This is a genomic window from Candidatus Pseudothioglobus sp. uisw_142 (genome assembly GCF_059512465.1).
This window is the reverse complement of record NZ_CM183452.1, coordinates 346,030-403,700: the sequence shown is the minus strand read 5'-3', so window position 1 is coordinate 403,700 and position 57,671 is coordinate 346,030. Positions and strand designations below refer to the sequence as shown.

At 33.5% G+C, this 57,671-nt stretch carries 59 protein-coding genes, 1 tRNA gene and 1 pseudogene (2 of these 61 only partly in view); 11 read left to right on the top strand and 50 right to left on the bottom strand.

Features of this window, described 5'->3' with window-relative positions:
- The 6 genes from oadA to AC5YGB_RS02055 all read right to left on the bottom strand — a co-directional run.
- On the bottom strand, window positions 1-1,026 hold the 5' portion of the coding sequence (oadA, locus tag AC5YGB_RS02080; RefSeq protein ID WP_496137629.1) for a sodium-extruding oxaloacetate decarboxylase subunit alpha. Its footprint begins 774 nt before the window's first position; 1,026 of the gene's 1,800 nt are visible here — the first part of the coding sequence; the start codon lies at window positions 1,024-1,026; its stop codon lies beyond the left edge, outside the window.
- 3 nt (window positions 1,027-1,029) lie between these two features.
- Window positions 1,030-1,263, bottom strand: a complete 234-nt coding sequence (locus tag AC5YGB_RS02075) for an OadG family transporter subunit (RefSeq protein WP_496137628.1) — start codon at window positions 1,261-1,263, stop codon at window positions 1,030-1,032.
- A 65-nt stretch (window positions 1,264-1,328) separates the two neighbouring features.
- Window positions 1,329-1,415: transfer RNA gene (locus tag AC5YGB_RS02070), tRNA-Leu, on the bottom strand.
- Between the two features lie 9 nt (window positions 1,416-1,424).
- Complete coding sequence (infA, locus tag AC5YGB_RS02065) at window positions 1,425-1,643, bottom strand: translation initiation factor IF-1 (protein WP_018402165.1); 219 nt, start codon at window positions 1,641-1,643, stop codon at window positions 1,425-1,427.
- A gap of 149 nt (window positions 1,644-1,792) precedes the next feature.
- Window positions 1,793-2,242: a hypothetical protein gene (locus AC5YGB_RS02060; RefSeq protein WP_496137627.1), complete on the bottom strand. Its 450-nt coding sequence runs from the start codon at window positions 2,240-2,242 to the stop codon at window positions 1,793-1,795.
- 59 nt (window positions 2,243-2,301) lie between these two features.
- Window positions 2,302-3,030 carry a uroporphyrinogen-III synthase gene (locus tag AC5YGB_RS02055; RefSeq protein WP_496137626.1) on the bottom strand — a complete coding sequence of 243 codons (729 nt, stop codon included), beginning with the start codon at window positions 3,028-3,030 and terminating at the stop codon, window positions 2,302-2,304.
- 142 nt (window positions 3,031-3,172) lie between these two features.
- Here AC5YGB_RS02055 and AC5YGB_RS02050 point away from each other — a divergent pair, with 142 nt between their 5' ends.
- From AC5YGB_RS02050 to AC5YGB_RS02040, 3 genes are read left to right on the top strand one after another with little or no spacing between them, the layout of a single operon-like run.
- Window positions 3,173-4,111, top strand: coding sequence for a calcium/sodium antiporter (locus AC5YGB_RS02050; protein ID WP_496137625.1), 939 nt, complete (start codon window positions 3,173-3,175; stop codon window positions 4,109-4,111).
- Window positions 4,102-4,560, top strand: a complete 459-nt coding sequence (gene tsaE, locus AC5YGB_RS02045) for a tRNA (adenosine(37)-N6)-threonylcarbamoyltransferase complex ATPase subunit type 1 TsaE (protein ID WP_496137624.1) — start codon at window positions 4,102-4,104, stop codon at window positions 4,558-4,560. Before AC5YGB_RS02050 ends, tsaE begins: the two co-directional genes overlap by 10 nt.
- Window positions 4,545-5,666, top strand: coding sequence for an N-acetylmuramoyl-L-alanine amidase (locus AC5YGB_RS02040; protein WP_496137622.1), 1,122 nt, complete (start codon window positions 4,545-4,547; stop codon window positions 5,664-5,666). The genes tsaE and AC5YGB_RS02040 overlap by 16 nt, the downstream gene beginning before the upstream one ends.
- Window positions 5,667-5,670: 4 nt before the next feature.
- Here AC5YGB_RS02040 and dsrK read toward each other — a convergent pair whose 3' ends face one another.
- The 4 genes from dsrK to AC5YGB_RS02020 are packed head-to-tail and all read right to left on the bottom strand — an operon-like array spanning window position 5,671 to window position 9,823.
- Entirely contained in the window at window positions 5,671-7,209 is a 1,539-nt protein-coding gene (dsrK, locus tag AC5YGB_RS02035) for a sulfate reduction electron transfer complex DsrMKJOP subunit DsrK (protein ID WP_496137621.1), read from the bottom strand.
- A gap of 5 nt (window positions 7,210-7,214) precedes the next feature.
- Window positions 7,215-7,985 carry a respiratory nitrate reductase subunit gamma gene (locus AC5YGB_RS02030; protein ID WP_496137620.1) on the bottom strand — a complete coding sequence of 257 codons (771 nt, stop codon included), beginning with the start codon at window positions 7,983-7,985 and terminating at the stop codon, window positions 7,215-7,217.
- Window positions 7,986-8,043: 58 nt separating this feature from the next.
- Window positions 8,044-8,367, bottom strand: coding sequence for a TusE/DsrC/DsvC family sulfur relay protein (locus AC5YGB_RS02025; RefSeq protein ID WP_496137619.1), 324 nt, complete (start codon window positions 8,365-8,367; stop codon window positions 8,044-8,046).
- 16 nt (window positions 8,368-8,383) lie between these two features.
- A complete protein-coding gene (locus AC5YGB_RS02020) occupies window positions 8,384-9,823 on the bottom strand; it encodes a glutamate synthase small subunit (RefSeq protein ID WP_496137618.1) in 1,440 nt (479 codons plus the stop codon).
- Window positions 9,824-9,986: 163 nt separating this feature from the next.
- On the opposite strand from AC5YGB_RS02020, the gene rplS reads away from it, so the two are divergent.
- Together rplS and xerD are read left to right on the top strand one after the other, a co-directional pair.
- A complete protein-coding gene (gene rplS / locus AC5YGB_RS02015; protein WP_020024242.1) occupies window positions 9,987-10,337 on the top strand; it encodes a 50S ribosomal protein L19 in 351 nt (116 codons plus the stop codon).
- A 79-nt stretch (window positions 10,338-10,416) separates the two neighbouring features.
- Entirely contained in the window at window positions 10,417-11,298 is an 882-nt protein-coding gene (xerD, locus tag AC5YGB_RS02010; RefSeq protein ID WP_496137617.1) for a site-specific tyrosine recombinase XerD, read from the top strand.
- An 8-nt stretch (window positions 11,299-11,306) separates the two neighbouring features.
- On the opposite strand, the gene AC5YGB_RS02005 is transcribed toward xerD, so the two are convergent.
- From AC5YGB_RS02005 to carA, 6 genes are all read right to left on the bottom strand, one after another.
- On the bottom strand, window positions 11,307-12,020 hold the full coding sequence (locus AC5YGB_RS02005) for a GNAT family N-acetyltransferase (protein ID WP_496137616.1): 714 nt from the start codon (window positions 12,018-12,020) through the stop codon (window positions 11,307-11,309).
- A gap of 119 nt (window positions 12,021-12,139) precedes the next feature.
- Entirely contained in the window at window positions 12,140-12,583 is a 444-nt protein-coding gene (locus tag AC5YGB_RS02000; RefSeq protein WP_496137615.1) for a GNAT family N-acetyltransferase, read from the bottom strand.
- 6 nt (window positions 12,584-12,589) lie between these two features.
- Window positions 12,590-13,714: an aminotransferase class V-fold PLP-dependent enzyme gene (locus tag AC5YGB_RS01995; RefSeq protein ID WP_065353712.1), complete on the bottom strand. Its 1,125-nt coding sequence runs from the start codon at window positions 13,712-13,714 to the stop codon at window positions 12,590-12,592.
- A gap of 95 nt (window positions 13,715-13,809) precedes the next feature.
- The gene (greA, locus tag AC5YGB_RS01990; RefSeq protein ID WP_496137614.1) at window positions 13,810-14,286 is read right to left on the bottom strand and encodes a transcription elongation factor GreA; all 477 of its coding nucleotides are present in this window, start codon (window positions 14,284-14,286) and stop codon (window positions 13,810-13,812) included.
- Between the two features lie 4 nt (window positions 14,287-14,290).
- Window positions 14,291-17,500: a carbamoyl-phosphate synthase large subunit gene (carB, locus tag AC5YGB_RS01985; protein ID WP_496137613.1), complete on the bottom strand. Its 3,210-nt coding sequence runs from the start codon at window positions 17,498-17,500 to the stop codon at window positions 14,291-14,293.
- 31 nt (window positions 17,501-17,531) lie between these two features.
- Window positions 17,532-18,653 carry a glutamine-hydrolyzing carbamoyl-phosphate synthase small subunit gene (gene carA / locus AC5YGB_RS01980; RefSeq protein WP_496137612.1) on the bottom strand — a complete coding sequence of 374 codons (1,122 nt, stop codon included), beginning with the start codon at window positions 18,651-18,653 and terminating at the stop codon, window positions 17,532-17,534.
- A 122-nt stretch (window positions 18,654-18,775) separates the two neighbouring features.
- Here carA and thiS point away from each other — a divergent pair, with 122 nt between their 5' ends.
- On the top strand, window positions 18,776-18,976 hold the full coding sequence (gene thiS / locus AC5YGB_RS01975; RefSeq protein ID WP_496137611.1) for a sulfur carrier protein ThiS: 201 nt from the start codon (window positions 18,776-18,778) through the stop codon (window positions 18,974-18,976).
- A gap of 16 nt (window positions 18,977-18,992) precedes the next feature.
- Here the strand turns inward: thiS and prmA are convergent, their stop codons facing one another.
- The 6 genes from prmA to AC5YGB_RS01945 are packed head-to-tail and all read right to left on the bottom strand — an operon-like array spanning window position 18,993 to window position 24,560.
- Window positions 18,993-19,877, bottom strand: a complete 885-nt coding sequence (prmA, locus tag AC5YGB_RS01970; RefSeq protein WP_496137610.1) for a 50S ribosomal protein L11 methyltransferase — start codon at window positions 19,875-19,877, stop codon at window positions 18,993-18,995.
- A 32-nt stretch (window positions 19,878-19,909) separates the two neighbouring features.
- Window positions 19,910-22,510, bottom strand: coding sequence for an alanine--tRNA ligase (alaS, locus tag AC5YGB_RS01965; RefSeq protein ID WP_496137609.1), 2,601 nt, complete (start codon window positions 22,508-22,510; stop codon window positions 19,910-19,912).
- Between the two features lie 49 nt (window positions 22,511-22,559).
- On the bottom strand, window positions 22,560-22,874 hold the full coding sequence (locus AC5YGB_RS01960) for a type II toxin-antitoxin system PemK/MazF family toxin (RefSeq protein WP_496137608.1): 315 nt from the start codon (window positions 22,872-22,874) through the stop codon (window positions 22,560-22,562).
- Complete coding sequence (locus AC5YGB_RS01955) at window positions 22,874-23,080, bottom strand: AbrB/MazE/SpoVT family DNA-binding domain-containing protein (RefSeq protein ID WP_496137607.1); 207 nt, start codon at window positions 23,078-23,080, stop codon at window positions 22,874-22,876. The genes AC5YGB_RS01960 and AC5YGB_RS01955 overlap by 1 nt, the downstream gene beginning before the upstream one ends.
- A gap of 41 nt (window positions 23,081-23,121) precedes the next feature.
- Window positions 23,122-23,736: an L-threonylcarbamoyladenylate synthase gene (locus tag AC5YGB_RS01950; RefSeq protein WP_496137606.1), complete on the bottom strand. Its 615-nt coding sequence runs from the start codon at window positions 23,734-23,736 to the stop codon at window positions 23,122-23,124.
- Window positions 23,736-24,560, bottom strand: coding sequence for a PHP domain-containing protein (locus AC5YGB_RS01945; RefSeq protein ID WP_496137605.1), 825 nt, complete (start codon window positions 24,558-24,560; stop codon window positions 23,736-23,738). Before AC5YGB_RS01945 ends, AC5YGB_RS01950 begins: the two co-directional genes overlap by 1 nt.
- 151 nt (window positions 24,561-24,711) lie before the next feature.
- On the opposite strand from AC5YGB_RS01945, the gene glmS reads away from it, so the two are divergent.
- Both glmS and AC5YGB_RS01935 read left to right on the top strand, forming a co-directional pair.
- The gene (gene glmS, locus AC5YGB_RS01940) at window positions 24,712-26,559 is read left to right on the top strand and encodes a glutamine--fructose-6-phosphate transaminase (isomerizing) (protein ID WP_496137604.1); all 1,848 of its coding nucleotides are present in this window, start codon (window positions 24,712-24,714) and stop codon (window positions 26,557-26,559) included.
- 6 nt (window positions 26,560-26,565) lie between these two features.
- Window positions 26,566-27,231 (top strand): methyltransferase domain-containing protein, encoded by a 666-nt coding sequence (locus AC5YGB_RS01935; protein WP_496137603.1) that lies wholly within the window; start codon window positions 26,566-26,568, stop codon window positions 27,229-27,231.
- Window positions 27,232-27,353: 122 nt separating this feature from the next.
- Here AC5YGB_RS01935 and AC5YGB_RS01930 read toward each other — a convergent pair whose 3' ends face one another.
- The 9 genes and pseudogenes from AC5YGB_RS01930 to AC5YGB_RS01890 form a co-directional block, all read right to left on the bottom strand.
- Window positions 27,354-29,153 (bottom strand): carbamoyltransferase C-terminal domain-containing protein, encoded by a 1,800-nt coding sequence (locus AC5YGB_RS01930; protein ID WP_496137602.1) that lies wholly within the window; start codon window positions 29,151-29,153, stop codon window positions 27,354-27,356.
- Window positions 29,154-29,156: 3 nt separating this feature from the next.
- The gene (locus AC5YGB_RS01925; RefSeq protein WP_496137601.1) at window positions 29,157-29,453 is read right to left on the bottom strand and encodes a hypothetical protein; all 297 of its coding nucleotides are present in this window, start codon (window positions 29,451-29,453) and stop codon (window positions 29,157-29,159) included.
- Between the two features lie 107 nt (window positions 29,454-29,560).
- The gene (locus AC5YGB_RS01920) at window positions 29,561-30,025 is read right to left on the bottom strand and encodes a polysaccharide deacetylase family protein (RefSeq protein WP_496137600.1); all 465 of its coding nucleotides are present in this window, start codon (window positions 30,023-30,025) and stop codon (window positions 29,561-29,563) included.
- A 102-nt stretch (window positions 30,026-30,127) separates the two neighbouring features.
- On the bottom strand, window positions 30,128-31,633 hold the full coding sequence (locus AC5YGB_RS01915; RefSeq protein WP_496137599.1) for a GMC oxidoreductase: 1,506 nt from the start codon (window positions 31,631-31,633) through the stop codon (window positions 30,128-30,130).
- A 40-nt stretch (window positions 31,634-31,673) separates the two neighbouring features.
- Entirely contained in the window at window positions 31,674-33,923 is a 2,250-nt protein-coding gene (locus tag AC5YGB_RS01910; protein WP_496138002.1) for an N-acetylneuraminate synthase family protein, read from the bottom strand.
- A 7-nt stretch (window positions 33,924-33,930) separates the two neighbouring features.
- Window positions 33,931-35,122 (bottom strand): annotated as a pseudogene (locus AC5YGB_RS01905) (DegT/DnrJ/EryC1/StrS aminotransferase family protein).
- Window positions 35,123-35,125: 3 nt separating this feature from the next.
- Complete coding sequence (locus AC5YGB_RS01900; RefSeq protein WP_496137598.1) at window positions 35,126-35,863, bottom strand: cytidylyltransferase domain-containing protein; 738 nt, start codon at window positions 35,861-35,863, stop codon at window positions 35,126-35,128.
- 36 nt (window positions 35,864-35,899) lie between these two features.
- Window positions 35,900-37,312: a mannose-1-phosphate guanylyltransferase/mannose-6-phosphate isomerase gene (locus tag AC5YGB_RS01895; RefSeq protein ID WP_496137597.1), complete on the bottom strand. Its 1,413-nt coding sequence runs from the start codon at window positions 37,310-37,312 to the stop codon at window positions 35,900-35,902.
- 9 nt (window positions 37,313-37,321) lie between these two features.
- Window positions 37,322-37,942: an SIS domain-containing protein gene (locus AC5YGB_RS01890; protein ID WP_496137596.1), complete on the bottom strand. Its 621-nt coding sequence runs from the start codon at window positions 37,940-37,942 to the stop codon at window positions 37,322-37,324.
- Window positions 37,943-38,384: 442 nt separating this feature from the next.
- Between AC5YGB_RS01890 and galU the strand changes: the two genes are divergently transcribed.
- From galU to AC5YGB_RS01875, 3 genes are read left to right on the top strand one after another with little or no spacing between them, the layout of a single operon-like run.
- Window positions 38,385-39,260, top strand: coding sequence for a UTP--glucose-1-phosphate uridylyltransferase GalU (gene galU / locus AC5YGB_RS01885; RefSeq protein WP_496137595.1), 876 nt, complete (start codon window positions 38,385-38,387; stop codon window positions 39,258-39,260).
- Window positions 39,261-39,301: 41 nt separating this feature from the next.
- A complete protein-coding gene (locus AC5YGB_RS01880; RefSeq protein WP_496137594.1) occupies window positions 39,302-39,715 on the top strand; it encodes a hypothetical protein in 414 nt (137 codons plus the stop codon).
- An 8-nt stretch (window positions 39,716-39,723) separates the two neighbouring features.
- Window positions 39,724-40,377, top strand: coding sequence for a hypothetical protein (locus tag AC5YGB_RS01875; protein WP_496137593.1), 654 nt, complete (start codon window positions 39,724-39,726; stop codon window positions 40,375-40,377).
- An 86-nt stretch (window positions 40,378-40,463) separates the two neighbouring features.
- On the opposite strand, the gene AC5YGB_RS01870 is transcribed toward AC5YGB_RS01875, so the two are convergent.
- The 19 genes from AC5YGB_RS01870 to AC5YGB_RS01780 form a co-directional block, all read right to left on the bottom strand.
- A complete protein-coding gene (locus AC5YGB_RS01870) occupies window positions 40,464-42,383 on the bottom strand; it encodes an acyltransferase family protein (protein WP_496137592.1) in 1,920 nt (639 codons plus the stop codon).
- Between the two features lie 20 nt (window positions 42,384-42,403).
- A complete protein-coding gene (locus tag AC5YGB_RS01865; RefSeq protein WP_496137591.1) occupies window positions 42,404-44,245 on the bottom strand; it encodes a polysaccharide biosynthesis protein in 1,842 nt (613 codons plus the stop codon).
- Window positions 44,246-44,424: 179 nt separating this feature from the next.
- Window positions 44,425-44,985 (bottom strand): sugar transferase, encoded by a 561-nt coding sequence (locus AC5YGB_RS01860; RefSeq protein WP_496137590.1) that lies wholly within the window; start codon window positions 44,983-44,985, stop codon window positions 44,425-44,427.
- Between the two features lie 54 nt (window positions 44,986-45,039).
- Window positions 45,040-46,137: a glycosyltransferase gene (locus tag AC5YGB_RS01855; protein ID WP_496137589.1), complete on the bottom strand. Its 1,098-nt coding sequence runs from the start codon at window positions 46,135-46,137 to the stop codon at window positions 45,040-45,042.
- A gap of 20 nt (window positions 46,138-46,157) precedes the next feature.
- Window positions 46,158-47,069 carry an NAD-dependent epimerase/dehydratase family protein gene (locus tag AC5YGB_RS01850; protein WP_496137588.1) on the bottom strand — a complete coding sequence of 304 codons (912 nt, stop codon included), beginning with the start codon at window positions 47,067-47,069 and terminating at the stop codon, window positions 46,158-46,160.
- The gene (locus AC5YGB_RS01845; RefSeq protein ID WP_496137587.1) at window positions 47,066-47,947 is read right to left on the bottom strand and encodes a glycosyltransferase; all 882 of its coding nucleotides are present in this window, start codon (window positions 47,945-47,947) and stop codon (window positions 47,066-47,068) included. The genes AC5YGB_RS01850 and AC5YGB_RS01845 overlap by 4 nt, the downstream gene beginning before the upstream one ends.
- Before the next feature lie 33 nt (window positions 47,948-47,980).
- Complete coding sequence (locus AC5YGB_RS01840; protein ID WP_496137586.1) at window positions 47,981-49,036, bottom strand: N-acetylneuraminate synthase family protein; 1,056 nt, start codon at window positions 49,034-49,036, stop codon at window positions 47,981-47,983.
- On the bottom strand, window positions 49,014-50,030 hold the full coding sequence (locus tag AC5YGB_RS01835) for a hypothetical protein (protein ID WP_496137585.1): 1,017 nt from the start codon (window positions 50,028-50,030) through the stop codon (window positions 49,014-49,016). Before AC5YGB_RS01835 ends, AC5YGB_RS01840 begins: the two co-directional genes overlap by 23 nt.
- Window positions 50,027-50,896 carry an NAD-dependent epimerase/dehydratase family protein gene (locus AC5YGB_RS01830; RefSeq protein ID WP_496137584.1) on the bottom strand — a complete coding sequence of 290 codons (870 nt, stop codon included), beginning with the start codon at window positions 50,894-50,896 and terminating at the stop codon, window positions 50,027-50,029. The genes AC5YGB_RS01835 and AC5YGB_RS01830 overlap by 4 nt, the downstream gene beginning before the upstream one ends.
- Entirely contained in the window at window positions 50,889-51,332 is a 444-nt protein-coding gene (locus tag AC5YGB_RS01825; protein ID WP_496137583.1) for a hypothetical protein, read from the bottom strand. The genes AC5YGB_RS01830 and AC5YGB_RS01825 overlap by 8 nt, the downstream gene beginning before the upstream one ends.
- Window positions 51,313-51,822, bottom strand: a complete 510-nt coding sequence (locus AC5YGB_RS01820; RefSeq protein WP_496137582.1) for a hypothetical protein — start codon at window positions 51,820-51,822, stop codon at window positions 51,313-51,315. The genes AC5YGB_RS01825 and AC5YGB_RS01820 overlap by 20 nt, the downstream gene beginning before the upstream one ends.
- Before the next feature lie 545 nt (window positions 51,823-52,367).
- Window positions 52,368-52,763, bottom strand: a complete 396-nt coding sequence (locus tag AC5YGB_RS01815; protein ID WP_496137581.1) for a methyltransferase domain-containing protein — start codon at window positions 52,761-52,763, stop codon at window positions 52,368-52,370.
- Between the two features lie 13 nt (window positions 52,764-52,776).
- On the bottom strand, window positions 52,777-53,058 hold the full coding sequence (locus AC5YGB_RS01810; protein ID WP_496137580.1) for a hypothetical protein: 282 nt from the start codon (window positions 53,056-53,058) through the stop codon (window positions 52,777-52,779).
- On the bottom strand, window positions 53,055-53,201 hold the full coding sequence (locus tag AC5YGB_RS01805) for a hypothetical protein (RefSeq protein WP_496138033.1): 147 nt from the start codon (window positions 53,199-53,201) through the stop codon (window positions 53,055-53,057). The genes AC5YGB_RS01810 and AC5YGB_RS01805 overlap by 4 nt, the downstream gene beginning before the upstream one ends.
- A 31-nt stretch (window positions 53,202-53,232) precedes the next feature.
- Window positions 53,233-53,643, bottom strand: a complete 411-nt coding sequence (locus AC5YGB_RS01800) for an ATP-binding cassette domain-containing protein (RefSeq protein WP_496137579.1) — start codon at window positions 53,641-53,643, stop codon at window positions 53,233-53,235.
- Window positions 53,621-54,712, bottom strand: coding sequence for an ABC transporter ATP-binding protein (locus tag AC5YGB_RS01795; protein ID WP_496137578.1), 1,092 nt, complete (start codon window positions 54,710-54,712; stop codon window positions 53,621-53,623). The genes AC5YGB_RS01800 and AC5YGB_RS01795 overlap by 23 nt, the downstream gene beginning before the upstream one ends.
- A 14-nt stretch (window positions 54,713-54,726) precedes the next feature.
- Window positions 54,727-55,716 carry a hypothetical protein gene (locus tag AC5YGB_RS01790; RefSeq protein WP_496137576.1) on the bottom strand — a complete coding sequence of 330 codons (990 nt, stop codon included), beginning with the start codon at window positions 55,714-55,716 and terminating at the stop codon, window positions 54,727-54,729.
- 16 nt (window positions 55,717-55,732) lie between these two features.
- Entirely contained in the window at window positions 55,733-56,428 is a 696-nt protein-coding gene (locus tag AC5YGB_RS01785) for a cytidylyltransferase domain-containing protein (RefSeq protein ID WP_496137575.1), read from the bottom strand.
- Window positions 56,429-56,430: 2 nt separating this feature from the next.
- On the bottom strand, window positions 56,431-57,671 hold the 3' portion of the coding sequence (locus tag AC5YGB_RS01780; protein ID WP_496137574.1) for a hypothetical protein. The gene runs 256 nt beyond the window's last position; the window shows 1,241 of its 1,497 coding nt (coding positions 257-1,497); its start codon lies off the right edge, out of view; its stop codon occupies window positions 56,431-56,433.

The following is a 57,671-nucleotide window of genomic DNA, read 5'->3' as shown; positions in this document are numbered from 1 at the left end:
AAGTGGAATATATCCAAGATCTTTTCTGACACGAGGAATTTCTAATAAAACCTCATCCATCTTATCTAGTGCGTTTTGTTCTTTTAATTGACCTTCCATATTGGTGAGCATTCCACCGGGCACCTGAGATGTCAAAATTCTTGAGTCAACACCCTTAAGAGAGCCTTCAAACTTTGCGTACTTGGTTCTTATTGGCTTAAAGTACTGATCAATTTCCTCAAGCTTATTTAAATCTAAGCCAGTTTTTCTTGGGCTAGCCTCAAGGATTGAGACTACAGAATTTGTCGCAGAGTGACTATAAGTCATGCTCATTGAGCCAATACACGTATCTACTCGGTCAATCCCAGCCTCAACAGCCTTAATAATACATGCAGTAGAAAGGCCTGTAGTTGCATGTGCATGAAGCTGAATAGGAATATCAATAGCTTTTTTTAACTTTTTAACAAGATCAAAAGCAACATAAGGCTGAAGTAAGCCAGCCATATCTTTGATACACAAAGAATGGGCGCCCATATCTTCGATTTCTTTTGCCATATCAATCCAAAGCTCGGTAGTATGAACAGGACTGACTGTATAGGATATTGTTCCCTGAGCATGTGCGCCTGTCTTGACCGTTTGATCAATGGCGGTCTTAAGATTGCGCGTATCATTCATTGCATCAAATATTCTTAATACGCCAACCCCATTCTCTGCACAACGATCAACAAACTTTCTAACCACGTCATCACTGTAGTGTCTGTAACCAAGCAAATTTTGAGCTCTTAAAAGCATCTGCTGAGGCGTATTAGGCATAACTTTCTTGATCTCACGAATTCTTTCCCATGGATCTTCTCCAAGAAAACGAATACAAGCATCAAAAGTTGCCCCACCCCAAGATTCCATTGACCAGTAGCCAATCTGATCTAATTTTTCTGCTATTGGGAGCATATCATCAATTCGCATTCTTGTTGCAAAGAGCGACTGGTGGCCATCTCGGAGCACTAACTCAGTAATTTGAACAGGTTTATTATTTTCTTTTGTTGACATGATTTATCTCTGTATATGCATTTTTATTGCTGCCTCTATGATAGCTCTTGTCTTTTCATCAATTTCCATTGAAGATTCAGAGTCTATAGATGCAGAAACATTAATTGAAGGCTGAATTTTTGTTACGAACTTTGACATTAGGTTTGTAACAACAACCATCAATGCTAAAAATACAAAAACAAATCCCATGCCAAACATGGTCAAAGTTATTGCATCACTTAGCAGGTTGTTATCCATTTTAAAATCCTAGTGAAAGAATGTTAATTTTTATTTTATATATGAATTACTCAATAATTCATAAATGGTACCAGTGGACGGGCTCGAACCGTCACTCCCGTGAAGGAACCGGATTTTGAATCCGGCGTGTCTACCAATTCCACCACACTGGCTTATCAGGTTTATTTATGTCTGAAAGTAATTCTACCTTTGGTCAAATCATAAGGAGTCATTTCGACAGTTACCTTATCGCCAGGTAATATGCGTATATAGTGTTTACGAATCTTCCCTGAGATATGAGCAAGAACGCTATGGCCATTTTCCAACTCAACTTTAAATGTTGTGTTGGGTAACTTTTCCTTTACGACACCTTCTAACTCAATGTAATCACTTTTTGACATATTTATATTAATTAAAAAACCAAGTAATATTATACCTAATTAGTTATTTGACGCCAATTGTAATATTGATATTAGGTGAGCACTCATAAAAAAATTCAAACTGAATTGAAGTATTTTATGGGTAGAAAGAAAAACTTAAGAATGAAAGATTAGTGGAAATGTCTTTTTGAGTGAACCCAGCCTTGTAGTTTTTGAAAATCTGTTTTCTTTTCTGGCTGTACGATATTTTCAAGCTCAATTAGCCTTTCATTAAGCTCATTAAAAGCATTTGTATAGTGCTTACTTTTGATAGATTCTTGATATAACTTAGATTTCAAAGTAGCTATTACAGAAACTAAATCTTGATCATTGCTATCATCTGGTAGCTCTGCATCTCTTTTCAACTTCAACTGAGTATCTTGAAACCGTTTTAAGTGCTTTGTCGCTTCAGAATCACTTTTCAAATGAGATTCGTCAAAAGCTAAGTTACTTGGATTGAAAGGGATGATTCGTTCAGAAATATTTAGATCTTGAAGAGAGCCGCGGGTTGTCGGTTGTTGGACAGTAAAGCCACTAACTCCTAGCAGACGTGCCACCCATGAAATTCCAAATCTAATCACCTGAACTCCTGATATAGTTTTGTATATGTTACCCAAACAATTTATATTTGTGCATTTTTTTAAAACTTTTTATTAAATAAAATTTCAACAAAATCTGCATCAGAGGGGTTTTGCGTAACTTCAATTTTTGTAAACCCTAATTTTTTTGCTGTGGATTTAATTCGCTCACTAAAAACAATCATTCTTCTTGACTTTAAAATATCTAAATATTTTGAAGAAGCACTTGAAACTAGCTGAATGATATTGACTAGACTCTCATTACTAGTTGCCATTGATACTCCATCAGGGTGATTTACAAATGATACTAAAGACTCCTTATGAATTTTGCTCAGTTTGCATGGAATTCTCTCATAAACTTCTAGATAATCTACTTGGTTAGATGAACTCAAATAATTTTTTAAAGTTTCTGACCCACCCTTTCCTCTAACAATTAATATTTTTCTATTCGATAGCTCTGAACATTCTTTGATTTTTAAAAGTTCTTGACTTGATGCATTCTCTTTTGGAAAACAATCAACTGCAATATTTTTCTTTAACAATTGATTTGCCGTTGCTGGCCCAACTGCAAAAACTTTAGAAGAATCACTGAATAATTCATCAAAGTGCTCTTCTGCATAACTAACTGCATTGACACTTATAAAAATAATAATATCATATTTTTCAACAGGAGCTGCAGTCTGAATTTTGATGATCTCAAAAGCAGGAAACAAAGCATAATCAATATTTCTTTTATTTAGAAGCAACTCTAAGTTTTTAGTTTGAGAAACGGGTCTTGTAATGAGGATCATTCATTTATTATAGATATTTGACTTTAGAAATCTAGTGTTTATCAATATCGATCTGCAGTATTTGAAGATTAATACAAACGTGTTTATTAAAATCAAACTTCGATGACTCTATAATAAACTTTAAATTATTTTTAACATTACTATGCTTATCTCAGTCCTATCTCTTTTAATTGGTTTCACCTTACTTGTTTGGAGTGCTGATGCATTTACAGATAATGGCGCTAAAATAGCCAGAATATTTAACATTTCACCACTAATTATTGGCTTATTGATCTTTGGTTTTGGTACCTCAGCACCAGAGATGTTAGTCTCTGGACTTGCTGCTTATGATGGTCACCCTGAATTAAGTATTGGAAATGCATTTGGCTCAAACATTTTTAATATTGGCTTAGTACTCGCAGTTGCTGCAATTATCCATCCAGTAATTGTAGAAAAAAATGTCTTAAAAAAAGAATGGCTATTTCTATTTTTATCCACCTTAGTGATTGGGTTTTTGCTAATGGACGGCTTTTTAAGTTTTATCGATGGCTCCATTCTACTAATACTACTTCTGCTATTTTTATATTATGTTTTCAATGAGTCAAAAAAAGACAATAACCTTGAAAATGAAGCCTCTGAAGACACAATTAAGGACCAATCCAAAGGTAAAACTTGGCTTCTTCTAATCATATCTTTAGTAATACTAGTATCAAGCGCCAGGCTTGTTGTTTGGGGCGGTACAAATCTTGCACTAGCTTTTGGAGTGAGCGACTTGATTATTGGATTAACAGTGGTTGCATTGGGCACAAGCTTGCCAGAACTAGCAGTTGCCATTAGTAGTGCATTAAAAAAACAGCATCAAATGATTATTGGCAATATTATTGGCTCTAATTTATTTAATTCATTAGGTGTTTTAGCCATTCCAGGCTTAATCCTTCCCTTTCAAATCCCTTCAGAAGTCATGAGTAGAGACTATATTTATATGCTTATCTTTACTTTGTTGATTCTTATCTTCTCTTTGAAGTTAAGAATAAACCGGTTTGGAGGTTTAATTTTACTGACGATTCTGGCCAGCTATCTATACCAATTAGTTTGGATTTAATATTAAAAAATCTTGATGATACAAAAGCGCTGGGTGAAAAACTCGCAGAGTGCTGCTCAAATCTTGAATATCCTTGTGTCATATATTTGATTGGTGATCTTGGTGTCGGAAAAACGACTTTAGCTCAAAACTTTATTAAGTACTTTGGCTTCATCAAAGTAAAAAGCCCAACTTACACCCTTGTTGAGAGTTATCAAAATGAAAATGTTGATATTCATCACTTTGATTGCTATCGATTGACAGACCCAGAGGAATTAGAATATATCGGAATACGTGAATATCTCAAGCCTAGATGCCTTCAGCTTATTGAATGGCCAGAGCTAGGAAAAGGCGTACTAGCAAAATCAGATATTTCAATTGAATTAAGTGGCAATGGAAATAAAAGAAATGCCAAAATAACATTTCAAACTGATTTAGGTCAATCTATAAAAGAATGCGCTATTGGATAAGTTTATTTTTTATTGTTTATTCTGCTTTCTCGCTTGCAGATGATAAAACGACACTATATGACTTTAGATACTGGTCTGCGCCAGACCATACTCGAATCGTTATTGATAAAGAAGAGGACACACTTTTTAATATCAAAAGTTTTGATGATTACCTCGTTATAAGTTTTGATGATGCTGAGGTTTTATCTGAAACTTTTTCAAATCTCTTCTTTAAAGACTCTCGTATAAAAAAAGTTAGAATCAAACGCGATAAAGAAACTATTAAATTAATTGTTCATATTAATAATAAATTTAGCACTAAGCACTTCACTTTAAAGCCAAATGCAAAATACAAGTACCATCGATTGGTAGTAGATGTTATCGATTCAGAGCTCAAAATAACAAAAAAAATTACAAAGCCTGATGTAGTTTCGCCTATTCAAAATCAAAAAATTATTCTTGTCGATGCTGGTCATGGCGGGGAAGATTCAGGCGCAATTGGAAAAAACAGATCTAAAGAGAAAGATGTCAACCTGGCTATTGCTAAAAAATTAGTGGCAATCATTAATAAAAATAATAATTTGAAGGCAGTTTTAACTAGAAGTGGTGATTATTATGTTCCACTAACAAAAAGAATTACAATCGCTCAAAAAGAAAAGGCAACAATGTTTATTTCTATTCATGCGGATGCTGTCGAAAGTCCTGTTGCTAAAGGCGCCTCTGTTTATACATTAAGCGAGAAAGGGAATAATAGTAAATTGGCAAAACAGTTGGAAACATCTCAAAACGTAGTTGATCAATTTGGAGGAGTCGAATCGGTTATTGATAGTGACCAGTTTCTCAAAAATATTTTGAAGGATTTTTCAAGAAAGGATCGTGACATGCAATCATTTAATCTTGCAAACGAGATAATAAAGCAACTTGAAAAAATTGGACCAATTCATAAAAAAGTTCCTCAGAAAGCTAACTTTGTTGTGCTGAAGTCTCCTCAAATTCCATCGGTATTAGTCGAAACTGCCTTTATATCGAATCCAACTCAGGAAAAGAGACTCACCAACAGTAAGCAGCAAACTAAAATTGCACAGTCAATCTATCAAGGCATTTTGAAATATTACAGTACCTTATAGAAATCTATGCTTCAGTATCTGAGCTTTTATTTAACACAATAGCCTCACTAACGAGCTGATGCACACTCACAATCATGTATGGGTCAAAATCGTAATTAGGGAGGACTTTAGAAAACTGTGATTTACAGATAGCACAGATCGCAGCCAGGGTGTTTACTCCACTTTCTTGCTCAGTCTGCTTTAGAGCGTGCATTCTTGGCTTGGCCCCCTTTATTCTCAAATCCATAAGGTCATCCGTTAAAAGTCCGCCGCCGCCGCCACAACAAAAAGCGGAGGATTTGATAGTATTCTTAGGCATCTCTACAAAATTATTGCAGGCCGCCTTAATGACTTCTCTGGGCAAGATAAATTGTCCATTTTTAATATCCCCCATATTGCTACCTCGAGCAACATTACAGGAGTCATGAAAGGTAACTATTCGATGGTCATTTCTAGATTTCTCAAAGGATAGTTTGTTTTTTTGAATTAAGTCATATGTAAATTCAACCATATGTTGAGGCTGCGGATAATTACTATCAAGTTGCTTTTGAAGTCTTGATGAATATTCATCAATTCCCCCTTCACCAATACCTGTAAGAGTATTCCAAAAACTATAAGCAACACGCCAGGCATGTCCACACTCTCCAACTATGACTCGCTTTACATTTAAATCAATCGCAGCTTTACGAATCCTCAAGGCGCCTTGCCTCATTACGTCATAGTTTCCTATAAACATTCCAAAGTTTGCCGCCTCAGAAGCGTAAGAGCTTAATGTCCAACTCACGCCACTCTCATGAAACACTTTGGCATAGCCAATAAGTCCATCAATGTGGGGTTCAGCGAAAAAATCCGCTGAAGGAGTTACCATTAAAACTTCAGAGTCTTTAATATCTAAGGGAAGTTTAACATTCACTCCAGTCTCATCTTTGATCTCATCTTCAAGGTCTTCAAGTGTATCTCTCAATGCAGGTTCAGGCATTCCTAAATTGTTTCCAATTTTATTAATCTTTCCTAAAATTTGATTAGGGTATTTTTGACCAACTCCAATGACATTCATTACTTCACGAGCAGCCATAGAAATTTCAGCTGTATCTATTCCTAAGGGACAGTAAACAGCGCATCTTCGGCACTGTGAACATTGATGAAAATAGTTGTACCAATCATCAAGCATATTTTCATCAAAATCTTTAGCGCCAACTAATTTTGGAAAATACTTGCCTGCAAAAGTAAAGTGTCTTCTGTAAACGCTTCGAAAAAGATCTTGCCTTGCAACAGGCATATTTTTTGGATCTGCAGTCCCTAGATAATAATGACATTTGTCTGTGCAAGCTCCACACTTTACACAGGCGTCTAGGAAAACTTGGACTGACCGATATTTAGACTTGGTTTCAGCGATTTTATCAATGGCTACTTGTTGCCAGTTATCCACTTTTTCTCCAGGAAAACCTAAACTCTGTTGAATATCCTTGCTCGCCTTAAATGGCCCATTACCTGCCATTGAGTCTTTCTTAATCGCTGGCACCTCAAGGTATGTGGGAAGCTTTATTGGGTTATCGTTAGTCAAAATTATTATGTCTTATCATTATTGTTTTCAATATCTATTTTTGAACCTTGTTCCTTTTTTAATGCCCAATTAGATATATGTCTTTTTTTACGTGCATTATCCACCTGATTGAATGTAGGTGAAAAAAATATTCCTGGACCATGAAGGAGTTTAGAAATAGGGAAAATTGCAATGAGGCAAAAGACAGGGAATATATGGGCCATAAAAATCATTTCTTTTGGGAGTTCAGACCAATTAAAAGTAATCAAACCACTTGCAAAATTAGTTACTAATAACATGTTTGGATGATTATTACCAAAAGTCATTAACATTCCAGTAGCAGTAATAAAGATCAAAACCAAAAGCATGAGATAGTCGGAAGGAGAGGAAATATATCTGACCCTATCAACAAATAATCTTCGACTTAATAATCCAACCAAGCCAAAAAATAGCAGGTAGGACGAATATTTAAAGACCTCAGTTTTATAAAGTACCAGAGGGACCTCTCCTGGCCAAAAGTAAGGTAAATGACGAAAAAAAAGAAGGACGAGTGCAAAATGAAAACTCCATCCAAAAAGCCAAGTCCACTTGTTTGATTTGTAAAGACTTGAAAATAAAAAAATCTCTTTCAAATACCTTAAGATAACTCCAGATTTATTTAATGAGGCTGGTGCGATAGGTATCTTAAGAGGAGCTGGAGTATTCCAATACTGCACTAATTTATAAGAAACACCGACTACAAAGATGAGTGCAGAGAAATAAAAAAAGAACGTAAAAAGAATACTTATCAACGACATATGACTTTACCTCTTATTAAATTGGAGGTCATTTATTCTTAAAGCCGCCAATCTTTCCTCAAACGCAGCCAGTTGGTTTTGGTAAGCCAGCGAATCGACAACCTTGCTTTGCAGGACCATATGGAAAAAGTGAATATAGATAACGTGAATTGCCTTTATCATTTCCAAGTTTTTTTGCAATAGCTTTTGTAAGAACTCTAACAGCAGGGGCAAATTCATACTCCTTATAATAATCTTGAAGGAAATTAATGACCTCCCAGTGCTCTGGTGAGAGCTCTATACCATCCTCTTCAGACATAGCATTTGCTATCTCACGCGTCCAGTCACTTACATTAAGCAAGTAACCCTCTTCATCAACTTCAACACCCAATATTTCAGCCATACCTACGATCGAACCTTTAAGAATTTAAAAGAAAACTATTGACACTATTTGCGACACCACGACCTTCATTAATTGCCCATACAACGAGTGATTGACCTCTTCGACAATCTCCAGCAGAAAAAACGCCTTTTCTTGAAGTACTGAACTCACCATGCTCAGACTGGTAGTTGCCTCTCTCGTCTAGCTCAATATTAGCATCGTCACTCAGATAGTGCTCTGGGGATAGGAATCCCATGGATAAAAGCACCAACTCAGCATCCCAGGTTTTCTCAGTACCATCGATTTCAGTTAATTTTCCATCTACAAAATCAACATTAATTGTTTTGATTCCCTTAACATCACCATTACTATCTTTTAAAAATGCTTTTGTTAGAAGCTGGTATCGCCTTGGATCATTCCCAAATACTTTATTAGACTCCTCATGACCATAATCCACACGGAAAATCACTGGCCATTCTGGCCATGGATTTGTATCTGAACGATGCTCTGGGGGCTGACTCATTAACTCAAAATTTATAATCGATTTAGCGCCTTGTCTGAGTGACGTGCCAATACAATCTGTTCCAGTATCACCGCCGCCAATGACAATAACATTCTTTCCTTTTGCTGAAAGTTGGCTTTCGTCAGCAATGCCATTGTCAAGAAGACTTTTAGTATTTGAAGTTAGATAATCCATTGCTGGATAAATCCCTTTGGCATTTCTGTTTTCAGCTGGAAGATCTCTTGCCTTTGTGGCTCCAGTTGTAAAAACGACCGCATCAAAATTATTTTGCAGCTCATCTGTTGAAATATCTTTACCAACGTCAGTATTAGTCATAAACTCAACACCCTCTTGCATTAATAAATCAACACGTCGATCAACAACATCCTTACCCAATTTCATATTTGGGATACCGTACATCAAAAGACCACCAATACGATCACTTCGTTCATAGACCATAACAGAATGCCCCATTTGATTAAGCTCATCAGCGGCTGCGAGACCAGCAGGTCCAGAACCAACCACGGCAACTTTTTTATCTGTTCTTGATTCAATAAGTTTAGGTTTAATCCAGCCCTCTTCAAAACCCTTGTCAACAATAGCTAACTCAATATTTTTAATTGTAACAGCTGGGTTATTAAGACCTAGTACACATGAACCCTCACATGGAGCTGGACAAACCCTCCCAGTAAACTCAGGGAAGTTATTAGTTTTTTCAAGACGCTCTAAAGCCTCTTGCCATTCATTGTTGTAAACGAGATCATTCCACTCAGGTATTAAATTATCTATTGGGCAGCCAGTTGAGGACTGACAAAAAGGGACGCCACAATCCATACACCTTGAGCCTTGCTCTTGGAGTTGATCTAAGTTGTGATTGCCAGAAAAAATCTCATCATAATCATTGATGCGGATATCCACTTCACGATATGACTCAACCTGCCTGTCTAACTCTAAAAAACCTGTTGCTTTTCCCATTGATTGCTTTTATTTTTATTCATTGAGATTATCTCATATTATGGTTAAAACATTTAAAAAATAAAATCAATAAGATCTATTTAAAAGCTCTTTGCTTCTTGTGTAAGAAAGAAAAAATATGTATAATTAGCGCTTTTTTCAGAAACCCCAAATAGGTGCAATCGTGAATTTAATTGATCAAATTGAAAGTGAGCAACTTAGATCTGATATCCCTGAGTTTTTTCCAGGTGATACAGTTGTTGTTCAGGTAAAGGTTCGTGAAGGGACTCGCGAAAGATTACAGGCCTTTGAGGGCGTCGTCATCGCAAAGAAAAATAGAGGGTTAAATTCTGCATTTACTGTACGAAAAATTTCACATGGTGAAGGCGTAGAGAGAGTTTTTCAAACACACTCATCAATGATTGACAGCGTTTCAGTCAAGCGAAGTGGTAAAGTTCGTCAAGCAAAACTCTATTATTTACGTGGACTTACAGGTAAGGCTGCTAGAATTAAAGAGAAACTCAAAAAGAAATAATTCATTGAATAGATAAATGCCAGTTTTTACTGGCATTTTTTTTATCCAATCTTTAAATTCTTAAGTAGAATGATTGTTAATGAACAATAATCTCATTGATCAATTTATCGATTATTACTGGCTAACTAGTGGTGCTAGTAAAAATACATTAAGTGCTTATCGCTCTGATCTTAAGATTTTTAATAAATGGCTTAATCAAAAACCATTCACCAGTGTTGATAAAAAATTAGTGCATGACTATTTCTCTTATAGGAAAAAGTCAAATCTTAGTGCTGCGTCTCGGTCTCGAATTCTTACCTGCCTTCACTCATTTTTTCAGTACTTGTTAAACAATCAAAAGATGTCTAATGATCCAACTGAACAAATGGATTATCCTAAGTTGGAAAAAAAACTACCTATTTTTTTAAACATACAAGAAGTTGAAAAATTAATAGAATCTCCTAATACAAATTCTATATATGGCCAAAGGGATCGTGCAATGCTTGAGCTTCTTTATTCCTGTGGATTAAGAGTTTCAGAGTTAATCAGCTTGAGTTATCATAATTTAAATCTCAAAGAGGAGTTTGTCCGTGTCCATGGAAAAGGAAACAAAGAAAGAATGCTGCCATTAGGAGAGGTGGCTATTGATTTTCTTGACCAATATGAAAGGAATTCAAGAGCTTTACTTTTGAAAAATGGTCAATGTGATAGCTATTTTTTATCTAATCGGGGTAGCGCGATGTCAAGACAAAATTTCTTTTATATCATCAAAGGCTACGCTGCAACGGCAGGCATCAATAAACCAATATCACCGCACTCTTTAAGGCATGCATTTGCAACTCACCTTGTTCAGAAGGGAGCTGATTTACGTTCAGTTCAATTAATGCTCGGTCATAGCGACATTTCAAGCACTCAACTCTACACTCACATTCAGAATGCGCAACTAAAAATGCAGCATCAAAAACACCACCCTAGAGGGTAGACCACCATTTAGGATAGATCTAAGTTGTCCAGCTTATAGAGTAATGGCTTTGTTAGAGACCTTAAAGATAAATTTGGTTTGTCATTCTCATCAAAATTGCTTTCAGATAAAAATTGAGTAAAACATTTTTCAATACTGTTCCACTCTTTATCAATCATTGCGAACCATGCCGTATCTCTATTCCTCCCTTTAACAATAGCCATCTGCCTGAAGACTCCTTCATATGAGAAACCCAATCTTTGAGCTGCGGCACGAGATCTTAAATTAAGCGAATTACACTTCCATTCATAACGCCTATAACCATTTTCAAATGCCCACTTCATCATTAAGTACATTGCTTCTGTAGCTTCTGTCGTTTTTTGTAATAGTGGAGAGTAATTAATATGTCCAACTTCAATTGACCCAGCGTCCTGATTAACTCTCAAATAGCTCGCAATACCTATGGCTTTTTTTAGTTTTTTGCTCACAATAGCAAAAAATACTGGGTCACTGCCTTCTTCAAAAGATTTTATCCAGCTTGCATATTCTAATTCACTTTTAAAGGGTCCATACGGCAGATAAGTCCAATTATCTCCTTCAATATCTATTGAGTTGGATAGAAAAAGCTCCTCTGCAAATTGATTGGCAACTAATGGTTTCAAGGTCACCATATTCCCTTCAATTGTTATACCTTTGGGATGAGATGGCTCTGAATAATGATCAATTATTTCACCAAGTTTCATAAATAATCTCTAGATTTTATAAAAATGATTGTAAATAAGATTAGTTATAGTCAAAGATTAAATATGGAGCCAAAGGAATACAATTGATGTGCCAACAGGTTAATCTAATAATTGAAAAGTTATTGGGTATGCATCTGATAAGTAACAAAATCAATTGTTTCGGAAATTTGATCATACACGGCTCTTGCTCTTTGATTATCACTGGCAGTTATCCATCTCACATAAGGCCATCCATTCTTTTGAGCTTGCAACTTTAAATCTTTAAATAACAATTGAACTGCCCCAGAGCCTCTAAAATCAGGACGAACAAACAGGTCGTCCAAGAACCCAACAAGTTTGCCTCTTAAGGGTGATGGCATTTCTCTAAAATGCATAAAGCCAATCAATTCTTCTTGTTCTGACTTAACACCTATCGCATAAAATTTAATATCAGGGTTAAAGATCCAATCCCAAACTGTATCAAGAATATCACTATTCATTGGCATTTTATAAAAGTTAGCATAGCCATGATATAGTTTGCTCCAATCCTCTTTATCAGTTCTGATTAAAGACTCAACTTTCATAAGTATTTATAAATTGTTAAAAGCATCTTCGAGCTTTTGAACTGCGGCATCGACATTTTTTAACTTATCAAGTCCAAACAGCCCTAAACGAAAAGTTTGATAATCTTCACCTTCATCGCACTGAAGCGGAACACCTGCAGCAATTTGAATTCCCATATCTTTGAATTTTGAACCATTATGAATTGCTTGGTCTTTGGTGTAACTAACTACGACCCCAGGGGCATGAAACCCCTCTGCCGCAACACTAATAAAGTGATGTTTATTGAGTAACTCCCTTACCCTATCACCTAGCTCTTGTTGCTTGTCTCGAGCCCTATCAAATCCAAACTCAGCTGTTTCATTTATAGTATCTCGGAAGTGTTTAATGGCATCTGTAGGCATAGTTGCATGATAAGCATGGCCCCCATTTTCATAGGTCTGCATAATTTGAAGCCACTTTAGAAGGTCACAAGAAAAACTTGTACTCTGGGTATTGTGTATCTTCTTAGAAGCATTCTTGGAAAGCATTACCATTCCAAATGCCGGGGATGCGCTCCACCCCTTTTGAGGTGCACTAACTAGAACATCAACCCCACATTTTTCCATATCAATCCAAATAGCACCGGAAGCAATGCAGTCAAGGACAAACATACCGCCAACTGAATGGACCGCGTCTGAAACTGATTTAATATAGTCATTAGGCAGAATAATACCAGCTGAAGTTTCAACATGTGGTGCAAAGACCATTGCTGGTTTTTCTGTTTTAATTTTTTCAATGACGAGGTCAACATCTAGTGGAGAAAATGGCTCTTGGGGCCCATCAATCTCTCGAGATGCTTTTAAAACAGTTAATTTAGAGGGTATATTTCCCATCTCAAGAATTTGAGACCAGCGATAACTGAACCATCCATTTCGAAGCACAAGGCAATTTTTGTCAGTAGCAAATTGACGCGCTACAGCCTCCATGCCATAGGTGCCACCGCCAGGAACTAGGACTACTGACTCAGCGTTGTATACTTTTTTTAGAGAGGATGAAACATCATTCATCGCCTTCTGAAAAGAAGCTGACATGTGATTAAGTGATCTATCAGTGTAGACCACTGAGTATTCTAAGAGTCCATCTGGATCTATGTTAGGAAGTAAGCCAGGCATTATAAAATTCCCTAAATTTAAAAATTACAATTCTACACAGAATTGAAAAATTAAAATAAAAAAAATTAAAAAGCTAGCGTCTAATCAAAGCAGGACTAGATGTACTGGACCTCAAGAATTTCATAAAGAATATCACCCTTGGGGGCTTTTACGGTTACTTCATCACCCTCCTCATTGCCCATCAAGGCTCTTGCAATTGGAGAATGACATGAAATTTTACCCTGCGCGATATCTGCTTCATCCTCACCCACAATTTGATAGCTAGTTTCTGTATCATCAGAGAGATTTAAAAGGCTGATTGTTGTTCCAAAAACGCAGCGACCGTCTTGGTTAAGTTGCCTAACATCAATAATTTGTAAGCGAGATAATTTTGATTCAATCTCCTGAATTCTGCCTTCAACAAAACCCTGCTCTTCTTTTGCAGCATGATATTCAGCATTTTCTTTAAGGTCGCCATGCTCTCTCGCTGTTGCAATATCACTTACTATTCTGGGGCGCTCCTCATCCTTAAGTCTAAGTAACTCACGCTCTAGAGACTTTGCTCCATTAATGGTTATTGGTATAGCTTCCATATTCTTATTGATGAATAGATTGTAAAGATCTCACAACCAATTTATCTTGAGTCATCAATCCATCAAGCATTGCAAAGGCTGCTGCAACTGTTGTCGTAAAAGGAATCTTATGAATTAATGCTTGACAACGAATCACAGTCGCATCTTCAAGACCTTGAGAATCATCAGTTGAATTAATAATCAAGCTAATCTCTTCATTTTTGATCGCATCTACAATATGCGGTGAACCTTCAGACACTTTGTTAACCATTGTACATTCAAGGCCAGCTTGTTTGAGTATTTCTTGGTTTGTTCGAGTTGCAACTATCTCAAAGCCTTGGTCGATCAGTCTGTTTCCTAGCTCAACGAGCCTACCTCTATCTAGAGTTCTTAAACTTACAAGCACCTTTCCACTCGTTGGAACTACGTCGCCCGCAGCAAGTAGTGCTTTATCAAAAGCTGCAGGGAAATCCTTGCCAACACCCATTACTTCTCCAGTAGATCGCATCTCAGGCCCTAAAAATGGATCAACTCCTAAGAACTTATTAAATGGGAGAACAGACTCTTTAACTGAATAATGCTTTGGAATGATTTCAGAGGTAAAGTTTTGTTCTTTAAGTGATGTTCCCGCCATAACTCTTGCGGCAATATTGGCTAAAGGAATGCCAGTTGCTTTGGAAACAAAAGGGACAGTTCTTGAAGCCCTTGGGTTTACCTCAATCACATAAATTTCTTCATCTTGATAGGCAAGCTGGGTATTCATTAACCCAATAACTTTTAATTCTTTGGCCATCAGTTTGACTTGTCGCCGCATTTCATCAAGAACAGAAGTAGGCAAAGAGTGAGGTGGAAGTGAGCATGCAGAATCACCTGAATGAATTCCAGCCTGCTCGATGTGCTCCATAATTCCACCAATAACTATATCCTTGCCATCACTAATGACATCTATATCAACCTCAATAGCATGATCTAAAAATGAATCTAATAGTACAGGAGCATCATTGGAGACCTTTACAGCAGTCTTCATGTACCCTTCAAGACTTTCATTATCATAGACAATTTCCATCGCACGGCCGCCTAAAACATATGAAGGCCTGACCACCAAAGGAAAGCCAATTGAATTTGCAATTTCTACCGCTTCATCTTGTGATCTTGCTGTGTCGTTAACTGGTTGCTTTAGTTTAAGTTTTTGTATCATTTTTTGGAAGCGCTCTCTATCCTCAGCAAGGTCTATAGAGTCTGGACTTGTTCCAATAATATTAGCACCACTTTTTTCAAGAGCTTCTGCAAGTTTAAGAGGTGTCTGCCCCCCGTAATGAACAATAATGCCCTCTGGCTTTTCAATTTCAATAACTGCTAGAACATCTTCGAGTGTGAGTGGCTCAAAATAAAGCCTATCTGAGACATCATAATCAGTAGAAACAGTTTCTGGATTACAGTTAACCATGATGGTCTCATATCCATCTTTTTGAAGCGCTAAAGATGCGTGAACGCAACAGTAATCAAACTCAATTCCTTGCCCGATTCTATTAGGCCCACCCCCCAAGATCATAATTTTATTATTGTCAGTTGGATTTGATTCACACTCAGATTGGTAGGTAGAATATAGATAAGCAGTCTGCGTATCAAATTCAGCAGCGCAGCTATCAACCCTTTTAAAAACTGGTTTAATATTGCATGATAGTCTTTTATTTCTAAATTCTGCTTCTGAGCATTTGAGGATTTCTGAGAGTCTTTTATCTGAAAAACCCTTCTGCTTAAGTTCACGAATTGTTTCAGACTTTATGCTTTTTAAATCTTGTCCTTTAATTGAATTTTCTGAAAGGACAAGGTCTTCAACTTGCGCTAAGAACCAAGGATCAATCTTAGAGAGATCGAATGCGTTTTGTAAACTCATGCCCATTCTAAATGCATCAGCTAAATAAAATATTCTTTCAGCACCAGCAGAAAGAAGCTCACTTCTTATTTTTGATTTTGAATCATCGATTGAAATATCTACAATTGGATCCAGACCAGATTTATCAGTTTCAAGACCTCTGAGTGCTTTTTGGAGTGACTCTTGGAATGTAGAGCCCATTGCCATTACTTCACCAACCGATTTCATTTGAGTGGTTAGTCGGTCATCAGCCTGTGGAAATTTCTCAAATGCGAACCTTGGAATTTTTGTTACAACATAGTCAATAGATGGCTCGAATGACGCAGGTGTCTTTCCACCTGTAATGTCGTTATCTAATTCATCAAGCGTATAGCCAACTGCCAACTTAGCAGCTACTTTCGCAATCGGAAAGCCAGTCGCTTTAGATGCTAAAGCAGATGATCGAGAAACTCTTGGGTTCATTTCAATGATGGTAAGTCTGCCATTATCAGGATTAACAGCAAACTGAACATTTGAACCACCTGTGTCGACACCAATTTCTCTAAGAACCATCAAAGAAGCATTTCGCATGACTTGGTACTCTTTGTCAGTAAGAGTTTGTGCAGGAGCTACCGTTATTGAGTCTCCCGTATGAATCCCCATTGGATCAAAATTTTCAATAGAACAAATAATGATGCAGTTATCTTTATTATCTCTAACGACCTCCATTTCAAATTCTTTCCAGCCCAAAATAGACTCTTCAATTAATAACTCATTGGTTGGAGATAAATCAAGACCTCGCAGACATATTTCTACAAATTGCTCCTTATTGTAAGCAATACCTCCGCCAGAGCCACCCATTGTAAATGAGGGGCGAATGATTGTTGGAAAGCCTACCTGCTCCTGGACTTTTAGAGCATCTTCAAGTGTGTGAGCTATCGCAGCTTTAGGCATATCGAGCCCAATTTTGAGCATGGCTTGGCGAAATAGTTCCCTATCCTCAGCCTTGTCAATTGCCTCCTTGTTTGCGCCAATCATCTCAACATTGTGTTTTTCTAAAACGCCATGACGATCAAGATCAAGAGCGCAGTTAAGAGCAGTTTGGCCACCCATGGTTGGAAGAAGAGCATCTGGTCTTTCTTTTTCAATAATTTTTTCTACAGTTTTCCACTCGATAGGCTCAATGTAGGTTGCATCTGCCATTTTTGGATCTGTCATGATAGTTGCAGGATTTGAATTAACCAATATCACCCTATATCCCTCTTCTCTAAGAGCTTTGCATGCTTGTGCACCAGAATAATCAAATTCGCATGCTTGGCCAATGACAATCGGTCCAGCACCAATAATTAAAATACTTTTAATGTCTTGTCTTTTAGGCATTTCTAATCAGAATAATATGTAGTATTTAATTTCATGTCGACATCATCCCTATAAATTCATCAAACAAGTAACTGACGTCGTGTGGTCCAGGTGACGCTTCAGGATGCCCCTGAAAACTATAGGCAGGCTTATCTTTGATTCTGATGCCTTGAATACTCTTATCAAAAAGAGACCTGTGACTAATTTCAACATTATCAGGCATATTCTGATCAGAGACTGCAAAGCCATGATTTTGAGATGTAATCATAACTCTTTGAGAATTAAGGTCTTGCACTGGATGATTTGCACCATGATGCCCAAACTTCATTTTTTCTGTTTTTGCACCACAGGCTAATGATAAAAGCTGATGTCCCAAACAGATACCAAATATTGGTATTCCTTTATCTAATAATGTTTTAATATTACTAATAGCATAACCACATGGCTCAGGATCTCCAGGGCCATTAGAGAGAAAAACACCATCAGGATTATTATAGAGCACCTCTTCTAGAGGCGTTTGAGCGTTGTAAACGGTTAGCTCACAGCCCCGATCAACAAGCATTCTTAGAATATTTTTCTTGACTCCATAATCATAGACTGCCACTTTAAATTTGGATACACTCTTGTTAAATGCGGCATTTTCGATATCAAATGAACCCTGATTAAAGCTATAAGTTTTAGATGTTGAAACAACTCTAGCTAAGTCCATATTTTTGAGACCAGGAAATTCTTTAGCCTTTTGAACTGCTGCGTTTGAATCAATAGAATCATCAGCCATAATACATCCTTTAAGCGCTCCATTAATTCGTAAATGTCTAGTAAGCGCCCGAGTATCTATATTAGCAATAGCAACAATATTATTAGTAGAAAGATAGTTATCAAGGCTCATTTCAGAGCGCCAATTACTATAAGCCAAAGGAAGATCTCTTATAATTAAACCGGAAGCATAAACATTTGAGGATTCTTGGTCGACAATATTAATTCCAGTATTACCAATATGAGGATAGGTCAGAGCTACGATTTGCTGAGAGTAGGAAGGATCCGTGAGTATTTCTTGGTAGCCTGTCATTGCTGTATTAAAAACAACTTCACCAACAGTTTGGCCAATAGAACCGATTGATTTTCCCCAAAAAACTGTACCATCTTCGAGTGCTAATATGGCAGTTTGAGGCAAAACTTTACTCCTGTTGAAGGATAAAAAACTTGAGAAATTTTACCATGTGTTTGTAGAGAATTTATCTTGAATTTAAGAATCCAATGTTATAATCTCTTTAGTATTATTAACTCAGCACTTCTGTGAAAATTATTGTCAATGGTGAGGAACTTTCTCTACCTCAGAATTCAAATATAGATGACCTTATCAATCAATTAGGTTTTCAAAATAAAAGAATTGCAGTTGAGATCAATGAGTCAATTATTCCTAAATCAAAGCATTCTTCATTTTTTATAGAGGCTAAAGACCGGATTGAGATTATTGATGCAGTTGGTGGTGGCTAAAAACATCATAAAACTCTTAAGAAGATTTTCTAGTTGCTGAAATTCTATACCAATCATCTTTATTAGCAAGCTTAATGTCAGTGAAATTTTTAGAATAGCAATTAACCACATCTTCAACCTGCTCTTTTATGATTCCAGAGAGAAGAATGGTTCCATTTAATTTTAAAAATCCTGAAAAAAGAGGCTCTAATTCAATAATTGGATTTGCAAGTATATTTGCTATCAGTAAATCACACCGAGATGAATTATCTTGGTCCATTGAATGAATGGTATTAATGACTTTATCGCAATAATTTTTATTGACATTCTCATTACTCGCAATGACAGCCTGAGGGTCATTATCAATAGCTAAAACGCTTTTAGCTTTTAGCTTTGCAGCTGCTATTGCCAGAATTCCAGTTCCACAACCAAAATCAATGACATCAAGGTTTAAAGGTGGGTTTTCATCTAAGTATTCTAAACATAGACTTGTGGTTTGATGCGTTCCAGTTCCAAAAGCTAGACCTGGATCCATCTCAATTACAATGGCTCCAGTTGATAGCTCGGGTTTTATATTCCATGAAGGGCATACCCATAGCTTTTTTCCAAACTGCATTGCTGGAAAGTTTTTTTGACACTCTTTCTCCCAAACCTTATCTTTAAGACTGGAGGCATCTGAAATATTAATATCACAGATTTCTAGGATAGTCTTCTCTACATAGTCCTTACTCACCTCAGATGAAAACAAAGCTGTTACTGTAACCTTTTCCCATAAAGGCGTTGTTCCAACTGGAGGCTCATAGATATCATTTCCTTGCGCATCTGTGAATGAAATCGATAGACTGCCAAGACCCATAAGCACTTCTGATATCAAATCTACTTCAGATTTTTGAACTTCAAAAGATATTTGTTGCCAGTCCATTAACTAAGTCCTAGCACTTTACTTTTTCTTTTTTATTCAATTAATTCCTTAACGGACTCTAGCGCTTGGGCAAGTTTTTCTACATCAGTTCCACCACCTTGCGCCATATCTGCCCTTCCACCACCTTTGCCTCCAATTTGAGATGCGACATGATTTAGAATATTTCCCGCTTGGTATTTATCGGTGAGATTTTTTGTGACAGCTGAGACAAGAGAAACTTTGTTGTTCGATACAACAGCTAAAACGACTATCGCAGAAACCAGCTTGTCTTTCAATTTATCAGCTAATTCTCTCAAGTCTTTTGACGAGACGCCTGAGAGTTCAGTCACAAGGAGTTTGACCCCATTAACATCAATAGCATTCGTTATTAAGGTATCACTTTGATCGCTAGCTAATTGCTTTTGAAAAATAGAGATTTGTTTCTCAAGGCTTTTTTGATTGGTGATAAGCTGTTTTACTTTGTCAATAACTGCAGCGGAATTTGATTTTGTAAGATTAGCAATCGTGTTAATGTTTTCTTCATTATTTTTATCCAGTTGATAAGCCTCTAAGCCAGTAACAGCTTCAATCCTTCTAACTCCAGAAGCTATTCCACTCTCAGAAGTGATTTTGAATCTACCAATATCACCTAACCTCTTAACATGTGTTCCACCGCATAGCTCAACTGAAAAGGCATCATCACCCATTGATAGAACTCTGACTTCTTCTCCATATTTTTCACCGAAAAGTGCCATAGCCCCCATTTTCTTTGCAGTTTTAATATCAGTTAGCTCAGTATTGACTTCTGTATTACCTAGAATTTGCTCATTCACTATAGCCTCGACTTGATCTAAGCCTGGCTGTAAGATTGGTTCAGCGTGAGAGAAATCAAATCTTAATTTATCTGACTCAACTAGAGATCCTTTTTGCTTCACCTGATCACCCAGAACCTGCCTTAAAGCCTCATGAAGAAGGTGGGTTGCTGAATGATTGCGCATAATATTCTTTCTTCTATTTGTGTCTATTGCTACATCCACCTTATCACCAAGCTTAATGGATCCAGAATCAAGAATGCCATAGTGCTCATAAGCATTGGAGGCTTGTTTTTGAGTATCTGTCACATTGAATAGACAGCCTTTATTGGATAAAGTGCCATAATCTCCACACTGGCCCCCAGCTTCTCCATAAAAACTACTTTTATCTAGAATTAAAATTGCTTGTTCGCCCTGATTTAACTCTTTTATAGATTGACTTTCTTTAATGATCGCTTTAACAATCGCAGTATTTTCAAAGTGCTCATAACCTAAAAATTCAGTTGGATCTTCAATTATTACATTTGATTTTTTGGACTCAAAATCTCCAGCATTTCTCGCACGATCTCTTTGTTGATTCATTTGTGAATCAAAGCCGGCCATATCAATCTTCAATCCTCTCTCCCTTGCAACGTCCGCTGTAAGGTCAACTGGAAAGCCATATGTATCATAGAGCTTAAAGGCTATGTCTCCACTAATCTCATCGCCAGAGATGGCTTCAATTGCACTTTCAAGAATCGCCATGCCCGTATCAAGAGTCTGAATAAATCGCTCCTCTTCTTTTTGCAGTGATTGCTCTACTAATTCTTTACTCGATAAAAGTTCTGGATATGCTTTTTGATTTTGATCTGATAAAACGGATACTAATTTATAGAAAAAGGTTTCACTAACTCCTAACTTGTGCCCATGACGAATCGCTCTTCTAATAATTCGCCTTAGTACGTAACCTCTTCCCTCATTAGATGGCATTATGCCATCAACAATCATAAACGCTGTAGACCTAATATGATCTGCAATAACTCGAACTGAAGCATGGTTCTGCTTAATCTTTTCTTCTTTTGGAATTAACGCAACAACAGCGCTTGTCAACTCTTTAAAGCTATCAATATCGTAGTTATTATTTTCGTGCTGAATAACGGCTGCCAATCTCTCAAGACCCATGCCAGTATCAACGCCAGTAGACTTAAGAGGGACCAAAGTGCCGTCAGCCTGACGATCGAATTGCATAAAAACTAGATTCCATATCTCAATGAATCTGTCTCCATCCTCTTCAGGGGTGCCTGGTGGTCCGCCTTCAATATGATCTCCATGATCATAAAAAACCTCACTGCAAGGCCCACAAGGCCCTGTATCACCCATTTGCCAAAAATTATCTTTTGCACCACATCGTGAAATCCTATTAATAGGAAAGCCAATTTCATTAACCCATATGTCTGCAGCCTCATCGTCGTCTTCAAAAACACTTACCCAGAGTTTTTCTTTTGGAAGACCCAATTCAACAGTTAAAAACTCCCAACAAAATCGAATTGCTTCACTTTTAAAATAATCACCGAAACTAAAGTTACCTAACATCTCAAAAAATGTATGGTGCCTTGCGGTATATCCTACGTTATCTAAATCATTATGTTTTCCACCAGCTCTGACACACCTTTGGCAAGAAACTGCTCTATCAAAAGGTTTTTTTGCAGCACCAGTAAAAAAATCCTTAAAAGGAACCATTCCTGCGTTTACAAAGAGCAAAGTGTTGTCATTGTGAGGAACTAAAGAAGCGCTTTGCTGAATTGAATGTCCATGACTCTCAAAGTAAGTTAAAAATTTCTGACGAATTTCAGCAGTCTTCATTTTGAAATTGATTTACATATAAATGAGATGATTATACTCACAGGGCTAGTTAGTAAGCAAAAAACTCTTGAAGGCAATCACAAAGATTCACTTCAACCTCAGATTCAAGTTCGCCTAATTTTTTTATAAAGCAATGCTTTTCAACTGCCCTAATTTGGTCTGTCATTATGAAGCCCTTTGCACCTTCAAAATTACAAGGAACTCGACTAGGAATTTCTTCGTATGATGTTGTCATTGGAGCTACCAAAAGACTTGTTAAATTGTTGAGTTCATTAGGAGTCACAATAGCACAAAGACCCAAATTATCAACAACGCGACCATACTCAGGATTCTTCATAACAAGCCAGACCTCAAAACGCTTCATTAGCTTTTACTCCATTCCCATTTTGCAGTTAGCTCGTGTTTATTTTTATTATCCCAACCTATTCTTACTTTTTTTTCAGGTGTTATCAGCAAACCACTATCCAATACAACAAATTCAAGCTCTTTATCTTCTAGCTTTGCAAGAGATATGATTGGCTTAGGAACTCTGATACCCTGAGAGTTCCCAATTTTTATGATTTTTGCCATAATGTAATTATATTGTAATTACATTTTAAAAACAAGTAGTATCAATTTACAAATTCGAGACTTCCTGCCCCTTCTCTTAGAACAACTATATCGTTCTCTGAAATATCTATGACTGTCGTTGGTTCCGGTGGGCAGTGACCTGAATCAATAATAAGATCAATTGAATTATTTAGAACTGTCTTAACATCATTACCATGGTAGAACTCATAACCCTTCATAATTAATGAAACACTCATCATTGGCTCCATCAAATCCTCCAATATTGATTGCACAATTTCATTACTTGAAACCCTCACACCGATTGTTTTTCTATTACCATTCAGTAAACGATTAGGTATATCTTTTGTTCCCTCAAGAATAAAAGTGTATGCACCTGGTAATATTTTTTTTAATAATCTAAATCCTGAGTTATTTAATTTTGCATACTCTCCAACATGTGACAAATCTTTAAGCATTAATGTAAAGTGATGGTGTCTTTTTAATTGTCTAATTTTTATAATTCTATCCATCGCGTTCTTATTGCCTAATGAACAACCTAAAGCATAACCAGAGTCTGTTGGATAAGCAATTACAGCACCACTTTTTAAAGTTTCAGTTACTTTTGCAATAAGCCTTGACTGTGGGTTCTCAGGATGAATATCAAGGAATAAGGCCACTATATGTGCCTCCAAACAGCTCTTTTAGGATTAGGTAGCTCAATCAAATTTCCTATTTGAACTCTTTGATTGGGCCATCCATGGAAATCTGAGCCACATGATGCTAGTAAATCATGTTCTTCTGACCACCGACTTCCAAGAGTTATTTCTTCACTAGAGCTATTCGCATTAACAACTTCAAAACCATCTCCAGATGCTTCTTTAAAGTCCCTAATCAAATTTTTTATTTTAGTGTGTGTCATTCGATAACGAAACGGATGCGCAATAAAGGCTTTACCACCAGCTGATTGTATCCAATTGATAACTTCAACAAAGTCTTTCCACTCTACCCTTACACCTCCAGGCTTTTTACCAGTCAGATAACGTCTGAAAACTGACTTCATATCTTTACAATAACCTTCTTGAATTAACATTTGTGCAAAATGGGTTCGCGTAAGCATATGACCCCCACTTATAATTTGAGCTTTTTCTAATGCATCCCTAATTCCAGAACGCCACAAACTGAGAGCTATTTTTTCTGCTCTAATTTTTCTCAACTCTTTATTATGCTCCAGACCAGCTTGAAGAATATCATTATTAACATCAACACCTAAACCAACTATATGGATAGCCATATTTCTCCAAAACGCAGAAATCTCTACACCATCGATGAGATTTAAACCTAATTTATCAGCTTCTAACTTCGCTTCAGCTATACCATCTGTTGTATCATGATCGGTCAAGGAAAATAAATCACACCCTGCTTTAGTTGCTAAGCTAACTAACTCACTAGGAGAGAGCAACCCATCGGAATAGTATGAATGATTGTGTAGATCGGCTTTCATTATGTGCTTCATTATAAGCTAAAAGTCAAAACAACCTTAAATTGGTAAATTAACTAAAGTCATTTAGTTAATAAAAAATACTTTTTAACATTAGGATAGATTTCATTTTTAACTATAATTAAATTATCTTCTTAATTTTAGAATATTTTTTATGTGTGGGATTGTAGGTGGAGTTACAAATTCAAATATTATCCCACTCCTTTTAGAGGGTTTAAATCGACTAGAGTACAGAGGCTATGACTCTTCAGGACTAATTGTTTTATCTAAGGAAAACACTTTTGATAGAGCAAGGTCCGTTGGAAAAGTTAAAAATCTTGAAAAAAACTTAAATGACAGGATTAACAAGATAACAGGAAGCATCGGTATTGCACATACAAGATGGGCAACCCATGGTGAGCCATCGAGTATTAATGCCCATCCTCATATTTCTAAGAACTCAATCAGTGTAGTTCATAATGGAATTATTGAAAATTATGCTGCATTAAAAAGTGATCAAAAAAAGCTTGGTTATGAGTTTAAATCAGAAACAGATACTGAAGTTATAGCTCATGCAATTGACTATTCGCTAAAAACAAGCAAAACTTTAATTGAATCTGTTCAAAAAGTAGTTAAATCCTTGCAAGGCTCTTATGGGCTTGGCATTATGTCATCAAAATTCCCAAACCAAATTATTGCCACAAGAAAAGGTTCACCTTTAGTTCTAGGAATCAGTCCAAATGGAAACTATATTGCATCAGATCAAATGGCGTTATTATCAAAAACCAAAAAATTTATTTTTCTTGAAGAAGGTGATATTGCTGAAATTAAAATAGACAAGGTTACTATTTTTGATCTAAATGGAATCAAAGTTACACGTCCAGCGTTAAATTCAAATATTAAAGCGGGTCAAGTTGATAAGGGTATTTATGATCATTTCATGCAAAAAGAAATCTTTGAGCAGCCACAAGCAATTAGAGACACCTTAGAATCTCGAATTACAAATAATTCTGTTATTACATCCTCATTTGGATATAAAGCTGATGAGATTTTTAAAAATATCAAACAAATTCAAATTGTTGCTTGTGGTACCAGCTATAACGCAGGTCTTGTAGCAAAATATTGGATAGAGGATATTGCTAAAATCCCATGTAATGTTGAAGTAGCCAGCGAGTATCGTTATCGTCGGCCTATTCTTTTAGATCGAACACTTTTTGTCACTTTATCACAAAGTGGTGAAACAGCTGACACATTAGAGGCACTTAAGGCAGCAAAAAAAATAAACAATTCAATGAAATCTCTTTGCATAAGCAATTCACCAGAATCTAGCCTTACAAGACTATCAGATTTAACCTTTTTAACCCATGCTGGACCTGAAATTGGTGTTGCAAGCACAAAAGCTTTCACCACCCAATTAGTCTCTCTTGCATTAATGCTTTGTTCCATTGGTAAATTACAAAATACCATAAATAGAAAACAAGAAAAAGAAATTGTTGATGGCTTAAAAAAATTGCCCGGACTTATCAATAAAGCCCTTCTTCAGGAAAATCAGATTAAGCAATTAGCTAAACGCTTTATAGATAAAAATAGCGCTTTATTTTTAGGAAGAGGAACAATGCATGCTATTGCGATGGAAGGCGCACTAAAATTAAAAGAAATTAGCTATATTCATGCTGAAGCATACCCTGCAGGAGAGCTTAAACATGGGCCAATTGCCTTAATTGATATAAATATGCCAGTAATAGCAATTGCTCCTAATGATGAACTTTTAGGGAAATTGAAGTCTAATATACAAGAAGTGAAGTCTAGGGGTTCTCAAATGATAGTGTTCGAGGATGAAAACTCAATGGTTAAACCTATGGAAGCGATGGAAGTCATTCAAATTACGTCAAATCTTGGAAGAATTACAGCGCCTATTATTTTCACAATACCACTCCAATTACTTAGTTATCATGTTGCTTTGACAAGGAGAACAGATGTTGATAAACCAAGAAATCTTGCCAAATCTGTTACCGTGGAGTAAATATATATGAAAAAAGTTGAAAAAAGTTTAATACAGTCTTTTTATGAGAGGCATCATTTAACTGGAAAAAGATTACAACAAAGTTTTTTGGAAAAAGAAAGGGGCGCATTATTTTCTAAATGGATTGGTAAAAATAAAAAAGTCCTTGATTTAGGAGGAAGAGACGGAACTTTAACAAGGTATTACTGTAATGAAAATAATGTAATTATTGGTGATATCGATAAAAAAGCACTTTCTTATGCTAAAGATAATTATGATGTCGAAACACAAATAATAAATTTAAATGAAGTCCTTCCATTTCCTGATAATAGTTTTGACTATGTTGTTATGGCAGAAGTTTTAGAACATTTGCCCTACCCAATGATTACTCTAGAGGAAATTAGCCGAGTTCTAAAAAAAGATGGCCAATTTATTGGAAATCTTCCTTTGGCATATCATCTAAAAGATCGTATTCAAATACTTAGAGGCAGAAAATTATTGATTTCTGGAGATCCAACCCATTTGCAATTTCTATCTTATCAAGATGTCAAAAAATTATTATCATTTTTTTTTACAATAAAAGAAATAGTGGTACTTAAAGGTGGAAAAAAGAAGTCAGCAATGTTTCCAAAACTCTTTGCACGTAATATTGCATTTGTTTGCTCATTAAATTTATCTACAAAAGAAATATAAAAACTATCCATCATTTTAAAGTAGGCCTGGATGTTTATTAAATAAGGGGAGATTATTAAAGATTTAGAAGAAATATTTACATTTAACAGTAGAGTTTCTTTTGAGTTATAATTTAATTCCTATTATTTTGCCAAGTTATTTTTTTTCCATTGAGAATCACAAATATAATTTCCAATTACAAGAAGATCAACGCCGCTTTTTAAAAATGTTTGAATGGCATCAGCAGGACTTCTTACAATAGGCTCCTGAATGTTAAATGATGTATTAAGTAATACTGGTATACCAGTTTTTTCACCAAATTTTTTTAATAAATTATAGTACATAGGATTACTTTCATATGACACAGTATGTACTCGTGCTGTCCCATCAATATGGGTTATTGCAGGTATTAATTTTTTCTTTTTCTCATGAACGTTTGCAACTATATTCATATATGGACTTTCCTGCTTAATATCAAAATACTTTTCACACTCCTCTTTAATTATGGATGGTGCAAAAGGTCTAAATAATTCACGTTTTTTTATCTTAGTATTTATCTCATCTCTTATATTGTCATTTCGTGGATCAGCAAGAAAGGATCTTGATCCCAAAGCTCTCGGCCCAAACTCAAATCTTCCATTAAACCAAGCAACTATATTTTTATTTATTAATGCTTGTGAAGTGTAATCAATTAAATCAGAATCATTTAATTTTTTTGGAGCACTAACTTTTAAGAAATCAAAAGCTTGTTTAATTTCGTCATTAGTATAATTGTATCCAAGATATGGTGAATTAACATTTTCAAAGTTTGAAAAATCAAAAATGTTATCATTATTATAATAATAAGCTAAAACAGCTCCTATACAACACCCAGCATCATGAGGGGCTGGTGGCAGTGAAATTTTATCAAATAACTTTGAATTTAAGATTTTTCCATTTGCAGATACATTTAAAGCACAGCCACCAGATAAAACTAAATTGTCTATTTGTGGATACTTTTGTTTTGCCCAATTAACCATATGCAATTGCGCTTCTTCAAAAGCTGCTTGAACACTTGACGCTAGATTAATATGATTTTCTGAAGGCTCTTCACCTTTTTGTCTAGGATATCCAATTAATTTAATAAGTTTTTTATCAAAGTTTCCATATAAAGCTCCATGATAATCACATAATTTTGTATTAAAGAAGTAACTACCATCTTCTTTAAGTATTAGGATTTGATCAAGAATTACATCTTTATAAACTGGCCTTCCATGAGGAGCTAAGCCCATCATTTTATACTCCCCTTCAAGCATTCTAAAACCTAAGTAGCCTGTAAAAAAACTATAGAAGTGGCCAAGTGAATTTGGCCATTTTATTTTTTTAAGGTCTATTAGTTTATTGTTTAAGTTAACACTTAATACAGTTGAGTTTGACTCACCACCCCCATCGTAAGATAGAAGTATAGAATTTTGCCAATTTTGTATAGAAGCAGCATAAGTTTGGTGAGTTAAATGATGATCAAGAAAATAAAATTTTCCTTGAAAATTTCCAATCTCTCTTTTTATAATTTTATTTATAAAAAATAAGTCTAACCAACTCCCCCTATCCTCCGGATAGGTATAGTTATTATTATTTATAAATAAGGAAAAAATTCTATAGAAAGTAAATCTGATTGAAGTTAACACTTTAATAGAAAGAATTATTTTTTTTAACACAGCTGTTAGTCTTGTTGAGATTTTAAATGGCTTCCAATAGACACAAACAGCACTAACATCTTGAATTGAAATATCAGCAATATCAAGACATTGCTTTATAGACTGAATTGGAAATCCACCATCATTTTTAAGCCTCGTAATTCTTTCCTCTTCAATTGCAGCAATCAGCTCTTTGCCTTTAAAGATACATGCCGCACTAGTGCCCATAGTAGACAAGCCTAAAATATATTTATTATTATTTTTCATAACCTAAATAGTATTAATTTTTCCAGCAATTTCATAATCAGAAAATATTCTCTCTAATTTTTTAATTACAGATTTATTTCCAACTATATGCCACTGTGATTGGCGAAATACCCAATAGAGTTTATGAAAGAAAGACAGTCCATTCATTTGTTTCCAAGACACATAAAAAGACTTGTCTGATACAAACTCATAAGGATGGAGATATATCTGAGCAACTTTATTTTTATGTAGATTTTTAGAAATCACCTTTAATGCAAAGTTAATATGAAATAATTTTAAGTATGACCCACCAGATCGCATATATGGAAAACCATAATATGGCTTTTCAGCAACAACCGGAATAAATTTAAAATCATTAGAATTAATTGATTTTTTTAAGATTTTTATTTTTGATTCTTCGTTAATATTTAATGAAGAATCATATTAAAATATTTACAGATTATCTTAAAATGCCCTAAATCTGTTACTTTGATTGAAAAATTTGGAGCTCTGAATCCAGTAACTTTATTAGATGAACATTTTTCAAGTTCACTAATAGCAAATCTAATATTTCTCTCAAATTCCTCTAGGTTTTCATTTCTAACAGAATCATGATGATAATAATGGCAAGCAATCTCGTGACCATCAGTACTAATTTTTTTAATTAAATCAGGACATTTAGTAGCTAGAATTCCAGTACAAAAAAATGTAATTTTTGCACCATTAAGTTTTGTCTCTAAAAAATTGTTTATTATTTCATATGAGCGCCAAAGAGCATTTTCATTAATCTTATTATCTTTAGTTAACCCTAAACCTCTTTTGAAATCATGCGAAAAATCCTCAAAATCGATACTCAAATAAATCTTATCATTTCCAGTAGTTTTAATATGCATTTTTCTATTATTGTTATTTTTTTAAGTGCTTATTTGGCCTTGATATATCAAGATTTAGAAGTAAGTTAATATTCAAACAATTTTAACATGAAGTTATATCTACTATTCATTAGACAAGAAATTCTGATTAATAAATTTCTTGGCAAAAATATCAGCAAGCAATACAACAGAAGAATGGATGTTACTTGCAGCATATTTATTAAAAACACTTGCATCGCATACATACAAGCTACACGTATTATGAACACCAAAGTTAGAATTAATTGCATCATGTGAACCTCCAATTAAGTGGTACCCACTATAAAAGTTTTTAAAAATATATTTTTCAGGACTATTTACAATTTCATTCTCATCTACTATATTTAAAATATTTTTACTCATTTCATCAGATCTAAGTAATTTTAAACAAAACTTTAGGGCTGACTTTAAAAGATCAATATCCTCTTTTTTTGAAAGATACATTGGATTCACGATATCACCTTCCCCATTCAATTCAACTAGTCCTTTGGACTGTGGTTTTATTGCAGTTATAGAAATTGAAAAACCAGGTTGAATAGTACTAAACAACTTGCCATCACTCCCATGCCTCCCTGTTTCACTAAATTGAACTATTTGAATCCTAGTATCAATTTCCCCATCTCCATCTAAATCAAGATGGGCTGCTGATGTTGCACCTGTTCCAATCATTAAAGTAGTTTTTCCAGAAAAATGATTTATTAATAATTGTAATTTTTTATAAAAACTACCAGAAATTTCATTCAAAGAATTAATACCTTTTTTTGTTAAAATGTTTATTCTCAGATTTGTATGATCTTGAACGTTATTTCCAATTGTTAGATTGCATAAAGGGTTATTCATTGAACTATTGTTTTTTTCATTGAGTAGAATACTACAAGTACCAATAACACCACCACATAAAATAACAAAATCTGAATCAATTATTTTCTTATTAGTTTTTAGCCCTATTGCCTCATTATTATCATTGAATAGTATATTTTCTACTTTTTCACCCATCAGTCTTTTAAAGTATTTCTTTCTAATAAGCGATAAAACTGATGTCCTAAAGAATTTTTGTGAAGTATTAAGAATTGGGCCACAAGCTTCATCGTCAGAGTAATTCATATTACCAGTAGGAATATTTTCATCTCTTAATGCATTGATAAATGCTTTATCAATAATATTTTGGCTAGATGTTTGGAGGCTAATTTTATTCTTAATATTTAAATCAAAAGAGTATAAGTCATTATAGCTTTTGATTAAGTCATCATAATTTGCATTAAACTTTTTCAATATAGCTTTCCATTGTAATTTACTACCCAGCATGTGAACACAGCCATTGATAACAGAGGCGCCACCTAATAAATTTGATTCAAAAAAGGGAATAAAGCGATCTTGAGACAAAACAAGATTGCGTTTAGAAATATATTTAGATTTATTTTTTCTAAGTAAAAGCCCAATGAATAGAGGAATCTTATACCATAATGGATATTTTTTATATTTGCTTTTCTCAATAACAACAACATTAAAATGTTCTTGAATGCGGTTCGCTATTACTAATCCTGCAGTTCCGCCACCTACAATTAAAACTTTCTTTTTTTTGTAAGACATTGACTTTTCTTTATAAGTATTTAATAAGATAGATTTAACATCATAGATATTTTTCTAAAAATTCTAGCGCCTTCCAAAAACCACTCCCCTTCTGCTTGTGACCCTGCCAAACTTCAGGGATAAAACTTAGATGAGGTACCAACTCATCTAAGTTTTTAGATAACTGGATAAAATCTACATTGCCTTCTCCAATTTGCACTCCTTCGCCATCAACACCGAGTGCATCGACAACATGCAGATATGCGATACAGGGACTAATTTTTTTTACAAATTCATCCATTGACCAATTGTAATAGTTACAAGCCATCTGAGAGTGAGAAACATCTAGACAAACTCGATAACCGGTTTCGCTACAAAATTTTGATATTTCATAATGATTTACGAATAAGTTATGATGACTTTGCCCTCCAAAGTGCCATGGAAATGGAGGCATTGTTTGAATTATAATTTCAACACCTGAACTTTTGATTAGATTCAAAGCTTGAGCAATTTTTTTATACATTTTCTTTTTTTCTTGTTCAGAAACGAATCCTGACTCAGAAAAACCACCAACATTTGTAATAATTAAAGGTTTAGACGTACTAGGAAAATATTTCTTAAGTTTTAATGTGGTATCTACAACTTTTTGTAATTCAACAATAGACCTTTCTCTGTAATCATTGTCATTAGAGCAAAGATTGAGTATATGATCTCCACTAAAAAGCTCTGGACTATGTACCTTGAATCCAATTTTATATTTACTATTAAAAATGCTATCAATATCAATTTCTAAGTCCTTATAACTCAGATGAAATTCCACAAAATCTACATTAGTATCCAATATTAAGTTCTCAAAATCATGGTAGCGTACAGGAATTCCAAAAGGCCTATTAAAACTATATTTTCTGGAGTTAATGACAACTTCATCAAGATCTGAACCATGAAAAAAATCACCTTGAAGAAACTTATGCTGAGCAACTTTTCCTATTAGATTATCTATGTGATAGGGTTGCAAGCCCTTTCCTGGGCTTTTAATTTCAATCATATCACGAGTGATTATTTCCCCAGGCAATAAAGTTTGATTTATCACTAAGCTTTTTGCTAAGACTTCACGATTCAAAAACTCCCCCTGAGAAATAGTTCTTTCTAAATCTTGACCCATCATCTCTTCGGTTAGTCGAATCTGTTCAACCATTTTTTTAAATTCATCAGGCAAAAGACTTACCTTGTGGTCATTGCCCTCCATTCTTTTATCAATTGTAAAGTGTTTCTCAACAATCTTAGCACCAAGTGCAACAGCTATTGTTGCTGCTAAATAACCTCTCTCATGCCCAGAGTATCCAACAATTCCCCCTTTACTAATCATTCTTAACTTTGCAATATAACTCAAATTTACATCACGATAAGGAGTGGGGTATGTTGAGTTACAGTGTAAAAGAATATACTGCGCGTTTAGATTGTTGAGAAAAGCTACTGCCTGCTTGATCTCTGCTTCAGTTGACATTCCAGTCGAACAAATCATAGGTTTTTCAGTTTTGGCAATAGCAGCTAACAATTCTAAATTTGTTAAATCTGCCGAGGCAACTTTATAAGCTTGCATTCCATACTCCTCCAAAGCAAATAAACTCTCCAAATCCCAAGGGGTGCACAAAGGTATTTTTCCCTTTTCTTTGCAGTAATCAAAAATTTCAAACAAATCTTCATTCTTAAGTTGAAAACGACTTAATAGATCTAAAGTATATTGCTCACCTAAATCAGCACTGTCATCATTATCATTTCCTTGATTTTTATATAAACTTTTTAAATCCCTCATCTGAAATTTAACGCAATCTGCACCCGAATCACATGCCAAATCTATTAATTTTTTAGCTAGATTTTTATTTCCATTATGATTATTACCAATTTCAGCAATTACAAAGCATGGAGAATCTTGAGTAATAATATGGTCTCCAAATTCTACTGATTTTGATTTTTCTAGTGCTATAGACTCAACTCTCCCATTGAAATCCAAAATTGGAATTATTTTTACTCTTTCTGAGAATTTTGAATAAACTAGTTCTCGGCTGTCTTCAACACTGCATGACACATAATCTTGGTTCATAACAATTGAGATTGGCAAATCTAAGTTTGGCTTTTTTGAGTTTGAAAGCCAGCGTCTGAGATCGCCATCAGTAACAACACCCTGAATTGATCCACTAAGGTCACAAATAAATATTGTGCCGTATTTATTTTTTTCTATTTTGTTAAGACACTCTAGAATGGAACCATCATTTATGAAGATAAATTTTTTTATTGACTTGGTAATAAACATTTTGATTTTACTTATGTCCAGTTCTTCGAAGTTCATTCAAAGAAGTTTTGACAGAACCTAAAAGATAATCGAAATCCTCCTCACCCATCCATTCATGAAAGGGGAATGAAACCATATTGTCAAAAAATAAATCAGTATTTGGGCAATCTGCAACTCCAAACCCCATCTTCTCAAAAAGTGGGTATCTATTCAATGGATAATATTGAACTATAGCCTTGATCCCATATTTTTCAGATAATAACTCAATTAAATTATGATTAGTTTTATTGAATTTTTTTCCATCATATCTTGCAGGCAATAAGTGGTATGAATTTTGAAGTTCATCAGGAGTTCTTTGAAAGACCAGTTCAGGAAAATCATTCATTTCTGAGATAAATTTTTGAGCTCTTTCTCGCCTTTTGTCATTCAAGTTGTCTAGTCGTTTCATCAACTTTGCTCCAAGAGCAGCTTGTACTTCTGTCATAGAAAAATTGAAAGGCCAGACACCCTCCATATCTAAATCAATATTTCCCATTGCAGGCTTCCAATAATGCTTTCTTTCTCCATATGGTGCATGGCCATTATGTCGCAAACCCTTAACCATTGATGCTTTTTGCATCCTTAACTATAAGGATGCCACCTTCACCTAGAGTAGTAATATTTTTTTGTCCATGTAAAGAAAAACATGCGTAATCTCCAAAAGACCCTACCTGATATCCTTGAAATTGCGCACCTAAAGCTTGAGCGCAGTCTTCTACAAGTTGCAAATCATTTATTTCACAAATCTTCGCAATTTGATCCATTTCAGATGCAAGTCCATATAAATGAACTACCACAACCATTTTTGTCTTATTAGTAATTTTCTTTTGAATATCTTTAGGAGAAATAACAAAAGTCTCTGGATCAATATCTGCCCAAACTATTTTGGCACCAGTTCGACCAAAAGGAATAGCTGATGCACAATAAGTATGAGACGGAATAATAACCTCATCTCCTGGACCCAATTTACTTAAAACAGCAATTAATTCTAAAGCGCTTGCTGCACTAGTTAAACCAAATGCATGCTCAACTCCAATATATTTTTTTACACTGTTTTCAAATTCAACCAAGTGCCTTCCCTGTGTTAATGGGTCTGCACTTGTTGCTACATCAATAATTGTTTGTATTTCCTCATCATTGTAATCATGTGCCCGCCCACTCCAATCAATTTTATATTTCATTATTCAGCCTTTATTTTTTAAGTAAATAGAATCATACCAATTCAAAATATCAATTATATGAAAATAAGGATCTTTATGATATAGAAAATCATAAATTTGTTTAATAAATTCATACTGCTCTAGAGTATTGACATCAAGAATAATTTCTGGTCTTCGGAAGTTTTCTGGACATTCGATGGTTCCAACTTCAAACCTAATGTCAACTTGTTTTTGGTCAATATAATTAAAAAAGTTTAGATGAACGTGTTCCCTCCATTCTGGATTTTTACACTCTCTCCAAACTGTTTCTAAAGCATTAAAATCAATCATTTCAGCACCAATTCCGTCTGGATAGCCATTATTAAAAACTTCTGATAAGTTTGATGAAAACGCCTTATTAGATATCCTATGATAATCAATAATACGATCTATCTCGTCAGGCTCTGGCATAGGATTATCTGCTGGTAATCTTCCAACAATAGAAGCATTAAATTCCTTTGCAGTCTGATAATATCGATCAACAAGGTCATCTTCTGAACCCCTATATAAATTAACATCATAACAATTTGCAAGATCTTCTAGTGGGTCATTTTCAAGTGTATCTGGAATTGCAAGTACAATATCATCTATATTCTTACAACGCTTAACCCTTTCAATTAATCTCCCCACTAGTGGTTCACCAGCTAAATCCATTAGTGACTTTTTAGGAAGCCTTGAAGAGCCCATTCTCGCCTGAATAATTAAAACAACTTTATCATTCATAACTAACCTGGTATTTAATGTAAAAAAGTAAAAAAATTACAATCTACCATAAACATCTTCAAATCTTTCAATATCGTCCTCACCTAAGTATGTACCACTTTGAACTTCAATAATTTCAAGAGGCTTGGTAGATTTATTCTCTAAACTATGTTTAACACCGACAGCTATATAAGTTGAATCACCCTCATTCAAGGTAAGAATATCGTCACCATTTATAGCTGTAGCAGTTCCGCTAACTACAACCCAATGTTCTGCTCGTTTATGATGCAGCTGCAAAGACAATTTAGAACCCGGATTGACATGAAGTCTTTTGACCTGAAAATGCGAGCCTGTTTCAATAGAGTCATACCAGCCCCATGGACGATATACTTTTCGATGATTAACCTGCTCTTCTCTTCCTTTCTTTTGAAGTTGTTTGACAATTTTTCTTACTTCATGAGCTTTATTTTTATTAGAAATAAGAATAGCATTGGGTGTGTCAATAATAACCAAATCATGCACATCAATTGTTGCAACCATATGACTAGAGGCATTAATATAGGTATTAGTTGTAGACTCTATAAAAACGTCCCCTTTGATTACATTTCCATTATTATCCTTAATGCCAATATCATGGAGTGATGACCAAGAACCAATATCACTCCAGTTAGCATCTAATGGAACTACAACAACATTATTAGACTTTTCCATAAGAATATAATCAATTGAATCTGAAGGTGATAAAGCAAAAGCTTCTTTTTCTAAACGAATAAAGTCAAGATCTATTGTGGCGTTTGTAACAGCACTACTAACTGCTTCCAAAACATTAGGCGCATACTGATTTAGCTCATGCAACAATGTTTTAGTTTGAAACATAAACATCCCGCTATTCCAAAGGTAGTCACCTTGATCTAAAAAATGTTGCGCTTGAGTAAAGTTTGGTTTTTCAACAAATTCTTTAACTTTATATGCACCATCATGATAATCTTTAGTAGATTGTATATAGCCAAACCCAGTATTAGCTTCTGTTGGCACAATGCCAAAAATTGCTAGCTTTCCATTCATTGCTTGCTTAGTGGCAATATTAATTGCGGAATGAAATTTCTCAATATCTTGAATAACATGATCTGCTGATAAAACCAATAAAACTGAATTATCAGATATTTGAAGAGATTGCAAAGCTGCTGCTGCAATGGCGGGAGCAGTATTTCTGCCAGTATCCTCAAGCAATATAGTTGGATTAGTTATATCAATGCTTTGACATTGCTCAGCTACCAAAAAACGATGATTTTGATTACAAACAATTATTGGGTCTCCAAGATTCTTCAAACCATTTAAACGAAGCAACGTCTCTTGTAGCAGTGTCTTATCACTTACTAACGATAAGTATTGTTTTGGATATTCCTTACGAGATAATGGCCAAAGGCGAGTGCCAAATCCACCAGATAGGATAACTGGAATAATTTTCATAAATCTATCTTATGGTTTATTTTGTAAATTAATATGACCACATTCTAGTAATCTATCTTCAATATATTCCATTAAAGCATGGCCAGCAGTAATATGAGCCTCTTGAATTCTTCCTGTATCCTCACTCGGCACTACAAAAAACTCATCGCAATATTCTAAAGCTTTGCCACCGCCACTACCCAAAAAACCAAAGACTTTAATATTCATTTCTTTGGCTGCCTTCATGGCACGAATAACATTCTTTGAATTTCCAGAGGTGGTAATTCCAATTAAGCAATCGCCATCATTTCCAAGAGATATTATTAAGCGCTCATAAAGAAAATCAAAACCAAAATCGTTACCACATGCTGTTATTGTTGATGTATCTTGAGCGAGCGATATTGCTGCAATGCCCTCCCTATTATTCATTGATTTCAAGCGAACAATTAGTTCAGCTGCTAAATGCTGAGCATCTGCTGCAGAGCCACCATTGCCACACAGCATAATCTTTCCGCCATTAATGATTGAGTCTGTTGCTAAATCACCCATTGCTGCTAATGAGTTGAATAACTCATCTTTAACAATCAACTCTTTAGTTTGGATTGAGTTTAAAAATAATTTTTCAATCCTTTTGAGTCCTTGATTAATCAAGCATCACTCCTAAATGTGAATTCATAATCAGTTTGAAATAAATTATCATTTATATCCAATTTACCATATGATACTATTATAAATTAGTTATTATCATCTATGTTTTCATTGCCTGTTCGATTATTTTGTTAACTCTATCTAATCTAGATTAATTATTAAATTAAGACTAAAATATATCTAATTAAATTTTAAGTTTTCATAGCTTCAATTCTGTATATATAATCTTTATTGTCACTGCTGACAAAAACCATATGAAAAAAAAATTATCCAACGAATTTATCAAAAGATATAGAGCATTTTCTAAATCTGATGTTTTTGACAATATAAATGATTACTCTCAAAGTGACTATGAAATATGAAATATGAAATATGAAATATGCAGAATGGTAAGACTAATTCAGTTAGATTCTAATTTTATTAGTTTAGAAAAAATAAAAAAACCGTGATAAGCACTTGTCTATTTCCTGCAGCTGGATTCGGCACTCGATTTTTGCCTGCAACAAAAGCAGTCCCTAAAGAAATGTTACCAATTCTTACTAAGCCTTTATTACAATATGGAGTAGAAGAGGCATTGAGTGCAGGCTTAAAGAATATGGCTATAGTAACTGGACGTGGAAAGCGTGCAATTGAAGATCACTTTGATAATGCTTACGAACTAGAGTCACAACTAACAGGTACACCAAAAGAACATTATCTTGATGAAATCAAAAATGTCATTGAGAAGGCAACTTTTACATATGTACGACAGAGACAAATGCTTGGCCTTGGTCATGCAATATTAACAGGTGAACCTCTTGTAGGAAATAAACCCTTTGCAGTTATTCTCGCTGACGATTTGTGTCACAATGTTGATGATGGAGTCACATCTCAATTAATTGAAATCTATAAAAAATATAAATGCTCTGTTATAGCTATACAAGAAGTTCCTTTATCTCAAGTAGAAAATTATGGAGTAATATTTGGAGAGTCTATCAACAACATGAATGATACTTTTAGAGTGACCAATATGCTTGAAAAACCAAAACCAAAAGATTTGATTGGTTCTGTTAGTAATGGAATCAATCTTGATAGTGCTGAAAATTTTAATGCAATTGTTGGTCGTTATATATTAACTCCAGATATTTTTGATATTCTAAGGAAAATTAAACCAACAAAAAATGGTGAAATACAAATTACTGATGCTTTGCTTCAGCAAGCCAAAAAAGGCAAGGTCATTGCGTATAAATTTAAAGGCAATCGTTTTGATTGTGGAAGTGTCAGAGGTTATTTAGAGGCAACTAATCATTTCGCAAACATTCAAGGTATCGGCAACAATTAATTAGATTTATGTTTAATTTATTTATTATGTGAGAGGGTGTTATGTCTAAAGTTTATAAATACTTATGGCCTAGATTCAAATCTCTTGGCAAGTTTTTTCTTTTCAGAGATGAGAAGCGTTTTTATGGAGAATATTATGGAACCTTAAGCTTTTTTAAGCTAATTTTTCTCAATATATTTTCTCCCGGAAGGCTTATTACAAGAATAAGATTTAAACGTTTTCCGATTCAAAATCCAACTACAAAAATTGCAAATGACTCTCTTGTGATTAATAGTGATGAAGTTGATCCTGAAAATCTAGCGAATTTGACAGCAGATACAATAAGAAAACATGGTGCTGCTGTTGTTGATGGATTCTTTTCTGAAGATTATTTAGAGGAGTTTAGAAAAAACATTCTTCTTTCTTTCCTCCATCAATTGGTGAGTCTAATGAAGATACTCCAGAGGATTGGATAAGTAATTCAATGTCTTTAGATATTCAAGACTTATGGATGAACGAATTTATAGTAAAGGTAATGCAAAATTATATTGGACGCCTTCCTTATGCTCGAAATTATCCATTTGTAAGAGAGGTTCGACCTCGTCGAAAAACAACAAGCCTTGATAGGAGTAGTAGGCCAACACCTGCAGACTCTCGGCAAGAATATACTGCTGTTGCATGGCATGTTGATCATTCATGCCTAATTCAAGCAGCGGTATATTTTGATGATGTTGTTCTTGAAGGCAATCATATGGAAATTCTTTCAGGCAGTCATAAACTCCCATGCACCTCAGCACCTCTTTCTGATGAGACTATTGAAAACAGTAAATGGGATTCAAAAGTTCTTCCATGTATTGGTAAAAAAGGGTCAATTCAGTTTCACTGTGGCAATGTTGTGCATCGTCTCAACGCAAAACCACATGCTTCAAGATGTTGGCTAAAGTTTGAATATACTTCTGGTCCAAATATCTTATTCTCTCCAACTGGCATTGCTAGACTAATTAGTGGTAACACTCAATATGAGGATCTTACTCCAGAAAGACAACATATCCTTAGTGGCTTAATTCCTCCAAAACTCTTTAAAGGATATGAGCCTCATCGTGGAGGGTTCATTCCAGTTAAATACAAAGGAATATGAATTTTCTTTTTGAGTTTATTTGAATTAAATTATTTAAATCCAATATATAAATTAATTTTATAAGAATATCTCTTTGAGAGTTTCCCTTAATTTTTCAGCGCCAAACATACATTAAAAGTGATTATCATCATAATAATAACTATGAGTATTTGTTCCAAATGAGCATACAGAATTTTGACAAAAATATCTCCAATATAATAAAAATTTATGTCATCTGTTTTATTCATAAATATATCTTTTGTAATTTTTTCTAAATTACTAAAATCTCTATGTTTAACCGATAACTCCTGAATACTTCCTAGTCCTTTTTTAATTCGAAAATAAAGGCTTTCTGGATTTTTCAACTGATAAGGGGGTTGTGATATTATATGAATTGGAATATTGCTAGCTAAATATTTTTGAGCAGTCAAATCTAAACCATTTCTAAATGAATTGATACTTTCTTCTGATGAATATGGTCCTTGATCTGAGTTTGAAATAAACTGGAAAGAAGAACTATCATATGCGCCATTTGTGTAAAAAGCCCATTTTGATGAAAGTATTATGCCTTTAATCTTACTATCTTTAGCAAATTGAGCAACCCTGTCATTTAATAAATTACAGTTATTTTCATATTGATCATTTCTATTAACGTGGACCCCTAAAAATGGGATACAACCAGAGGAGCCCGTATAAAATATACTAAGATTATTTTTTATACCCATATCATCAACTAACTCTTTAAGTGATAGAGAATGAGAATCACCAAATAAAATAAAATCTATATTGGTCTTAGATTCACCTAAATAACACCCCCAGTTATCATTGATATGATTAAACGGAATGTCAAAACATTCTTCTGCACTTGGCCTATCAAATGAACGGATCAATTCTTCTTCAAAATTAACACGCTGAGGAAAACCACTTTCTTTATGAAGACCAAAACCAACTAAGCTATAAAAAATTATTCCAAAAAGAGCAAAATTGAACACTGTACTCTTGGAGATTCTATTTTTATTTCTAAATGGACTCTCTATCCATCGCCAACTTATATAAGCCATAACTAAAGAAAAAAAACATAAGATGATTAGTAAATAGTCTGAGATTTCAAAAAGAAATCTATGACGTGCAAATGCAAATATTGGCTGATGCCATAGATATGCACTGTATGAAATTAATCCAACTTTCACTAATGGTGAAAAACTTAACAACTTATGAGTTAAGGTTTTAGGAACTGCAGAGAGGATTAACAAAGCTGTTCCAATTACTGGAATCAATGTATAAAAACTTGGAAAAGGAGTTGATTCATCAAAAATAATAATCGCGTACGCAATCATTCCAAAACCAAGTAAGCTAAATAATTGATTTAGTAGATTGGATTTTAGGTAGCTTTTTTTATTAATATATAATGCAAGAAAGACTCCAATTAATAACTCCCACCCTCTTGTAGGTAATAAATAAAATGCAGCATTAGGTTTGTTATAAGCTCCCCAATTTGCCAGACCTAAGCTGATTATAAAAACTATCGTTAATATAGCTACAATCCACTTAAGCCCCAAATGCCAAGTGACCAGAAGAAAGAGAGGGAAAAGAATATAATATTGCTCTTCAACTGCCAAACTCCAAGTATGAAGGAGTGGTTTAAGCTCAGCTGCAGTATCAAAGTATCCACTTTCTAACCAAAAGAGGATATTAGATGAAAAAGTAGAGGTTGCTATCAAACTTTGGCCAAAGTCCTTAAGGTCATTTGGAGTTAACCAAAACCAGGCAAAAGGTAAACTCAAGAACATCACAAAAAATAGCGCTGGCAAAATTCGACGCGCTCGACGCTCATAGAAATTAAGAATGCTGAATTTATTTTCAGACATTTCTGTAATAATAATTGTGGTAATTAAATAGCCACTAATCACTAGAAAAACATCTACGCCAATAAATCCACCACTAAAGAATTCAAATCCAGCATGAAAAAAAATAACAGGCAGAACTGCTAGTGCTCTTAATCCATCAATTTCAGATCTATATTTCATAACCTTAATAGATTAAATAATTAATCTTTATGGGGAGTGTTTGGAATAAATTCTGGTACGATTTGATTTAGTAACTTTTTAATTTTTTTCTGTTCATCATTATTTGCAGCGTATGTGAGATCTTCTAACATTGGTTTTAAAATATCCCAAGCTATCATTTTCTCTCGAGCACGCATAATCATCTTGTTGTTTGTTATTGAAACATTATCACCAACCAGTAGCTCTTCATAGAGCTTCTCACCAGGTCTTAAGCCAGTAAATTGGATTTCTATATCTCCATCCTGATTATCCTCATCTAATACCTCTAATCCACTAAGATGAATCATTTTAACTGCTAAGTCATAAATCTTTACAGGGTCTCCCATATCTAAAACAAAAACATCTCCTCCTTGCCCCATTGCACCGGCTTGAAGAACTAATTCTACTGACTCAGGAATAGTCATAAAATAACGAACCACATTTACATCAGTCACAGTTATTGGTCCACCCTCCCGAATTTGCTTTTTAAACAAAGGTATTACTGAGCCACTGGAGCCAAGGACGTTTCCAAATCGAACCATTGTAAAACATGTATTATGATCTCGCACTGCAAATGACTGTAAAACTAATTCTGCAACACGCTTAGTTGCTCCCATTATATTGGTAGGTCTAACAGCTTTGTCAGTAGAAATTAACACAAATGTACCTACATTTGCGTCAATTGCTGCTTCTGCTATAGCCATTGTACCAACTGAGTTATTAAGAACTCCTTCAGCTGGGTTTTGCTCAACTAGAGGAACATGTTTGTAAGCAGCAGCGTGATATATAGTTTCAACTTTGTATTTTTTAAAAATCCTTATGAGTTGGCTCTTAGAGCGCACTGAACCAATAATTGGTATTAGGTCAACACCTGAAATACCAATGTTAATAATTTCTTGTTCAATTTGATAGAGTGAGGCTTCACTAATATCAAATAGAATTAATATTTTTGGCTTTAAATATAATATCTGTCGGCAAAGTTCTGATCCAATTGAACCACCTGCGCCAGAAACCATAATGACCTTATTAGTTATTTTAATCTTGAGTAAAGATTCATCTGGTTCTACTGGTATTCTGCCTAATAAATCTTCAGTATCAATTTCTAGTAAATCGTCAATTTTTACCCTTCCCCCTGTAAGGTCTGCAACACTTGGCAAAATCTTAACATGAATGGAAAAAAAACTTAATTTTTCAATTATCTTATTACGCTTTTTACGTGAAATAGAGGGCAATGCTAAAAAAATATCAGTAATATTATTTTTTTTAATTAATTTTTCAATATCGTTGTGTGAAAATACTGGAATATTATTTATATAAGCCCTATCCTTAGCTAAATTATCATCAATATAAGCAATATGCATATATTCTGAAGATAATTGTAAGGCATGTGAAAGTTCTCTACCAGAAGATCCAGCACCATAAATAACTACATTATTTTTTTCTCCAACTTGCAAAACTTGCTCATCTGCAAATATACGTCTTGCTAATAATCTTGAACTACCAATTGCAATAAGGACTAACATCCAATTTATCAATATTACTGATCTTGGTATTCCTTCTGCTGTCATTGGAAGAGAATTCCATCTTGAGAACTCATAACCTACAAGGCCCCAAATTACCGCATAGAGTGTAATAGCTTGAGTAATTGACCATAGAGCCTTAGCCCCCAAATACCTAACAACAGAACGATACAATCGGAAAGTAACAAAAATAGGAATAGCAATAGCAGGCGCAATGAAGATAACCCAAACAACAATATCTTGTGGCCAATACAAATAACCCAATCTGATAGAAAACGAACCCAATAATGCAAGAGTGACCAGAATCGAATCACTTAGTACCATAATCAATTGCTTTGCAAAGCGATTTAGATGAATTATTTTATTTAGTATTGATTTGAACAATTAGATAGGCCTTTTTTTCATCGAAAAAATTGTTTGAGAATTCTAAAGTATTTTTTCAAATATCTACTTAATTAACATTTGAAAAAATATATATTATAGTTTAATTTAAACTAGATACTTTAATGAGACACTCCCTTTCTTTTGATTACTTTCAGGAAAGTCATCCAAAGTATTTTTATATCAAACAATAATGACTTTCTATGTAGATATTCTACCTCAAAAGCAACTTTCTCAGGAATTGATAAATCATCTCTTCCATTAACTTGTGCCCATCCAGTTAATCCAGGCAGCAAAACACCTAAACCATTCTTATTTCTTAGTTCTATAAGATCTTTCTGATTAAAAAGAGCAGGACGAGGTCCTACAAAACTCATATCTCCTTTAAAAATAGAAAATAGTTGTGGAAGCTCATCTAGGCTAGTACGACGAAGAAACCTACCAAATGGGAACAGAAATTCTTCAGGGTTATTCATAAGGTGGGTAGCAACTTGTGGAGTATCAACACGCATAGATCTAAATTTAGGCATCCAAAATAATTTTCCATTTTTGCCAACTCTTTTAGACCAAAATATTATTGGACCTCTAGAAGAAATGAAAATCATCAGAGCAATTAACAGCATCGGGAACGATAAAAATATTAAAAATATCAAACTTAATAGTATGTCTAGTTTTTTTTTCACAAGCTATAATAAAGTAAGTTTAATTTTAATGCACTAAAAAATATACTCAAACACCTAGGAAGAGTTTTGTATTAATATTTTATATTGTTTAATAATTTCTTTTGTAATAAAATCTTTTGAAAAACTTTCTTGAGCCCTTAATCTTGCAGCCTTTCCCATTTTTTTTCTAAGTTTTTCATCATTAATTAGAGCTCTTATAGAGCTTGCAAGAGCTTCATAGTCTTTTGGCTCAATTAGGATACCAGTTTGACCATCAATTACAGCATCAATAAGTCCATAAATATTTGTTCCAATTGATGGTATACCACAGGCTGCTGCTTCAATTACTGCTGTTCCAAAACCTTCTCTGTAACTTGGCAAGCAAAATAAATCAGCTGATTTCATAAAATTTTCAGGCGCTTCTGTGTAAGGAAAAAAACTTACCCCATTAACTTTTTCAAGCTTATCTTGCAAGCTATCTTCATCTGGCCCAACACACCAGAGAGCTGAGTTTTCAAATTCTTGATGAATTATTGAAAAAGCTTTTAGCAACTCAAGAATACCCTTATCTTTTTTTATTCGCCCAACAAAAAGAAGAATGAAAGTTGAATCATTAAATCCAAATTTATTTCTCATTTCGGACCTAACTTCAGCATCAAACTTAAAACGTTCTAAGTCTACTCCACTAATTGATCCTTCACCAATGACTAGTGCCTTTGATTTTGATATGATGTTATCATTTTCTAGAAATGTAAGCTGTGATTGACTATCTACGAAAATTTTTGTTGCTAATAAATAAATTGCCTTATCAAAAGTACGCAATAAATTCCTAAGAATGCCTTTTTTTGTTGCCCAAGGCTGACCGGTATATGTGTTAATTCTAACTGGAACTCTTACAAGCCAAGAAGCAAGCATTGCAATGAAGCCTGCTTTGGGTGAAACTGAATGAACTAAAGTAAATTTTTCTCTGTGAAGAAAGCTCATTAATAGAAACAAAGCCTTAATATCACTAAATAATTCTATTTCTCTTTGAATTGGAATATTTTTTAAATTTGCAAAATTTGAAATTTCTTTTAGTAAATGTTTCTTACTACTTAGATTTGCCACAATAGTAACATCATAAAAGTCTGATAACTTCTCAATCTGATCAGCTAAAAAAACATTAGCGGTCATTGGTGAAGAAACTACTATTGCTATTTTAATTTTGCTAGTAATTGGAAGTGCTCCTCTAATTGAGAACTAAATTCGAAATTTAATTCATCAATTATTTTTTTTGAGTCATATTGATTTTTAGTTGTTAAAGCATCAACTCTTGAAAGTGTCAAAGGAAACCCAGGAAATTTTTCAAAAAGCTTTACTAATATACGAACTGGAAGTTCAGGAATTCGAGGAATTTTTCGATCAATTTCCAAACCTAGCATTATGGCATTAACCATCTCTTCAACTGAAATAGTTTGTGAGATATTATAAACTTTTCCTAAAGACTGATTTGATTTTGCACAACACATCAACGCACTTGCTACATCACTAACATGAACATAATTGGCTAGAGAGGATTTTTTTCCTAAATACACAAAATAACCTTTTTTAATCATGTTGATAAGATGAAAAATAGATTGATTTCTCATAAATTCACCAATCACATTTGAGGGCCTCAAAATTACAAAAGGAACTCCACTATTGATAACAATCTCTTCAGATTCAGCTTTAGTTTCTTCATACAACCCATAAGGATTTACAATAGAATTTTCTGTAATTACTCCTCTACTATGAGGCCCATAGACACCAACACTGCTCAGCTGAAGCCACCTACCTATTCTTCCCTTCGAGGCATTAACTAAAGCTTGAGTGCCATCAACATGCAGTTTCCGCATCATCAATTCATTATTATACTCACCTGCACAATGGTAAAGGACATCTGCACCATCCAGAAAATTAGAAAAGTTACTATTATTTTTTGCTAAATCTCCAATAAAAACTTTAGCTTTATTTTTTCTAAATTTATTTTCCCTAGAAAGAATCCTTACTTCATCATTTTCCTTAAGATGTTTTTCTACAAGACAGCTCCCAATAAAACCTCTTCCACCAGTAATAGCAACTATCATCGTCTTAAAAGCTTAAGAATTAACTTATTAGATATTGGCAAAAAGGTTAAGAAATAAAGTAATAAGTACTCATACCTTAAAGAAATTAAGGGTTTAATTTTTTTACGAGCCTGACATACTTCATTACTATAAATTAACGCAACTGCGTCATAATATTCTGATTTACCATAAGCTTGCATAAATTCTTTACTAAACTTTTTTTTCAAACCTGGTTGGCTCTCTTCAATTGCTTCAAGAGCTCTACGAACCTCGGTTCCAGCTATAAATAAAGTCTTCTCAGACAAAGAATTTTTTACTACTCTGTAACTGACAATAAAATCTTTTACTACTCCAATAGACATTTGAGAGGCAATTTGCATAAATAATTTGTAATCTGGACAATATTTAAAACCTATGTCAAATTCAAGTTCTTTTTCGATTAAAAAAGATTTAAGAAGCATTACACTTTGCATGTTAATTTCATAATGTTTTAACAAACAATTAAACATGTATCCACTTTGATTTTTAACCTTAATCCTTCTAATTTCTTTGTTATCCTCATTGATAGTAATACTGCTACCATATGACATAACCAATTTACTTTTCTCCATTAACTGAATCTGTTTTTCAATTTTATGCGGAAAATACAGATCATCACAATCTAAAAACGCTACATATTTCCCTTTGGCTTTATTTAATGCTAAATTTCGGGCCTCTCCAAGTGGTGTCATTTTTGGCGCCAAAAAGTATCTTAATTTATCATCAAAAGATTTGGCAATAATTGCACTCCCATCTGTAGATGCATTATCCCAAAAAATAATCTCCCAATTAGCATAGGTTTGACTATATATTGATTCAATTGCCTTTTGAAGAAAACGCTCTCCATTGAAGCAGTTCATTATTATACTAACTAATGGCATCATCTAAAATAGTTATAACAAATCATCCCATTGCAAAATATGATCAAAATCAAGATCTTTATTCACGATTCTACCAATAACATCATCCCAGCTTGATGCACTTATTCCTGAAGCTGGACGTTTATAAGTTAAATCCTTTTCCATTATTATGTCCCCTTTACTAAGCTTATTCTGAATAATAATCGAACGCCTCGCGTTCTTTCGAGCTAACTCTTCAGACTCCAATGGTGCTTTTAATTCACTGCCAAAAAGGGAATTAACAAAAGCAATATTTTTAGTTAATTTAGATAAATCTTTCTCATCCATTGAATGCAGGTGATCTCCACCTTTAATCGTTTTATCAAACGTATAATGCTTCTCGATAACCCTCGCACCCATAGTATATGCAGTAGTTAGTACAAGCATATTTTCATCTGCTAATGTATGGTCAGAAAGCCCAATATGACAATTTGGGAATGATTTTGAAAGACTATTCATCATACTTAAATTTGCATTTTCAAACTTTGTAGGATAATTTAGAATACACTGAAGGAGAACAACATCTTTACAATTACTTCTATAAAGTGTTTCTAAAGCAACTTCAATTTCAGACAAAGTAGAGGCCCCCGTAGAAAGAATAACTGGCTTTTTTTTGCTAGCTATATGTCTTAAAAAAGGGGTATTAGTTATATCTGAAGAGGATATTTTATGAAAAGGAACCATTGGATCTATAAAATCTATTGCATCAGAGTCAAACGGTGTAGATAAAAAGTCAATTCCAATAGAATTGGCATATTTCGCAGACTCAATGTAATCTTTATCTGAAAAATGATCCCACTTCTTGAAAAAATCATATTGATTAGTACTTGACTCCATTTTTAAATCCCAATAATAGGGACTATCTTTTGCTGCAATTTTTTCTGCTTTATAAGTTTGAAATTTGACTCCTGTAGCACCTCCATTTTTTGCAGAAAAAATCATTTTTTTTGCCTCTTCAAGTGAATTATTATGATTCACACCAATTTCGGCAATAATATAGGGTAGTGAAGAATTATTATATATTTTATTAGCTAATTTGATGCTCTTCATCGGTATCTCCTTTTATAATTATTTCAATCAACTTTCTTGAAAAGCCAACGTTAAAATTCTTTAAACAATTATCTCTCATTTCCTTTCTCAAAGACTCATTATCAATTAATTTAACTAATGTATCATTAAACTCATTAGGCAATGAGTGATAAAGTCCGATATTAATACTAACACCCAAAGCACTCATTGCCTCTGCAGTTTCAAGCTCTTTTTCAATACCAGTAACATGAATTGCTGGTATTCCCATACTAGCAATCTCAAAAGCCACAACTCCTATTGAAGAAATAGCTATATCAATATCCTCTAAAAAATAACTCATATCGATAATATTTTCATGAATTTCTATTTGATCAGGATATTTATTTATTAAACTGGATAAATGAATTGAATGATTCGATGCTGGACCAATCAAAACATGAAGTACAATTGATTTTCTTTGTAATATAAATTCTAGATCTTTAACTATTTTAGGTGCAATTCCAAAAGGATCCGATCCACCTTGAATAATTAAGACTTTTTCAACCTTACTTTTCCAATTACTTTTTATGTTCTCAAAAGTATTAGAAATTATGTGAAATTTAGGCCCAACATAGTTATGTATAACTTTACTTTTATTAATTCCGAAGTATAGAGGGTTTATAGCAACATTTGATAACTCTCTACTCTCTGACAAATTGTCAATTGTTACTAAAAAATTAGAATTCTTTTTTACCAACTGCATTAAATCAATAGGCACATCTAGTAAATCCAAGATTACTTTATCAAAATTTAACTTCCTTATAGAATTTATATTATGGATTTTGCAAGGATAAACAGATCTACTTTGAAGAATTTCTAAAGCTTTACTTTGATTTTCAAGACCTGAGTCATATAAATAAAATGATATTTCTGTATCAATTTTGAAAAGCTTTATCCAATCAGCTATCGCTAAACATCTAAATAAATGACCAGTTCCTATTTTTCTTCCACCAAAGGTAATAAAAGAAACTTTCAATCTAATTTTACTTGTTTTATGATTTTAGCAATACCATCTTTAATGCTTATTTTAGGTTGCCATTTAAAATCTCTTGAAAATAAAGTGTTATCACAAATACAATCTTGAATTAATATTTTTTTACCGCTATTAACAACATAATTTTCAAACCCTGAGATTTGATCAGAAATTATGCTAACAATTTCTCTTGCACTGTAACTTTTACCACTACCAATATTATAAATATCCAAGCTATTTTTTTTACTTTTAATCACCTTAATTATTCCATCTACTAAATCTCCTACCCATAAATAATCTCTCTTCGCATCATAATCATATATCTCAATACTAGATTTATTTATAGCTGCTTCTACTAATTGAGCAATTAAATAATGATTTGATTGGTTATTACCATAAAGATTGAAAGGTCTTAGTATAGTAATTGGCAAATTATAATAATTTGCATAATCAATACAAAGCTGCTCAGACAAAATTTTAGAGGAAGCATAAGGATTATAGCCTTTAACTTTATGATTTTCATCAATTGGCTGGTATTCTGGCTCACCATAAACATAAGAACTTACATGAATAAATGAAGCGGTGTTTTTTCGTGCAATTTCAAGCAAGTTGAGAGTTGTTAAAAAATTTTCTTTATAGAATCTCTCAGGCTCCTTCCAGCTTAAGTCTATTCCAACTAGCCCAGATAGGTTGACTACAATATCACAGTTTGTAGTACCATATCCTGAAAGGCGTGCAAGATCAAATCCACTTGATTTTGACATAGGAATTATATTATTAAAACCATTTAAGTCAAGTTGCTCTGAAAGGCTACTACCAACAAAACCAGTATGTCCCGCTATTAGAATTGTTTGTTTTTTACTATTCATTATTAACTTTAAAACGAAGAGAGCCTATATGCCCAAATGCAATAATAACTAACAAAAGGAAGTTATTCATAGATAAAAAGAATAAAGGTGGAATACAAGCAAATATAAAAATCAAAGAAGATAATTGGAAGTAATTTTCATTAATATCTTGTTTATCTTTTGACTTTGATTCAAATGAAATTTCTTTTAGATATTGTTTTATATAAGATAAAGAAAAATAATATATAAATATAAAATAAAGAAGCACACAAATGAAAGAATACCCAAATTGATAAAAAAGTAAAACAAAGGTGTTATGCGCATTAACTGTGTAAGAAGCTGATTCTGCATTGCCCAAATCATGAAATGAAGTAAAGTATATTTTTTCAGCATGTCCAAAAATATTTGATACAACATTTATAAATTTTCCCACATAATTAGAGTGCATATCTGCCACTATTAATAGGAAGGAAATCAATAAATGGCCCAAAACCAAAGATTGTATTTCCAGATTCAAATAGATGGACAATTGAAAGATATGAAAAATATATTCTAATTAAAAGTGGGCGAAGAAATGACCCTACTGAAGAGAATGCATCTTCACGATACACTAGTGTATATAAAACTATAAAACCTAGAAAAATAAATGCTAGGATTGAAAATATTCTTATTTTAACTTTAAAAATATCATTACTTGCATCATAAGAAAAGAGAAGATAACCAAACATAAAAAATAAATAACCCAGAAAAATACTTCTTTCACCAGCAAGAAAGATCAACAATGTTGCAATGCTAATATAAAAGTATTTTTGTATCACACTACCAAAAAAAATTACATTAGACATTACGAATAAAGATAATAAACCAACTAATGAGTTATTCATCATAAAAATTCCAGCAAACCTACTGCCCCCAGAATCAAGGATAAAATAATCTAGATAATTCATTTAAACCTAATGTTTTTAAAGCTAAATATAGTAAGCTCTCAAGAAAATAAAATAATGACAATAAATCTTACAAATTTAGAAATTAAAAGAAAATCTTTTCCTCTAAAATAATAGTAAAGTACTAGAAAAACAAATAAATAAAAACAAAATTTGGCATAACCCCATAGACTCATAAAGTCAAAAAAAGAATTATTTAAGCCTCGAAATTATTTCATAATGAATTCCAACAAAGATAAAGAAGCAGAATAAAACACCGATTAATTTTAAAGCATTATTTTTATTTATTACATAAAAACATGGCATTGAAATAATACAAATCAAACACTGAAGAATTAAGGTGCGGTTTGTGCCTGTATTTAAAACATATCCGTTAGAGCCAAAGTATTGCAAAAGAATTAATGAGCTAATAAAATACCCAAGAAAATTAGATAAGATATGAAGAATCAACTTATTTGCCTAAATTTAAAAAACTTAAATATTCTTTTCAAAAACATATAATACTTCTTTAATTTCCCCTGTTTGTTCAAAGTGACTAAATGGCTCTTTCAAAGAAGTTTACAACCATTTCTTCTAAATTCAATTTCCCAGAATCTGGCATAAAGTTCCCTTTCATTTACCAATAAACAAACGTACTTGCTAGTAACCATAGTAAGTTTTTTCACAAGTGGAAATGTTGGATGAACAAGCTCTACAGTTGCTCCCATAGTATAGATTAACTCAAATTCATTATCTTTTGCATTAACCAAAAAGTTTTGAATAGTGTCGCATTTCATTTCAGCCTTGCCTACTAAATCAGGATAGACGCCATAAGAATCATTAATAGCAAGTTGATTTATGTCAATACCTGTCAAATTAGTACATCCATCCTTAGCTAAAACATTTAGAAATCTTCCTACATTACAACCAATATCAAGTATTGGTATGTTTTTATTTGAAATCAATTTTTTTAAATTTTCAATAAGAAAAAAGAGCTTTATCATCAATCTTCATAGGTCGTATAACCTCTATCGCCATCCTTTTTAAAATCAACCCAAAATTTTGCTGAATACATGCTTGGAAAAAACCAAGTCTGTGAGTTATTTTATGAAAAAAAAGTTCAATTTTATTTAATTTCTTTTTACCAATATTACCTTTGAAGGCATTACCTTTGTTAAAGCGCCCATGTATTTTAGGTGAAAAAAATGTATTTACAATTCTCTTAAAAAATAGAAATTTGGGCTTATCTTTAATATTCATAGTGCTATTACCTTATCTGAAATTTTAATAATATCTTCATCATGACTAGAAATAATAATCGCAGCATCTGGCAAATAAGATTTTAAATTATGAATAACTTCAATACTCGTTGTTTTGTCCAAAGATGATGTTGGCTCATCCATAATCAATATATGTGGTTTATTTAATAAAGCTCTAGCTAAACAGACTCTGTATTTTTCTCCCACCAGATAAATTGCTTCCAGATTCACTCAAAATAGTCTCAACACCATTATCCGAAGTTAATACCCTTTTCTTCAACTTAACCACAGATAAAGCTTCATTTATTTCATCAATATCACTAATGGTATTTCTAAAGAAAATTATATTACTCTTCACAGATGCATTAATGATACTTGGAGCCTGAGGCACATAGGATACAGTCGGACTTTCCTTGCTATCTTGTTTGACCGACTTAAAAATAATTTGCCCTTGCACATCAATAACACCTGCTATTTGTTTTAACAATGTAGTCTTTCCGGATCCCGTTTCACCAATTATGCAAGTAAGTTCACCATAATTTATATCAAAATTATGTAGCTTTTTATTCTCTTTTCTTCTTTTCAAAAATATTGCTTACAACATTTTTTAATACAACTGAAGTTCTTGCTGATTCAAAACTAGCATTGTTTTTTGAGATATTTCTTTGGAAATTACGCCTTGGATATTTGAAAATCCTATTTAATTCTTCTAAGGCTACCAAGCCATTTCTAAACCATCCCAAACTCTGAGTGATTCTATTTGCCATTGGAAGAAACCTAAAGCCAGCTAAAATAATAAATATAGCTACAGATTGCTGAATGACTCCAGAATATATTTGAGTAATATAATAGATAGTAAAAACAACTAACACAACAAGGATGGTTTCTAGCATAATCCTTGGCATTTGCATCAAACTTTCAGTCTTACTGTATGCTAATGTCTTTCGTATAAAAACATTTTCTATTCTATCCTTAAATCCTGAAAAGGATTGATACACTGATATCTCATCATGTGCTTTATGAGACTCCTGGATATATTTAATCATTCTTGAATCATATGTTTGCACTTCTTTTGACCAAATAGAAACTCTCTTTTTTATCAAATAGTAACCTAATGAGACCAAAAAAACTATTATTGGAAAAAGCAAAATAGCCTCTGGCTGGTAAAAAATTATGCCAAAAAATAAAAATACAAAAATTATTAATTCAGTTATGAGTACACTAGCCTGAATTAGAAAGGCGTACAAAAAAACAAGTGAATCTCGAGTATGAATTCGAATCAATTTTGAAGATTGTTCTTGAGAATATACATCCGAATCAAAACAAAAATGATAAAGTTCAGAAAGTAATTTAGCGTTTGTTGTAGCAAATATCATCTGCATTGAGTGAATTAAAGCGGCTAAAATTAATCCCCTGATTAAATAAAAACTAAGAAAAAAAAGAGTGATGTTAGTCTTATCTTGCAGAATTGGAAAAAAAATAAAAATTCTCGAAACAAACTCAGAATGCTGATTTTCTTGACCAAACATTACATCTACATAAGGAATAATGGCAAAAATGCCTGCTGCATCAAAAATACCAATTGTAAATGTTATTAGAACCAACTTAATAACAACAGCTTTATTATTCTTATAATAAGTAGTTATATTTAGCATCTAAAAAAAAAGTTTTATGCTTGTTGTGATTCAATTAAATGATATTTGTATTGATTAAGAAGAATAAAAATAAAACCAATACTTAGAATAAGGAATATTAAAAAAACTACTATATAAAAATTCATATTTGAAATCTTTTCTTGCTCCACATCTGAAATTTTAATAAGTTTAGAATTAGAAAAATCATGTTTGATTTTATATCTTTCAATAGCAGCGGTTCTATTTACAAATCCCATCGAAGTTAGATTTAAGTCAGTTATCGATGATAGAAAATCAAGCTCTGCTTGTGCAGCAGAGCGACTTAGTGGGATTGTAATATTTATTTTTACAGAGTCAACATCACCATTAAATTTACTGGAAAAAGTTTCATATTTATTCAATTCGACTAAATTTAATTCATTAAGACTAGATTCATTGTCTTGTTTTTTGAGAAGTGGAATTAGTTTTTGCAATATCTCCTTTCTATTTGCAAAAAAAGCTTCCAAATCGAGCATGTCATAATTGTTGTGTAAGAGAAGTTCTTGACGTTCATTTTCAAGGTATTGATTCTCCATATTTTGAATTTTTGTTACAACTCTTTTATGAACTTCATTCGAAAGATAAGTTACAAAGTTTTGGACAAAGTCAACACAGCTACTCTTGACTGTAATTTTTGTAAAATGCCCACTAATTGGGAAAGATTTATCATTCTTTTCATGAAATTGAATTTTGGGACTATTTTTACAAGTAATTTCATTTTTTGATAGAAATTCTTTATATATTTTTAATCTTGAATCTTTATTGGCTAGCTCTTGAAGATATAACTGTTTTGAATAACTGGGAGTGTAAAGAGCTGCTAATTTAGCGCCATTTTTAGAAATTATTGTCTCTTTACCAATAACAGGTTCAATTGTAACTGAACTTACATACTCTGGATCTGAGTATAAATATAACGAGATCAAAAAAACAATAAATATAAACTGAACGAAAAAAGAGTTTCGATTATTATTAAAAAAGGTTTTCATTTGAATTATTGTCTAATTAAAGTTTATTGTGGGCTATTTTAAACCAAGACTCTTTTAAAGGTTCGTCTACTTCTTCAAAAAAAGAACGCATCAACTCTAAATCATCAAGAGTGTCAATAGTTAAACTTTGCTTGCAGTTTAAATAAGGCTTTTGAGCAAATGGAATATACGGTGACAAACCTTTACAATTGCTATGACGTTTAATCCATGGTGTTACATGTTCCAAGTCAAAATCGCTAGAAGCATTAATAAAAGCCTTTTCCAATGAGCTTACTTGAAATAGTTCAACATTTACTCCATAAGGTAAATTGTCATTTGGATAGTCTGCACCAATATAATCTATGTTTTTATTTTTAATAAAAAAGCTTACATGCTCATCAATCAATCTGCCGTCTGGAATAACATTATCGCCAGTGAGACGAATGATGATATCATCCTGTGCAAGTTTCAAATAATCAGAAGCCTCTTTAAATCGAAGCAGTACATTTTTAAGGTTCCCACGAAAACATTCTAGCCCATAAGATAAAGCCTCTTGAAAAAGTGAATCGTCCGATGATTCGGTTGAAGTAACTATTACAACTCTGATTCCAGTATTTCTCGCTCGCAGAGCAGATAAGACAAAAATGGGAAATCCAGCTATTTTCATCAAAGATTTTCCAGGAAGTCTTCTACTATCCATTCGTGCTTGAAGGAAAATACAAGTATCAGGCATTTTTAAACTTCACCTATAATTTCATTGAGAGAATAACTAATCCTTTTCATTACAGAATTGTCTCCTAAATCTCCAAAAGTTTTATCTACATAGTGCTGAAACTCAGAAGGATATTGATTATCTTTGAAAAATTTAATAAATTTTGTTTGAAAATCTTCTGAAGATTTAGTAAAAATATCTAAGTCTCCATAATTATAATTTTGTGCATAAATACTTTCTGCGTAAGGTCCAAAATCATGGAATAAAACTGGGATTCCATAGCACATTGCCTCATCAGCAATAGATGTATGATGCCCAATAACACCATGGGCATCTTTAAGAAGAGAGTAGGAAATATCAAAAGTATCATAATCATCTACTATTTCAATATTCTTTTTGTGACTTAAATCTAGTAAGATCTTGGAAAAATAACTAATTTTATTCCAACCAGTATGTTTTGACCTAATTATAAAATCACAATCAGTATGCTTTTCTGCGAGCAACAATACATCTTCAAGGAGAGCATTTATATTTACCCAGCTATTTAATAGTACATTGTTATTTATGTAGATATTGCTCTCAGGTGCATTAGAATAAACAATATACTTTTTTCTAGAATTGTTGAGTAATTTATTATTTTCTCTTTTTATCTTATCTGACCTTGGTGGCCCTGTAATTATATATTTTCCAATATAAGATTCGCCAATTGATTGATTAATCATTTTTTCTGTTTGATAGCCCCAAACAAAGTAGTAATCAACTAGAACATTATAATTACCAGCATGAGGAAGTGTATAACGCTCCTGAATAGCAATAGTCTCTATTTTTAACTTTAGAAGAGCTAAAGAAATCTCTTTTGGAAATAAAACATCGTAACCTATAAGGGCAAATTTACAATCAGAATATACTGATAGCTTCTTAATATAGAAATCAACTAAAAATTCAGCTACTATATTTAAAGTTATAAATAGAATATCTGCTTTAAAAGACAAAATATTCCAATTCAGATCTTGTGATAGTTTTTTTAACTTTAAGTTTTTATTAAAAAACAAAAATTTTAATAAATCTATTATCTTAGGCTTTTTAATAAAATCGAATTCTAATTTATTTGCTACATAGTTTTTTTCAATCGAAGAGTCGAACGCACTATATTCTAGATGCAAAATATTATTTTTGTTTAATGGAGAAGATGACTCACCACTGTAGTAATAATCTTTTTGAAAGCTGTCACCAAAAGAAATTCCCTTGTGAGGAAAAAAAATTA

Excerpts from the sequence above, each read along its gene's own strand:
- AC5YGB_RS01840 (WP_496137586.1), bottom strand. The coding sequence starts at position 49,036 with ATGAAGAGCATCAAATTAGCTAATAAAATATATAATAATTCTTCACTA.
- prmA (WP_496137610.1), bottom strand. The coding sequence starts at position 19,877 with ATGGACTGGCAACAAATATCTTTTGAAGTTCAAAAATCTGAAGTAGAT.
- AC5YGB_RS01795 (WP_496137578.1), bottom strand. The coding sequence starts at position 54,712 with ATGCTAAATATAACTACTTATTATAAGAATAATAAAGCTGTTGTTATT.
- AC5YGB_RS01895 (WP_496137597.1), bottom strand. The coding sequence starts at position 37,312 with ATGAAAATTATTCCAGTTATCCTATCTGGTGGATTTGGCACTCGCCTT.
- AC5YGB_RS01880 (WP_496137594.1), top strand. The coding sequence starts at position 39,302 with ATGTCTAAAGTTTATAAATACTTATGGCCTAGATTCAAATCTCTTGGC.
- AC5YGB_RS02055 (WP_496137626.1), bottom strand. The coding sequence starts at position 3,030 with ATGATCCTCATTACAAGACCCGTTTCTCAAACTAAAAACTTAGAGTTG.
- AC5YGB_RS02020 (WP_496137618.1), bottom strand. The coding sequence starts at position 9,823 with ATGGGAAAAGCAACAGGTTTTTTAGAGTTAGACAGGCAGGTTGAGTCA.
- AC5YGB_RS01920 (WP_496137600.1), bottom strand. The coding sequence starts at position 30,025 with ATGCATATTAAAACTACTGGAAATGATAAGATTTATTTGAGTATCGAT.
- AC5YGB_RS01805 (WP_496138033.1), bottom strand. The coding sequence starts at position 53,201 with ATGGATGAGCCAACATCATCTTTGGACAAAACAACGAGTATTGAAGTT.
- AC5YGB_RS01925 (WP_496137601.1), bottom strand. The coding sequence starts at position 29,453 with ATGCGATCTGGTGGGTCATACTTAAAATTATTTCATATTAACTTTGCA.
- AC5YGB_RS01995 (WP_065353712.1), bottom strand. The coding sequence starts at position 13,714 with ATGCCTGGCTTACTTCCTAACATAGATCCAGATGGACTCTTAGAATAC.
- AC5YGB_RS01910 (WP_496138002.1), bottom strand. The coding sequence starts at position 33,923 with ATGTTTATTACCAAGTCAATAAAAAAATTTATCTTCATAAATGATGGT.
- AC5YGB_RS01900 (WP_496137598.1), bottom strand. The coding sequence starts at position 35,863 with ATGAATGATAAAGTTGTTTTAATTATTCAGGCGAGAATGGGCTCTTCA.
- AC5YGB_RS02040 (WP_496137622.1), top strand. The coding sequence starts at position 4,545 with ATGCGCTATTGGATAAGTTTATTTTTTATTGTTTATTCTGCTTTCTCG.
- glmS (WP_496137604.1), top strand. The coding sequence starts at position 24,712 with ATGTGTGGGATTGTAGGTGGAGTTACAAATTCAAATATTATCCCACTC.
- AC5YGB_RS01820 (WP_496137582.1), bottom strand. The coding sequence starts at position 51,822 with ATGAATTATCTAGATTATTTTATCCTTGATTCTGGGGGCAGTAGGTTT.
- AC5YGB_RS01850 (WP_496137588.1), bottom strand. The coding sequence starts at position 47,069 with ATGATAGTTGCTATTACTGGTGGAAGAGGTTTTATTGGGAGCTGTCTT.
- AC5YGB_RS01915 (WP_496137599.1), bottom strand. The coding sequence starts at position 31,633 with ATGTCTTACAAAAAAAAGAAAGTTTTAATTGTAGGTGGCGGAACTGCA.
- AC5YGB_RS01810 (WP_496137580.1), bottom strand. The coding sequence starts at position 53,058 with ATGAATATTAAAGATAAGCCCAAATTTCTATTTTTTAAGAGAATTGTA.
- AC5YGB_RS02030 (WP_496137620.1), bottom strand. The coding sequence starts at position 7,985 with ATGTCGTTGATAAGTATTCTTTTTACGTTCTTTTTTTATTTCTCTGCA.
- AC5YGB_RS01955 (WP_496137607.1), bottom strand. The coding sequence starts at position 23,080 with ATGGCAAAAATCATAAAAATTGGGAACTCTCAGGGTATCAGAGTTCCT.
- AC5YGB_RS01875 (WP_496137593.1), top strand. The coding sequence starts at position 39,724 with ATGTCTTTAGATATTCAAGACTTATGGATGAACGAATTTATAGTAAAG.
- AC5YGB_RS02000 (WP_496137615.1), bottom strand. The coding sequence starts at position 12,583 with ATGAAAGTTGAGTCTTTAATCAGAACTGATAAAGAGGATTGGAGCAAA.
- carB (WP_496137613.1), bottom strand. The coding sequence starts at position 17,500 with ATGCCTAAAAGACAAGACATTAAAAGTATTTTAATTATTGGTGCTGGA.
- AC5YGB_RS01945 (WP_496137605.1), bottom strand. The coding sequence starts at position 24,560 with ATGAAAGCCGATCTACACAATCATTCATACTATTCCGATGGGTTGCTC.
- xerD (WP_496137617.1), top strand. The coding sequence starts at position 10,417 with ATGAACAATAATCTCATTGATCAATTTATCGATTATTACTGGCTAACT.
- AC5YGB_RS01870 (WP_496137592.1), bottom strand. The coding sequence starts at position 42,383 with ATGAAATATAGATCTGAAATTGATGGATTAAGAGCACTAGCAGTTCTG.
- AC5YGB_RS01865 (WP_496137591.1), bottom strand. The coding sequence starts at position 44,245 with ATGGTACTAAGTGATTCGATTCTGGTCACTCTTGCATTATTGGGTTCG.
- AC5YGB_RS01845 (WP_496137587.1), bottom strand. The coding sequence starts at position 47,947 with ATGAACTGCTTCAATGGAGAGCGTTTTCTTCAAAAGGCAATTGAATCA.
- AC5YGB_RS02075 (WP_496137628.1), bottom strand. The coding sequence starts at position 1,263 with ATGGATAACAACCTGCTAAGTGATGCAATAACTTTGACCATGTTTGGC.
- AC5YGB_RS01830 (WP_496137584.1), bottom strand. The coding sequence starts at position 50,896 with ATGAATAGTAAAAAACAAACAATTCTAATAGCGGGACATACTGGTTTT.
- infA (WP_018402165.1), bottom strand. The coding sequence starts at position 1,643 with ATGTCAAAAAGTGATTACATTGAGTTAGAAGGTGTCGTAAAGGAAAAG.
- AC5YGB_RS01935 (WP_496137603.1), top strand. The coding sequence starts at position 26,566 with ATGAAAAAAGTTGAAAAAAGTTTAATACAGTCTTTTTATGAGAGGCAT.
- AC5YGB_RS02005 (WP_496137616.1), bottom strand. The coding sequence starts at position 12,020 with ATGAAACTTGGTGAAATAATTGATCATTATTCAGAGCCATCTCATCCC.
- alaS (WP_496137609.1), bottom strand. The coding sequence starts at position 22,510 with ATGAAGACTGCTGAAATTCGTCAGAAATTTTTAACTTACTTTGAGAGT.
- AC5YGB_RS01790 (WP_496137576.1), bottom strand. The coding sequence starts at position 55,716 with ATGAAAACCTTTTTTAATAATAATCGAAACTCTTTTTTCGTTCAGTTT.
- AC5YGB_RS02025 (WP_496137619.1), bottom strand. The coding sequence starts at position 8,367 with ATGGCTGAAATATTGGGTGTTGAAGTTGATGAAGAGGGTTACTTGCTT.
- greA (WP_496137614.1), bottom strand. The coding sequence starts at position 14,286 with ATGGAAGCTATACCAATAACCATTAATGGAGCAAAGTCTCTAGAGCGT.
- AC5YGB_RS01855 (WP_496137589.1), bottom strand. The coding sequence starts at position 46,137 with ATGACCGCTAATGTTTTTTTAGCTGATCAGATTGAGAAGTTATCAGAC.
- AC5YGB_RS01785 (WP_496137575.1), bottom strand. The coding sequence starts at position 56,428 with ATGCCTGATACTTGTATTTTCCTTCAAGCACGAATGGATAGTAGAAGA.
- AC5YGB_RS02050 (WP_496137625.1), top strand. The coding sequence starts at position 3,173 with ATGCTTATCTCAGTCCTATCTCTTTTAATTGGTTTCACCTTACTTGTT.
- AC5YGB_RS01960 (WP_496137608.1), bottom strand. The coding sequence starts at position 22,874 with ATGAAGCGTTTTGAGGTCTGGCTTGTTATGAAGAATCCTGAGTATGGT.
- AC5YGB_RS01930 (WP_496137602.1), bottom strand. The coding sequence starts at position 29,153 with ATGAAAAATAATAATAAATATATTTTAGGCTTGTCTACTATGGGCACT.